This is a genomic window from Pseudomonas lijiangensis (genome assembly GCF_018968705.1).
Taxonomy (GTDB): domain Bacteria; phylum Pseudomonadota; class Gammaproteobacteria; order Pseudomonadales; family Pseudomonadaceae; genus Aquipseudomonas; species Aquipseudomonas lijiangensis.
On the sequence record NZ_CP076668.1, the window covers coordinates 2,280,774 to 2,338,444 of the forward strand.

A 57,671-nucleotide genomic window follows, 5' to 3' on the forward strand; every position below is an offset into this window, starting at 1 on the left:
GGAGTTATACATGTCCAAGCTTGCAGAGTTTCGTTTGCTGGAAAGAAAATTGGCCGAGCAGCTCAAAGAGCTGGAAGCGCTGAAAAGCGATGAAGGGCTGAAGAAAGAGATCGAATTCGAAACCAGATTGCGCAACCTGTTGGCTGATTACGGTTTCAGCCTGAAAAATGTGGTGGCGGTGCTTGATCCCCACGCTGCCGCTCCCCTATTGACGAATGACAATCCCGTCACTGCGCGTAAAACCCGTAAAGCTCGAGTGATCAAGGTATTCAAGAATCCTGAAACCGGGGAGGTTGTTGAAACGAAAGGGGGCAATCATCGCACCCTTAAAGAGTGGAAAGCCAAATATGGTGCAGACGTTGTGGACTCCTGGCTCGCCCATTGAGTTGAATAAGTAAGCACCCGATAGCGCGCCGGGAGGTGACCGTATAGGTTTTTATACATACCTCCCGGATTTTTCTTCGACGCGTCTTAATTTTTATCTCCTGGGATAGCACATGTGTACTATTTTTTAACGAACTGGCAGCGGGTATCGTTTGGTCTTTATCGCAACCGGTCTGGAGACGAAACAGCATGTTCAAAAAAATCGCATTATCGCTTTTTATCTTTTCAAGTCTGGCTGGCTGCAATATCATCGCCAGCAAAACCAATGTGCTGGATGACGAAAAGGTCAAATCGATTGGCGCTGGTGCGTTGGGTTACTCGCCAGAAGACTTGACTCTCGTCAATCGTCGTACCGATGGAACTAACACCTACGCCAATTTTAAAACAAACGATAAAAAAGAATTCGTTTGCATCATTAACGGTGGCAACATTCTGACCCTGGGCATGACCAACCCGCCTTCATGCTCTAAAAAGGGTGAGCCCACTAAGCAAACGACCTACTAATTTCAAAAGCCGCCTCGCCAAAGCGACTGTTCAGAGAAAAGCGGTAGCAGAACTTCAATTTATTCTTGAAAAAACAGTGCATTACGTCCGCACGTGTTTATTCACTCTTTTTCTCACCGCAAGCCCACCAGAAGCACTGGCACATCAATAAAGTTTGCACCTGTCCAGTCGATAATACTGATAGAGAGGTTCCTAGTGCTCGAAACCCTCGACTCCAACAACGACGAGCCTGAGTAATCCCCATGTCCCTGCTCATCAATCTGAAACTCAAATCCAAGCTGCTGTTTGCTTTTGGTCTATGCACGGTCATCACTGTCGGTGTTGCGGCGCTGGGGTACAGCGGGGTCTCAACCATCTATAGCCTTTTGCAGAGCACGGTCAGCAACAACCTGGTCTCGATCCAAAAGACCGACTCGGTTAAAGCCAACGTGATTGCCACTCACCGGGACATGTTCCGAGCCATCAACCTGGCTTTGCGCAAAGCAGCCCCGGAAGACATTAACGCGGTCGTTTTGTCTTTCAAGGATAACCAAGCAGAGGCTGAGCAACAATTCAAAATCTATCGCGCCACTCCTCTGGAAGCTGACGAGCGCGCGGCAGGTAATGAATTCGAGCGGGACTGGCCCGCGTACGTCGCAGCCGCAGAAAACATCTTTTCTCTGTTGAAAAGTGGCGACGTCGACCAGGCCGTCAGGCTTGCTGATTCCAGCGCAACCCCGGCATATCGCAAGACCGTTGGTGAAGTGAATATCATGATCGAGTCCAATGCCCGGCAAGCGCTTGACGTTGCCAAAGCAGGAAACGATACCAACCATCAAGTCACCTGGGCTCTGATTATCGGCGGACTTGTGGCAGCCGCTGCCGCCATCACTCTGGGACTGGTGGTCACGCGCATGATTACCCGACCGCTCTATCAGTCCGTGAACAGTGCCACTCGGATCGCTCAGGGCGACCTTACCCAAGAGATCACCTCGAACAGTGAGGATGAAACCGGACAACTGCTCAAAGCGCTGTCCAGCATGCAAAAAGACCTCAAAGGCACCGTGCAGCAGATCGCGGACGCATCCGATCAGTTGGCCTCAGCTGCTGAAGAGTTGACCGCAGTGACCGAAGACAGCACACGTGGGCTGGTTCGTCAGAATGATGAGATCCAGCAAGCCGCGACCGCGGTAAACGAGATGACTGCCGCAGTGGAAGAGGTTGCGCGTAATGCCGTCAGTACTTCCCAAGTGTCGAGCCAGACTGCAGAAGATGCGAGCAAAGGCCAGTATCAAGTGCAGCAGACGGTAATGGCGATGAACACCATGGCTGGGGACATCAATGATTCCACGCAGCGTGTCGAAACCCTGGCCGGTCAGATTCGTGACATCACCAAGGTGTTGGACGTGATCCGTGGTATCGCTGAGCAGACCAATCTATTGGCGCTCAATGCCGCAATCGAAGCCGCTCGTGCCGGTGAACAGGGTCGAGGCTTTGCGGTCGTCGCCGACGAAGTCCGGGCCTTGGCCCACCGCACCCAAGCCTCCACGGGTGAAATCGAAGCGATGATCAAGGTAGTGCGCGCAGGCGCTGACGAGGCTGTGCAATCGATGGGCAAAAGCCAGTCGATGGCTCAAAGTACACAGTCGCTGGCAGCCGAGGCGGGCCTGGCATTGGAGCGAATCAGCGCCGGGGTCAGCGAAATCAACGAGCGCAACCTGGTGATTGCCAGCGCAGCCGAAGAACAGGCTCAGGTAGCACGTGAAGTCGACCGCAACCTGGTTAATATCCAGGATCTGTCTACCCAAACGTCCGCTGGCGCTAACCAAACCAACGCTTCGAGTCAGGAGCTATCCCGACTGGCCATTTCTTTCAATACACTTGTGGGTAAATTCAAGCTTTGATGGACTGCGACTTCCGAGCCAACCGGCACGCCCGTCGTCAAACATGTTCGACGCTGGCCGTTGCTGTTGGGCGGGCTGTGTGTGGTCGCCGGTGTTGCCGGTGCAATGTGCTGGTTCATGCACAAACCCAAGGCGCCAATGGCCGAAATTGCCAGTGACAAACTGCACTTGGGCCGCCCGGATGGTTTGCTGGAAGAGGCGCTGATTGGCAAGTACTGCGCCACGATCATGGTGTTCGTCTCCAATACTGTTGCGGTGAGCAAGGTTGCCGGTGATGAGCTTCTGGTGTGGGCTGCCCGCAAAAATGAAGGCAGTCCAGCCGAGAAGGTCAACGTGCTCTGGACCGACGGCCTGGGCGTCATGAGCAGTGGCGCGACTGATGCGCAGTGTTTACTCAGGCTCAAACACGTCAGCCCCGAACGCTCATTCTTGATCGGTGAAGATCAAGAGGGCGGTGTTTTCATTGCGGAGAATTTCTATTACGACAGCGAGATCTACGACACCAAACTCTTCGCTTTCACTGACCGGCCGTTATACCGCCCCGGAGACTGGGTCTCGTAGAAGATCGTCGGGCGGGAGTTCAAGAATGCACGAGACTCAGTGGCGCCAGTCGCTGCCGATGTTGACGTGACCATCCTCGATGCCACCGGTACTGCGCTGCAGTCGCTGGCCCTGAAGCTTGATTCGAAGGCGGGCGCTCAAGGCCGCTTTCAGCTTCCGGACAATGCCGTTTCCGGTGGTTACGAAGTGCGTTTCAGTACAAGGATCAGGCCTGCAGCAGCGCGTTTCGCGTAGCGGAGTACATCAAGCCGCACTTTGAGATATGCCTGAGCCTCGCCAAACAGGACTACAGCAGCAACCGACGGCGAGTGCCGAGGCACGGCGTATAGCCGCGTGGACCAGCGACCTGATCCTTGTGGGCACGAATGTGACCTATCACTTGACGCAACCGGATGCCGACAAATTGCCCTGGGAGCAAGCGGTAGAACAAGCCAACGCGGGCCAGCGTTACGACGCCATCCTGTCCCACGCCTATCCACGCGCAAGCCTCAGTCGCTGGGACAATCCGGTCGCGTCCTGCACAGCATTGCCCGACGCTCAGGAGTGGCTGCAAAAACAGCGCCGGGTCTGGCGTCAACGGCTCGAAGGGGAGGTAGGTTACAACGAAGTCAGTACCTTTGCCGTATGTGTTGTGGCTTTCGGTAATCCCCATGTTAACGATGAAGAGCACATCCCGAAGGACCACCAGAATGTTACGTCTCCCGTTACTTATAGTTGGCCTGCTGCTGATCGCGCAGTCTTCATTTGCTCAAACGGCATGTCCAAGCGGTGTGGCGCCAGGCAGCCCCCAGTGCGGGCCTGACGCTGGTACATCAAGAGAAGAGGCGCCGCCAAGGCCAACAGGGGAGTGGATCAAGACATGGGGAGCAATTGCGGGTTATGCCCAGCGGGATGAAGTATGGAGCACCACCGGTAAATTCAGTGAAGAAGACGCCAGGCAGGAAGTGCTGGGCAAATGCAATGCGTCGGGCGCTACGGACTGTACTGTTGATATGACGTATTTCAATCAGTGCGTGGCAATGGCTCTTCCATCAGCAGGTGTCGGCAATAGCAGTATCTACACGGGCAAAGATGAGAAAACCGCAGGCGCTCGCGCCATGGAAAGTTGTGAGCGCCGTCAGGGCGCAGTCTGCAAGGTAACATTTACTGAATGCACTGAGCCGTTCTTCAACAGGTTTTGATCTAAACGGACGCTCATCCTTTGGTGATTGTCATAGGGCTTATAGGCACTCATTACACACTGAGGATCGTGGCATCGGGAGGCCGATAGTACACCTGCACTATCGAAAAACTTCGAAGCGTCGAATATGCTTTTTTCACGATTCGACCCATTTCAGTAATTTTGAACGAGACAGTGTATGACAAGCATGATGAATGAAAGGTCTGAGCCGACGGTAGAGCTTTCCGCCCAACCAGCCGCTGTCAGAGTTTTAAGAAACGCAGCCACAAAACATGCGCTTGTCGCCGTTCTGCTGTCTTTTTTGGTGGGTTGTACTTCGATTCCGAGTCAGGAACTTAGTAGTGTAAAAGGTGCCCGGGGGAAAGATGTCAATGAGGCCATCGCAAAACTTGCGCCCCTGATGGGCGGCCCGCCGGATTGGGTAGAGCCTGATAGTAAAAATCCGGCGAACACCGTCTATGGATGGACCCGATATAAGGGTACGTTTTCGGAAAATAAATATATGGGCGCCACTCATGACCGGAGCGCCGGGTATCTACAAATTACCGATCATTACCAACAACAAACGTGGAGAGAGTATTGCTCCGTCAATGTCACCGCTGACCCTCAAGACATCGTAGTGGATTACGAGGTGGAAAACTGTGGCTTTATGGACGCTTTTTTTGGAAGTGGTGAACTTAAGAAAAATTGTGTTCTGTGTAAGCTGGCTGAGTAATATTTAGTTCAGGGTTGTGGTCTTGGGTTTGCGACTGCGTTGTAAATAGTTCCATGTGTCGTAGAGCTTTTCACTATTTCATTTTATTCGACATGCTGTTCAATAGCTTTCACCTCGCTTGCCGCCTCTGTAAGGATACTGAATGTCTGATATCGACATTTTTGGCAGCCGTTATGGCGCGCACACCCTGAGTTTTAAAGCAGGCTCGGGCCTCAAGCTTGGGGGCGTAGCCAATTACCTGTTGGCAGCCTCCTTGCGCGCAGGGCTGGGATGGGATGTGCCGCACGACTGCATCGCTGGGGAACGTTGTTCGAGCGGTTCGGTGACGGTCTCAGTGCGATGTGCATTGATGTGAAGGGTGTTGGCGTGGACGGTAAAGCCCTGACTATGAATGCGTAGCTAACGGCGCACAACGACAAAGGTCCGGAAATACCCAGTTGCGCTGCGGTTGCGCTGGTGGCGAAAGTCGCTCAGCAGTATCGTCCGCAGCCAGGCGCTCGACCCTGTGTGGGGGAGGTCAGCGTTGAAGAGTATCTGGCAGCTATGAACGATCCGCAGAATATATAGCTGGCCGTACGCTTCTCGGATGAGCAGGGTTGATCGATGCTTTATCTGATCGCTGCCAGTCGCACTCGCAACTCGCAAGTCATCGCTCATGTCTGTGCGATGGTGGTGCGTTTCGATATCTGGATTACAACGCCCACGGGCTACCTGCTGGTGATGCTTGCGGGGTTGCCGTTGACTTCACCCTGGTTGATGACTTCGGTGGCGATCTTCATTGGCGTCCTTGTCCTGCAAAAGCGGATGCATGGGCTGGCATTGAGCGCGGTTGAACAGGGCCTGTTACTGGATGATCGATACCACACCCTCTATCAGAAATGGTTCTGGATGGGCGTTTGCGGTTGTTTCGGCGTGTTCATCGTGGTGCTGATGATGGTGACGAAGCTGACCCCGTGGCAGTGGTTTGAAGTGCTGGTGGCCTGATCATTTACGGTAGTTCGCTGAGCTGTTCGGCCGTCGGGAACCCGTCGACCCGGTACCTGACCGGGTAGAGCACCACGGGCTTCATCAACTTGCCGAACCGGCGTTCAAGTTCGTCCCATTCCACAATGCGCGTATGGGTTGTTCCATCCTGCAGAGGTTGAACAAGCGAAACCCGGTCTGTTTTGGGAAGCAGCGTGATGACGTTTTCTGCCCAGCCACAGATGGAAAAAGTGCTTTCGCTGGACTCGTCCGATTTGTAGAGCAAGTAAGACGCAACGAACACATCCTCCTGTTGTTCCTCATGGAGCGCATCAAGAAGCGTCTTTTGTGAATCGTATTCACCCTGAAGGAGCATGCGTTCCAGTGTGGCGAGACGGGCCTGGCTGTCCTGATCCTGAGGCAAGTACGTGACGACCTTTTCGTCCTGATACGTATACAGCTGGCTGGAAACGGCGCATCCGGTTTCGATCACCTGGAAGCAGACCTCGATCATGTGGCGAATTCCGTGCTCATCCTTGGCGCCGGCCACCATCAAAACATCGCGGGTTGGCATCATGAAAACGGGCTGTCCCTGCAAGGGGATTCGCTGCAACACGTCAGGCAGCAGTACCCGACTGATGTCATAACCGTCATTCCAGCGACCGACATGAAGTCCCGGCGCAACCTCTTCGAAGCAGTCTTCGGTGTCCTCACGCAGGTTTCGAATTGCAATCGATAATGCTTCGTCCAGCGTGATACCCCATTCATCAGGTATACCGTTGAACAAGGTTGATAGCGAATCGGGGTAATCGACGGCGAGCAGTACAGCGCAATCTTTGCCAAAGGCCCGCTGGGCTATTTCGAACGGGGCTTCCCAGCCTTTAGTGCGGACCTGATTCAGGCGAATTTCCTCATACGTCGCCAGGTTACGAATAACCGGCCGCAACAGGGCTCTGGTGTCTTCGAAAGTCCGGGACGATGCTGAGGGGGCGGAGCTGGCATGGATAAACACCATCACATACCTGGCCACTATTTGAGGCTTTTCGGTTTTATCAGCGTTCTGATACTCGTCAAACGCATTGTGAAGATTCAGGTAGCTGTTATCGCCATGCTCGATTCTGAATTCTTCCGGGCGGTATTCGATAGGGCCGGTAAAGCCTTGTTCGCGGGCGGCGGCGATGAGGTATTCAGCGAACTGCTCTTTTGTCAGCGGGCGATTGAAAAGGCTGTTGAATAGGTTTTTGAGCATACTTTTCAATTCCTGTAGTGAAATTTCCAGACCCCACCCAGGTTCCGGACTTGTCGTGTTGAATAGTACAGGTGTGCTATTGAACGCTAAAGAGGGTGTGCGATCATTAACGTCAGTTCAGTTCTTATTGTCAGCAACTCCGGGAGTAAACGCTGGTGCATAGATTTGCTTTGGTGCTCGCCGTACTGTCCCCGCTCGTCATCGCCCCAAGTATGGCTTTTGCCGCACAGCCTGACTGGTGGTTAATCTTTGGAAGTGGGGATAAGCCGAAACGGCAAGTCATTTATGCCGATGCTCTTTCCGTCGCGGATACTCCTTCGAAATCAGGTGCTGAACCCACTCGCTCAGTGGTTGTTGTTTATGTTTTTGAAGACAAGGACAAGCCTCTTTACGCCATGTACACGATTTCCTTTCAGTGTAAGGCTGGCCGGTACCGTGTAGAGGCCGCGAATGCTCAAATGCCTTCGGGTGAGATCACCCAAGAACCAACGAGCAGTCAGTGGGCGCCGGTTGCCCGCAGCGTGATGGAGCGGCCCTATGATTTCGTCTGTAACGCGAGCTCTCGGCGAACTAACGGCATGATCAAAATAGGTCGACCGGAGCTCGCGAATACGTTGCCGGAGTTCACCTATAGAGCGTTTTGGGGGACTGAGACTAACGCTCCACGTCAGTGAATAGAATTGCCTAGTAGTCATTTGAGCTTCTCTTGCTGGAGTCTGCCGAGTCTTCGGTCAGAGAAATTGCGGATAGTCACTCTTTATGCGTTTCAGAACAGCCGCGATGAGAGAGTGAGGCTCAGCGCAAGGCAGATCTTTTAGCACCGACCACGGCCCATCAATCAGCACGTGCCCCGTTGGAAAGTCCGAAAGGTTGCCCCGACGTCGTAGCGCAAGGACTGCCAGTAACTCGATCGGGAAGACGCGATCAAAGTCATAGTCGAATTCGTAAGATTTCGAACCAGTGCTGTATTTACTCCGACTGATATGGAATTCAGCGGCCTGCCTCATGTGGTGCGCAAAAGTGTTCTGGTCCTGGGTCTTCCAGTTATCCAGAAGCCCCTGATAGGCGGCAATCAAGGGCTTGCGTGGCTCAAACAGAGTCGACAGTGCATAGGCGTCGCAGAACAGGAACGTTAAAAATACATCGTGGGTGTTGTGGGCAATTCGACGTGACTGAGGGAACAGATTGAGCCGCGCATCTTTCTCCGCCATTTCCAGATAGCGCTGTTCATTCGCGTCTGAGCAGCACGATGTTGTCTCTCCAATAACATTACACGTCTTCCGCCTGTCGGCTAGCGTTGAGTACAAGGTCGATCAGTTCAGGCCATTACGGGTGCCAAGCATCCGCTGATGCCTTGTGTAAGCGGCAGGCTGAAAATGGTGCTGCAAAGGATGCTCATTTCATTCCAGCTCAAATTTTCAATGCCACAGTTGATAGCGGCAGTCCTGGCGGCGGAGATATTTCTGCGCGTGTTACCCAACGACTTGGCCCAAGCGGCCATTTGCCTTCTAGCGGCCTCAGAGGCCGCTGTGCGTAGCTCGTACGTCAAGTGTTTGCCGAAGTCGGCCTGATAAGGCGTGACGAAGCATTTTGTAACATTGAGAAATACCCGGTATAAATTGTTCCAGCCAGCTCAGCTTGAAGCGCGAGAAGCCTGAAATCTCTCGCGTATTAATGAGATTTCGTCATATACCCATTCGCCATCGTCCCTCTAATAAACTCATGAACAGCGCTTAATAATGATTATTCCTACGGCGTATGCTGGCAGATTGAATGATTGAAGGAAGCGTTCATGACTCCAAAATTCAAATCGTCTCTTGCAGTGGCAACGTCGGGGATTTTTATCTCCTTTGTCACGAGTGCTAATGCGGCCTCGCAAGGCCATGCAGCGGATGCCTTTGACCTCATTCCTGAACGCCCCTCCAGCGTGTACGTTGATGCGACTGCCACTCATGTGCCTATCGAGCCTAGCCTTCATTCCACCGACTCGGTTTTCATCGATGTAGATCACGACGGTGACCTCGACGTGGTCGTCTCAGTAGAGCACGGTGTCAATCGCCTCTATTTGAATAATGGTAAAGGCCGGCTCACGAACAAACCTGGTGCGTTTGGCAAAGTTACTCATGACAGTGAGCACGTGCGTACCGCTGACTTCGACGGTGACGGCAACGCGGATGTCGTCTTTGTTGCTGAAGCGGACGAGGTGCATCAGCTGTTCTTGGGGGATGGAAGGGGTGGCTTTGTGGATGCCAGCGATCGGTTACCTGCAACCAGTCAAGGAAACGGCTTGGCACTCGGTGATGTCAATGGCGACAAGCTGCCGGACATCATCATTGGAAGCACTGGCGAAACAGATTACGCCCCCGACGCCAAAATTATCCCCGCCCGGAACCTGCTGTTTTTGAATGACCCCAAGCGGCCTGGGCACTTCATCAATGCAACGCAAAGCCATCTTCCAAAAACCAATGACCAAACCGAAAGCATCGCTTTGGCGGACATGGATGGAGACGGAGACCTCGACATGGTTCTCGCAAGCCCAGCTCATCCGAACCGCTTATTGCTCAACGACGGCAAAGGGTATTTCACAGATGCTTCCGACCGCCTGGAGCTCCTTGTCCCTATGGAAACGCGGGAGGTGCATGCAGTAGATGTGAATCAGGATGGCCACATGGACATCGTCTTTTTCAACATCACGAGCAACAACTTTGGATGGGACAAAGATCCACAGACTCGCATTCTCATTAACGACGGCAACGGACACTACAAGGATCAAACCCGGGGGAGGCTACCAACCCACGCGTTCTCCAGCTGGGCCGGCACGGTCGTTGATTTTAACTCTGATGGAAAACCAGATTTACTGGTGGGCGCCATCCAGGTGCCCGGTTTTGTACCGCTTCAACTGCAAGCTTGGGAAAACGATGGCCAAGGTCGCTTCAAGGACGTAACGCTAGGGGTGGTGCCAGGCATCACTGTAGGTCGTAGCTGGAGCATGGGCCAGGGCGACCTTGATGGTGATGGGAAGGCAGACGTATTTATCGGTGGCTGGGGGACGCAAGCGCGATTATTGCTCACTGATAAAGATGGTTATCGAGCCTCGCTTGAACCTGTTCCAGATTTGAAGCCAGTTCCTCGCAAAGGCTGAGATCTAGCGACTGCTGAGGCATGTTTTGAGTTACCGGACGTTTCGGCGTTGGACGCATGTCTTTCGTCGACTCACTTCTAGGCGCGGCTTTCATGGGGGGCATCCGTGATCGATGAATTTAATTCACTGCTTCATGCGGCTCGTCTAAACCTCCGTGAGAAGAAGCCAACGGTATCATCAAAACTAGCGCGCGGGTCAGGCTTGGCCAGCGTCTTCAAACATCTTTGAATTAGGTAGGAATCGTGTTTCATATTTATCTGACCATCGCATATCTCTATGTGCTTGTGCGTTTCGTTTACCCGCTGCCATTGTCTTGGATGAGTCGTGGGCTCATCGGATTTGTGCTTCTGGTTGCTTCGAAATATCACCTGCTCTCCGTACTGTTTTACGGAAATATGTGGTCGCCAGAACTTCCTTACCCGGTAGTGCTTGTTCTTGGCTGGATGTTTTGCTCTTTTGTTCTGCTTTTCGTTTTTATGCTGGTCACTGACGTATTTAGTCTCCTTGTCCGATTAATAGGCGGCCGCGATGCCCTGAAGGTTATCGGATGCAAGCTACATGTTGTTGCTGCAGTCGCCGCTGCCGGCCTGGGTGGGGTTGGAGCCTATCAGGCCATCCAGGTGCCAGAGGTACGCCGTGTGGAGCTCGCTATTGAAGGACTGCCGACGGAGCTTGATGGCTTCAGGCTTGTGCAATTGAGCGACCTGCACATCAGCCGTCTATTTCCAGAGCCATGGGTGCGCGCGGTTGTCGAGCGCACCAACACCTTGTCTGCGGATCTCATCGTCGTCACCGGAGATTTCATCGACGGTTCCACTGAGGCGAGACGAGCAGACGTTGCGCCGCTAAACGATCTTCGCGCGCCGCATGGCGTAATCGGAATCCCGGGTAATCATGAATACTACTTCAATTACGCCCAGTGGGAGCCGGTGCTTCAGGGGTTAGGGATACGTATGCTGACCAACGAGCACGAGGTGGTTCAGCATAAGGCTGCGGAGTTGAATATCGCCGGAGTAACTGATGCAGCAGCAACGAACTACGGCTTTGCCGGCCCTGACCTGAAAAAAGCGTTGGAAGGGGGCTCGCCTTCATCGACGACAATTTTACTGAGTCACAGGCCAGAGGGGGCAGTAATCAACGAAGCGGCAGGAGTGGATGTTCAGCTATCAGGCCACACGCACGGCGGCATGATCAAAGCCTTGAGTATTTTCGTTGCGAACGCGAATGAAGGCTTTGCTTCTCGCGGATATGACGTCGGTAAAATGAAACTTTATGTCAGTAACGGAACAGGACTGTGGATGGGTTTTCCTATTCGACTGGGCGTGCCATCTGAGATTACGGAGTTTACGTTACGCACTGCCCGCTGAGTTGTTAATTGGTCTTTGCAATGCCTCTGTAAATATTACGTCATGAGGCGCTCACAATAATAGCAGTCAAAAAGATCAGGCCCTGAGCGCAGTTATCAATGCGCTCAGCGTTTGGCAGAGCCGGGCATCATTGTTTAACCAACATACATACGTGTTTTACGGGCATACATGAATGTATGAGTAAGACATGACAAGAGCTTTCGCTCGCGCTTTCTTTTGTCATATCAGACTGAGGTCGACATGTTTAATTTAAAGTCAAAAGCCGGTTACTCCGGCGGTATTCTGCTGTTTGTTGTTGCCCTCTCAGGGTGCGAGAAACAGCAAGAGACTGCTGTGCCGAAGCCTTTTGAGGTCGGTGTCATTACGGTGAAAACCAGTTCGGTTCCTGTATACAGCGACCTCTCTGGACGCACCAGTGCGTTCCTGGTGTCGCAGGTGCGCGCCCGAGTGGATGGGATCGTCTTACATCGTGAATTCATGGAAGGCGCTAACGTCAAGGCGGGCCAGCGGCTCTATAAAATTGATCCTGCACCCTATGTCGCAGCGCTCAATAGCGCGAAGGCTACCTTGGCGAGGGCGAAGGCTAACCTTGTTGCGCAAAACGCTCAGGTCGAGCGCTATCAAGTGCTGGTAGCTGGCAACGCGATCAGCAAGCAAACCTATGACAATGCAGTCGCCACCCATGGCCAGGCAGCCGCAGACGTCGCAGCGGGTCAGGCAGCAGTGGAGCGCGCGCAGATCAATCTCAGTTACACCGACGTCGTATCGCCCATCAGCGGACGCATAGGCGTGTCGGACGTCACTCCTGGTGCTTACGTGCAAGCCAGTGGCGCGACCCTTATGGCAACCGTCCAGCAGCTTGATCCGATGTACGTCGACCTTACGCAGTCAAGCGCAAGTGGGCTGAAGATGCGTACCGACATTCAGGAAGGGCGTCTGCAAACTCAAGGAAGCGGCGCAGTAAAAGTAGCGCTCACTTTGGAAAATGGTCGTGCGTATTCGCACTTGGGAAAGCTTCAGTTTTCGGACGTGAGTGTTGACCAAGGTACCGGGTCGGTAACCGTTCGGGCGGTATTCCCCAACAAGGATCAAATGCTGTTGCCGGGAATGTTTGTGAGAGCGCGTCTTGAGGAAGGCACCAATGCGAGCGCCATGCTTATTCCTCAGGTAGGCATTACTCATGATCAGTCAGGCCGGCCGATCGCGTTGGTTGTGGGGCGGGATGACAAGGTCTCGCAAGCTGTTCTGACCACCGCAGGGACACGCGGCAGCGACTGGGTAGTGACGAGTGGATTGAAACCTGGTGACCGCGTGATAGTGGAGGGTACTGGCAAAGTCCGCCCTGGCTCACTGGTCAAGACCGTTCCTGCTCAGCAGCATGGCGCCACAGCCACGGGCTCTGCGCCCGAAACCGAATCCAATCCTAGCCCCCGCGCATAGGCCCCTCACTCTTAGAAAAGCGAGCCCGTGCCTCATGGCAAATTTTTTTATTGATCGTCCGATTTTTGCGTGGGTGTTGGCAATCATTTTGATGTTGGCGGGAGTGGCGGCAATTTTTTCGCTCCCTGTTGCTCAATATCCCACGATTGCGCCCCCCACCATTCAGATCCAGTCCCGGTATCCCGGAGCCTCCGCTGCCACTGTGGAAAACACGGTCACGCAGGTCATCGAGCAACAAATGCGTGGTCTGGATCACTTGATGTACATGTCCTCTACCAGCGACGACTTCGGGCAGGCAGCGATCACGCTCACCTTTGCACCAGGGACTAACCCGGACATTGCCCAGGTTCAAGTGCAAAACAAGCTACAGCTCGCGACCCCTCAGTTGCCCCAGACTGTTCAGCAGACTGGCATCGAAGTGACCAAATCCAACAGCAGTACGTTGCTTACTGTCGGGTTCATCTCCTCCGATGGAGCGATGAATCGCGATGAGCTTTCCAACTATGTGGCGTCAAATATTCAGGATCCGGTAAGTCGACTTGATGGAGTGGGCCAGGTTCAGCTTTACGGGCGCCAGTTCGCGATGCGTGTCTGGCTGGATCCCGGGAAACTCAATAATTACAAGCTGAACCCGACCGATGTCACTGAGGCTATCGCGTCACAGAACGTACAGATCGCTGGTGGATCGCTGGGGGGAACGCCACCTGCTCCTGGCCAGATGCTGCAAGCCACAATTACTGAAGCTACGTTGTTACGCACGCCTGCCGAGTTCGAGAACATCTTGCTGAAGGTCGAACCCGACGGTTCTCAGGTTCGGGTTAAGGACGTGGCCAGAGTCGAATTGGGAGGCGAAGATTATAACTACCTGACGCTCTATAACGGTCAGGCAGCCTCCGCGATTGGTATTCAGTTGGCTACAGGCGCAAACGCGCTGGAAGTAGCAGAGCGAGTACGTAAGCGTGTAGCAGAGCTCGCACCGTTTGCGCCGCCAGGCGTTGTCGTAACGTATCCGCAGGACACCACGCCGTTTGTGACGGCGTCGATTGAAGGTGTGGTCCATACATTGATTGAAGGGATCGTGCTGGTCTTCTTGATCATGTACCTGTTCTTGCAGAATCTGCGCGCCACGCTTATTCCGACTATTGCCGTGCCGGTCGTTTTGCTCGGCACGTTCGCTGCAATGGCAGCAGTTGGATTTTCCATCAACACTTTGTCGATGTTTGGACTTGTGCTCGCGATTGGCTTGTTGGTTGACGACGCGATTGTCGTGGTTGAGAACGTTGAGCGCGTGATGGCGGAGGACGGGCTTAGCCCCAAGGAGGCTACTCGCAAAGCAATGGGGCAGATTACCGGAGCGTTGGTTGGGGTCGCTGTGGTGTTAGGCGCCGTATTCGTTCCGGTCGCTTTCGCCAGCGGTTCGGTCGGAGCGATCTACCGACAGTTTTCCCTCACCATTGTCGTCGCGATGATCCTTTCCGTTCTCACCGCTCTGATCCTGACCCCGGCACTCTGCGCAACGATGCTCAAACCTATCGGCTCAGATCATCAGAAAAAGACCGGATTTTTTGGCTGGTTCAATCGAGTGTTCGACAAAGGACAGGAGCGTTACCATTCAAGCGTCAAACGGGTCATTCGCTGCTCCTCCCGCTCAATGCTGCTGTATGTACTGCTCACAGCCGCCGCAGTGTTCATGTTTTTTCGCGTCCCTACAGGTTTCCTGCCGGATGAAGATCAAGGCCGTATCTTCGTAGTAGTCACGACTCCACCAGGTGCGACGCAAGAGCGTACAACCCGGGCTTTGGACGACGTCAGCGCCTACCTTCGCGGTGACGAGAAGGACATCGTCAGATCGACCTGGGAGATCAACGGCTACAGCTTTCCAGGACGTGCTCAGACATCAGGCATCATCTTTGTGCAGATGAAAGATTTTGCTGAGCGTGAAGGAGATGCGACTCGCGCCCAGGATCTCGTTGCCCGGATCAACGAGCGGTTTGCTGCCTACAAGGATGCCAATATCTCTGCGGGCAACCCCTCTGCCATCCCAGGGTTGGGAAACGTTTCAGGCTTTGACCTGGAGCTTATGGACAGTGGCGGTGTAGGACACGACGCCCTGATGGCCGCGCGTGATGATGTTATTGCTCGTGGCAATGCATCTCCGGTTATGCAAAACGTTCGACCAAACGGCTTGAGTGATACGCCGAAATTCAAGGTGAACATTGACCGGGAAAAAGCCAGTGCGTTGGGGTTGACCGCAGAAGGTATCGATCAGGCTTTCTCTGTCGCATGGGGCTCTGCATACGTGAATAAATTCCTGGATATGGATAACCGGATCAAGAGCGTCTATGTCCAAGCGGACGCTAAATGGCGAATGACGCCCGAGAATCTGAATGATTGGTACATCCGCAACAGATCCGGTGACATGGTGCCTTTCAGTGCCTTCGGATCAGGAGAGTGGATTCATGGGTCACCACAACTTGAGCGGTATCAGGGTGTGCCTGCCATTCAAATCAACGGCAACGGCGCTGAAGGGTATTCCACCGGACAAGCCATGGATGCGATGGAAGAGGTACTGAAAGATTTACCACCAGGCATCAGCTACATGTGGACGGGTATCTCTGTTCAGGAAAGGCAATCCGCCTCTCAGGCACCTCTGATGTATGCGATCTCTATCGTATTCGTGTTCCTTTGTCTGGCAGCCTTGTACGAGAGTTGGTCGATCCCTATCTCAGTCATCATGGTCGTTCCGCTGGGGATCTTGGGCGCCTTGGCAGCAGCGCTGCTGCGAGGGATGGAAAACGATGTGTTTTTCCAGGTTTCACTGCTGACTACGGTCGGCTTGGCAGCAAAAAATGCGATCCTCATTGTGGAGTTCGCCAAGGATCTGCAGGACAAGGGGATGGGGGTTGTAGAGGCTGCCATCGAAGCCGCCCGTCTTCGTCTTCGTCCTATTTTGATGACGTCTCTCGCATTCATTCTCGGCGTCATGCCGCTGGTGTTCAGCAGTGGTGCTGGGTCTGTGAGCCAGAATGCAATCGGTACGGGAGTCATCGGTGGCATGCTTGCGTCCACTTTCCTCGCCATCTTTATGACGCCGCTATTTTTCGTCGTGATCAGCAAACTGACGACGTCCAGGCGCGAGAAGAAAGCCTCTGTCAGCGACGAAGGTCTTCAAGCTGAAGGAGGGCAATGAGATGAAACTCATCCAAGGCTTTTCTCCTTTCCCGAGCTAACAGTCCAGTCACGCTTTACAAGGCGCTTGGAGGTAGGTGGGTGGAACGTCCTGCTGACCCAACCCCTCTGATGGCTGGTTTTGACCATACGAATAAGATCCCTGGGGAGGGATCAGTTCGTCCCATCAGGCCGTGTTTCATTTGTTCTGATGTCCGTGCGACGGGCACGGTTAGTGATGTTCCATTATTGAAAGTTAGAGCGCATCTCTCTGAGGGAAGAGGTTCCAGCGCGAAAACTTACTGGCATGTCACAAGCAAGAGGGCTGCACAGGCTTGATACCAGAACCGGGGAGCCCCTCGAGCATCCTTCTCGCGCAATTCACGCAACCTGATCAAGCCTCATGCTCGGTATGACGCCTGTCCAGCGGAGTTACGAGATGTCGACTCCTCGGTATATCGCAGCGCATTTACCAACATTTGAAATGCAGGAGTGTTTTGGCGTCGACTAGGGTAGTAGAGATGATACCCAGGGAACGGAGGGCACCAGTCTGCCAAGAGGGAAACGATTCGCCCTGCTTCCAGCTGTTCAACCACTTGCGACTTCAGTAGATACCCCAAACCGAAGCCCTCCAGTACGGCCTCCACAATCATTTCAGGCCGATTGAATGCCAGTTGCCCCGAAACCCGAATTTGAGCCTGCTCGCCGTCCTTTTCAAATTGCCATGCTGAGAATCCGCCAAGAGAGGCATGTCGTCGGTTGATGCATTGATGAAGTGCAAGATCGTCTGGGGACTTTATGGGCGGATGTTTTGCCAAATATTCGGGTGACCCGAAAAGGATCATTTGTTCTGGCGGCCCGATAGGAACGGCAATCATGTCTTTGTTTACGTTCTCACCTAGCCTTATGCCGGCGTCGTAGCGCTCAGCAACGATGTCGACAAAGCTGTTGTCGACAGTGACCTCGACAGCAACGTCAGGGTAGTCAGGGAGTACGCGTCGCAGGATCGGCCAAAGGATTGTTTCGGACGCGTGATCGGCAGTTGTTATGCGCACATTCCCTGCGGGCTTGTCACCTACGACAGTCAAGGCACCCAACTGTGCCTCGATGATCGCGAGTGCCGGGCGCAACGTTTCGAGTAATCGTTCACCAGCCTCGGTAAGGGCTACGCTGCGTGTTGTTCGGGTCAGAAGGCGAATTCCCAGGCGCGCTTCCAGTCTGCGGATCTTGTGGCTTACCGCTGATTGGGAGGTACCTAGCTTTCCCGCAGCACGGGTAAAACTTTGAGCTTCGGCAACGACTACAAATGCTGCCAAGCTTCCGAACTCATCATGAAGCATTCAATCGTCCACGTCATAAGCGGCCAGTTGGGTGGCCAGTTGAAGGAGGATAATCGGGGCAGAAGGCTGCTGGGGTCTCTCTTTGTTTCATGACATTTCGTCATGTTTGGACGGAAGAACGCGAAGCCCATGGATCTCATTGCATCCCAAGGTCGGCGCGATTTGAGCATTCTCCGTTATGCTCTTGTTCAAGAGGGTAAGGCTGCTCGAAACAAATCCACCAGTTCCCGAAGACCGGGCGGCATCTGCCGGCGTCCTGGGTAGTAAAGATAAAAAGCTGGTTCGATGGGCGCCCAATCCGGAAGCACAATTTGCAGCTCACCGCGAGCCAGGTGACCGCTAACGCGTTCTTCGAGGCAGTAAGTGATTCCTCGATCCGCCAGAGCCATCTCAATCCCGAAAGCAGTCTCGTTTACACAGAGCTGCCCAGGAACATCGATGGCTTGGTGATCACCATTTTTTTCGAAATCCCAGCGGTAGATGACGCCGTTACCCGTTCGAATCTGGATGCAGTTATGGTTCTTCAAATCCTCGGGAACCAGGATGCGAGCATTAGCATTCAAATATCGAGGTGAAGCCACTGCCACCCACCTCAGATCCTCACTAAGTCGAACGGCAATGAAGTCCTCAGGAATCGTATTGCCAAAACGGATGCCGGCATCGAAGCCTGCTGCGACGATATCGACCATTTTGTCGTCTACTGCGACTTCCACCGAGACCTCGGGGTAAGCCTCCAGAAATGGAGGAAGAAACTTCGTGAATAGTAAACGTGCGCCGTCGGCTAACACGTTCAGACGAAGTCTGCCGGAAGGTCGATCTCTATGCCGATCTAACGCTGCCAAAGCGCCGCTTATCTCGGTAAAACCCACAGCCAATCGCTTGGCAAGAGCAGCTCCCGCATCAGTCGGAGACACCGTCCTGCTTGTTCGATTCAACAGCCGAACCCCAAGCCGACTTTCCAGATTTCGGATGGCATGACTCAGCGCCGAGGTTGTGATACCGAGCTCGACCGCCGCATTGGTGAAGCTTCGCATCCTCTCAACAACGAGAAAGGAGTTCAGATCGGCGAGGTCTGCACGAGAAAGCCGCGTTGTAGGCAGTACAGGCATGACGAATCCATGGTTGAGATTAATTCAACGGGTGATGTGGTTTTGCTAATCAATCCTGTGTTTTGCCTCATGTACCATTAATTCTACTCAACTATTGCCGCGTCAACTACCCGCTGACGCAATTTCAGCCGGGAGAACATCTCCATGAATCATCCAGCCATTCGCAAAGGTGCTGTTGCGGTCGTTACCGGCGCAGCAATGGGTATCGGCTACGCCATAGCGCGGCGAGTCGCCAGTGAGGGCATGAGCGTGGTTCTTTTTGATCGCGATTCGGCTGCACTGGACGCGGCGAGCAAGACATTGCTCAACGAATTTCAAGGTGTGAAATTGCTCGCCATCAAAGGCGATGTCACATCTGAAAGTGACCTGCATCAGTTGTATGAAGAGTCATGTGAGCTCGGTGAAGTATCCCTGTTGGTAAACAACGCAGCCATCATTAAAGGGGCTGGCCCATGGGAGGGCATGTCCAAATGGCGGACGCTGATGGACATCAACTTCTGGAGCGTATTGACGCTTCAACAGCTTTTTGTGGAAACGATGTTTTCACAAAGCGGGGCTGCTGCCATCGTCAACCTTGGTTCGAAAGAAGGCATCACTACTCGCCCCGGGAACGCGGCATATTCACTCTCAAAAGCAGCGGTCAAAGTCCTTACGGAACAGCTGGCCCATGAGCTACGTGAAAAAGTAGGCGACCGTATTACAGCTCACCTCTTGATCCCCGGATACACGTTCACGCCTATGAACTTCCCGGGTATGACCCGCGATACACACAAGCCAGACAGTCCATGGACAGCCGATCAGGTCGCTGAGCGCATGGTCGAGAAAATGGCCCGCGGGGACTTCTACATTTTTTGTGAAGACAACGAATCCAGTTGGGAATTGGATCAGCGACGCATGCAGTGGGCAGCAGATGACATGATTCAGAACCGTCCAGCGCTCTCTCGCTGGCACAAAGACTACGCAGGCAAATTCACGGATTACGTCGCTGATATTGCCGACAAGTAATTCTGGCGCTGTCTCGATCAGCCCATCCTTGGCACCTCCTCCAAGCAGGTGCCGTCCCCTTCATTTCTAAAGCGTGCCCTCGGTACCGCTTCATCGGAGGCATCGTTGATGACCAGTCAATCCAGTGTCGATACAAGCCCTTCGCAAACCCAGCCGGCCATTGATGTTCCGCACGGGATAGGCATGGCCATCACCATGCTCGGCTTGGGCGGCCTGTTCATCGGGACGGGTGAATTCGCGTCCATGAGTCTGCTTCCAGGTTTGGCGTCGAGCACCGACGTTTCCATACCGGTCGCGGGGGGTTACATCACGGCCTACGCCCTTGGCGTCGTAGTTGGTGCACCTCTCATTGCGATCCTCGCCGCACGTTGGCCTCGCAAGGCTCTACTGATCGCTTTGCTTGCGTTGTTTGCTGTTGGATACGGAGCAAGTGCTGTCGCCTGGAATCACGCAACCTTGCTGGGGGCACGTTTCCTGGCCGGTCTGCCGCATGGCGCCTATTACGGCGTCGCCTGTCTGGTGGCCGCGGCCATGGTGGCTGAAAACCGAAAAGCCCAAGCTGCCGGCTACGTAATGGCGGGGTTGGCCGCGGCCAATGTTGTCGGTGTACCGGCTGCTACGTGGATCGGTCAACTCTTCGGGTGGCGGGGAGCGTTTGCTGCGCTCGCAGCGGGTGGAGTTATTGCCATCCTTCTATTTTGGATATTCATCCCGACCATCCCCCGTGACGAGTCTGCGAGCCCGAAATCTGAACTCGGTGGACTTAAAAAACCACAGCTTTGGCTGACGCTTGCCACCGCCTCAATTGGCTTCGGCGGGATGTTTTCGGTGTACAGCTATATCACCCCGACGCTCACCGAGGTGACAGGTTTTTCATCCGGGCAAGTACCTATGGTTCTGGCGCTCTGGGGGGGCGGGATGATCGTTGGCAATCTGATAGGCGGGTGGTTGGCAGACCGCGCCCTGGTGCCTGCAATCTTCTACATCATGATCTGGAACGCGGTGTTTCTGACAGGCTTTTATGTTTTTGCATCATCTGGGATCGGGACATTGGCTGTACTGTTTCTCATCGGCTGCGGATTCGCACTGGTACCCGCACTTCAGGTGCGCCTGATGAATGTTGCCGGCGAAGCTCAAACACTTGCAGCGGCACTCAATCACAGTGCTTTCAACATCTCCAACGCTGTCGGTGCATCGCTGGGCGGACTCGCCATCGCTGGTGGCCTCGGCTGGGCATCCACGGGTTGGGTTGGCGCAGGCCTGGCCGTTCTCGGCATCATCTTTTTTGCTATCTCCATCGGCGTTGAAAAGCGCTCCATGTCGACCGGCGCTGCCAAGTCGTAATAATGAGGGCGAGACATTACCCGGTGAGCTCCGAGCATCTCGCCTTCCACAGTTCAAAATTTAGGAGATTGGCTCATGGTAAAGCAACAGCTGACTATTCAACTATCTGACGCACAGCGTATCCCGCAGATTGGTCTGGGAGTATGGCAAGCCAGCGATGACGAAGCGCGTGCCGCTGTCCGTGTCGCGATTGAAGAGGGTTATTGTCATGTGGACACTGCATCGATCTACGGAAACGAGAAGGGTGTCGGTGAAGGTCTTCGAGACTCTGGCGCACCTCGGGAGCAAGTGTTTCTGACCACCAAGGTTTGGAATAACGCCCACGGCTTTGATGCCGCTACAGCAGCGCTGGATGCCAGCCTGAAGCGGCTGAAGGTTGATTACGTCGATCTGCTCCTCATTCACTGGCCGGTACCCAGCCAAAACGACTATGTGGATACCTGGCGAGCATTGATCGAAGCGCAGCGCATTGGAAAGGCCAAATCTATTGGTGTTTCCAACTTTAATCGAGACCATTTGCAAAGGCTGACCGAGGAGACAGGAGTCGCACCGGTTCTAAATCAGATCGAGCTTCATCCTTTCCTGCAGCAGCGCGAGCTTAGGGATGTCCACGAATCAATGGGTATTGCTACGCAGTCTTGGAGTCCATTGGGGCAGGGGAGTGCGCTTAGTAATCCGGCTATATCAGAAATTGCCCGCAAGCACGGTAGAACAGCGGCTCAGGTCATTATTCGCTGGCACATAGAGCTCGGACTGATTGCGATCCCGAAATCCATCACGCCTTCGCGTATTTATGAGAATTTCAACGTTTTCGACTTCTCTTTGGATACGTCTGACCTGGCCGCATTCGCTGCGCTGGATAGTGGAAAACGCTTGGGCCCTGACCCAAGTACATTTGCTTGAGCGATCTCAGCGTAGTGTTCGACGGTAATGCAACTACCCTTGTACCGGCAGGGCTTTTAACGCTGCCGGTATTTTGGGCTAATTCAGGAAAACCCAGTCACCGCATGAGGCACGTATGGAGCCTCTAGGCGTTCGATTTCATCGTCCGTCAGCACCAGCTCCAGCGCCGCAACTGCGTCGTCCAGTTGGGAGGGCTTGGAGGCACCAACAATGGGGGCTGATACTCCGCGCTTGGCCAATACCCATGCCAACGCAATCTGCGCCATCGGTACACCTCGTTCACCGGCGACCTGCTCTACGACGTCAATCACACGACCGTCTTCAACTTCTGTAGCTTGATAGAACGACTGTCCGGTGACATCAGTTTTGGTGCGCTCCGTCTGCTTGCCTTGCGGCCTGGTCAACCTGCCGCGAGCCATAGGACTCCATGGCATCAGTCCAACACCTTGATCAAGGCAGAGCGGGATCATTTCTCGCTCCTCTTCTCGATACACCAGGTTCAGGTAGTTCTGCATGGATACGAATTTGCTCCAACCGTTCGCCACCGCTACTTGCTGAGCTTTAGCGAATTGCCACGCGTACATGGAGGATGCGCCTATGTACCTGGCTTTACCTGCCTTGATGATGTCATGCAGAGCTTCCATCGTTTCTTCGATCGGGGTGTCGTAGTCCCAACGATGAATCTGATACAGGTCGATATAGTCGGTACCCAAACGAGTCAGGCTCGCATCAACGCTGGCCATGATTGCTTTACGGGAGAGGCCTTTTTCATTTGGTTTTGTTGAGCCTTCCCACATATTCGCAGGGAAAAATACCTTCGTAGCGATCACGGTCTCTTCTCGACGCGTGAACTCTTTTAGAAGCTTGCCAACAATGATTTCAGACGTTCCAGCGGAGTAGCTGTTCGCGGTATCGAAAAAGTTAATCCCATGCTCCACCGCGTGCTTGATGATGGGTCGACTTGATTCTTCTCCTATTGTCCAAGGGTGTGTGCCAGCATCTGGTTCGCCAAAGGTCATACACCCGAGACAAAGTCTGGAGATATCCAGGCCTGTGTTGCCCAGCTTCACATACTTCATAAATCCTCCATCAGATCTTCGATTCGTTAGCCGCTTGACCTCGCCGGGCGCCGCATCACAGAAAGCATACCCGCAACCAGCGTTGAGCTGATTTCAATCAAGTGTTGACTGAAATCTAAGGGTTCTTCGCATCACGCAGCAGTCAGTACAGGGGTAAGCGATTTGATTGAAAATGAGCCTGGGAGGAAGAAATGCACCAACCAATTAAGCGGGTGGCTGTCACTGGTGGTCATGGCAAGATCGGTAAAGTTTTGGTTCCCTATCTGCGGGAGCGCGGTCATGACGTCTTCGTGATAGATAAGGATGACCCGCTCAATCTCGACGAGCCGATGATGAAGGCCAACCTGGAGGATTTTGGACAAGCTTTAGATGCCCTGTCGTCGGTTGGTAAAGACGTGTACGCCCGACCAGAGCGCGAGGCATTCGATGCCGTTATTCATCTAGCGAGTATGCCCCACCCGCGTATGCTTCCGGACAGCGACGAGTTCCGCCTCAACATGACGGTGACCTACAACGTTTTTGAATCGTGCCGTCGCCTCGGTATTAAAAATATCATCTGGGCGGCGAGTGAAGTGGGCACTGGTGTGCCTTACGACAAAACGGATGCGCCTTATGTGCCGGTGGATGAAGACTACCCAATGCGTGGGTACAACGTCTACTCCTTGACCAAGGTGCTGGGCGAAGAAATGGCTCGCCAGTTCTGCTTGAATGACCCATCCCTGCGCATCACCTGCTTGCGTCTGTCCAACGTCATGAACCCGGAAGAGTACGCCAAATTCGAGACATGGCAGGACGACCCCACTGTTCGCCTTTGGAATTTCTGGACATACGTCGACAACCGGGACGTAGCGCAGGGCATTGAATTGGCATTGCATTATGACGTCCGCGGTAAGGATGAATTCTTCATCACCAACGACGAGACAGTCATGCGTACACCAAGCAGCGAGCTGCTTGATCAGCATTATCCGAGCATTGAGCGGCGTAAGGAGATCAATGGGAACGAAGTGCTACTTTCGAATGAGAAAGCCAAGCGCGTCCTTGGCTTCAAGCCTGCCTATTCCTGGTTGCGTGAAGTCGAATAAAAAGCTTGATCAGGTCCGAGCTACCATCAACGCTTCGTAGTTAAGCGCATAGCGTTCATTGCCCCATTCATTGGGGCAATGTTCTTTCTTGAAAACTAAAAATCACGACGCATGCCTTGGGATCGACGAGATGAAAAAGCTAGAAGAGGCTGGTTTTTAGGGGAGGGCGACGTGTTCGGTGCTGTTGCCGATTGGAGAGGCGGGGTTGCACGAGCGCCCCTTTGTCACTTGGAACGTGTTGAATCAGCAAGTTCATCGGCAATGTGGTGAACAACCTACTCCCTGACACAGTGACTGCCGGTTTGCATGCGAAAGGAGCGCGCCCTGGATCAGGGTTGGAAGATCAGGACGATTGATTGAGGATCGCAAGCTTCCAACACGTCGGCGACCAATCTGAGTTGGTCGCCGAAGTTGCCTTACCAGTCCTGTTTGGTCGGATGAATAACAATGTCGTTGATGGTGAGGTCGTTAGGCTGGTCTAGGGTATACGCCACTGCCTCGGCAACCTGCTCAGGCGTTATGGCAATCTTGTTCAACTCCTGAGCTGCCTTTTTGCCTTCGCTATTGTTCACCTTGTCTGCCCAACCGGTATCAATTACGCCAGGGCTGATCATGGATACCTGGATGCCGTTCTCAACACCGACCTCTTTACGCAGGCTTTCTGTGATGCCTCGGATGAAGAATTTTGTCGCGCTGTAGACTCCGCTTGAGCCGCCCACGTGGAGACCGGCTACGGAAGACATGTTCAGGATTTTGCCATGCCCTTGGGCAATCATGCCTGGTAGCACAGCCGCGATGGCATGCAGATATCCACGGATATTTGTATCGATCATCTGATCCCAGTCATCGACTGCAACGTCCTTCCAATCAGAAAACAGCATGAGTCCAGCGTTGTTCACCAGGCTGTCTACCTTCTCGTACTTAGAAACCGTGAACCTGACGAGATCGTCCAGGCTAGAGCGTTCGGACACATTGATGACGTAGTACGACGCTTCTCCGCCTGCATCCTTGATTTGCGACACGAGCTTCTTGAGTTTTTCCTCGTTCCGAGCCGCCAACACAATCTTGCTCCCTTGACTTGCAAGCCTCAGCGCACTCGCTGCGCCAATGCCCGATGAGGCGCCAGTAATGATGGTTACCGTGTTTTCCAGATTCGACATTTTCTGTTCCTCTTTGAGTTAGGGGCACAGCGTCCGACCGTTATGGAACTGGGATGACCTTGTATGTGCACCAACGCTCCGTTGAATCCAGTTCATGGATCGTTCGGCTCTGGCGACTCTCCGATGGTAAGTGACACACATTTACTCAGAGGAGAAAATCATGGCTGCTACACGACCACTCGCCTTAGTAACTGGGGGTTCCTCAGGAATCGGTTTCGAGCTTGCGAAGCACTTTGCCCAGAACGGGTTTGACCTGGTCATTTCTGGTTCGAGTGACAAAGTTGAGAGATCTGCGGAAGAAATCAAGAAGTTAGGTGTTGAGTGTTTTCCTCATCGGGCCGATGCGGCCACCTACGAGGGCGTTCAAGGTCTCTGGGATTTCGTCGTAGCGTTGAATCGTCCACTTGAAGCCGCTGCGTTGAACGTCGGCATCGGCCAGGGCGGTGCGTTCATCGATAACAAGCTTGAAGATGACTTCAAACTGATCGCCATCAACATCACTGGCACTGTGCACATGGCCAAGCGGGTCGCCCAGCATATGGTCGCCAACGGGAAGGGGCGTATCCTCATCACCTCGTCAATTTCCGCGACTCAGCCAACTCCCTACGAAACAGTCTACGGCCCGTCCAAGGCATTCGGCTTTTCCTTTGCCGAGTCTCTGCGTGAAGAGCTTCGTGATACCGGCGTCACAGTTACCGCCTTGCTTCCAGGCGCGACTGACAGCGAGTTCCACAAGAACGCAGGCATGGCCAACAGTGCAATCGGCGAATCGAAGAAAAACGATAAAACTGAGGTTGCGCGTCAAGGTTTTGAAGCTCTTATGAACGACGTTGATCATGTCGTGGGCGGCGATGAAGAAACCAAGCGCAAGGCCATTGAGAATCGTACGACCCCAGAAGTTGTGAAGGCTCAGCGGCATGCAAAAAATGCGCGTTTGAAGTAAACGCGTCATGCCCTATGAAGGCGTGGTTTCCTTAAAGGGAGCCACGCTTACGATAGGTGTCCTTTGCCGTATGGGTTACAGGAGCAATCATGAACGAATCTGAAGACTTCAACATGACTTGGCGCTCGGTCGACGTGGGGGGCAGAATTCGTCAGGACTGCTCCTCTCTGTAGAGCAATCCGAGACAGCTGATTAGTACGACTGACCAAGTCGTGCGTGGATTATATTTCGATGACTATTTTCCCGATCTGCGCATTCGACTCCATGTACTGGTGCGCTTGAACCATCTCGCTGAAAGGGAACGTTTTTGAAACCACCGGCTGCAGGGCGCCACTTTCTAACCCTTTAGTGATGAAGTCTTTGGCGCGGTTCAGGCGTTCTATATCTTGAGTGATCTCAAAGAGCTGATAGCCGCGAATGGTCAGATCTTTGCCCAGCAGTTCCATGACAGGCACACTCAAGTCGGCGGTTTCAAGCGCTCCGTATTGGAAAAAGATACCCAGGTACGAAAGTGCTCGAAGGATGTTTGCGACCTCAGGGCCGCCGACTGGATCAAACGCCATGCGCGCGCCTTTACCCTCAGTAATACGGCCCACCTCGGCAACCAGATCCTGCTCCTTCGTTGCAATGACGTGCGCAGCGCCTGCATCCAGAAGTGCTTGTCGTTTTTCACTGGTGCGGGTCAGCGCCACGGGAATGGCGCCCAAGAGGTTTGCGATCTGAATGGCCGCCAACCCAACGCTACTCGATGCCGCACGTATCAAGACGGTCTCGCCTTTCTGCAGGTTGCCGATGTCGACTAACGCGCCGTAGGCAGTTACGTACTTCATCCATGTCGCAGCTGCCTGAATGGATGTCAGTCCCTTCGGTTGCTTCACAAGCGCGTGAACAGGTGCGACGACTAGCTCTCCATACATGCCGTAATCTGCAAAAGAGAACGCTGGAATGACGTTCACCTCGTCGCCTACGGCATATTCAGAGACACCTTCACCGACCGATTCAACGGTGCCCGCTGCTTCATACCCGAGGATCGCTGGCATCTGCGGGGTGAAGGTGTACTGGCCCGACCTGTACATAGCCTCGGCACGGTTCAGCCCGAGTGCTTTTACCTTGATGCGCACTTCACCGGCGGCAGGCGCTCGCACAGTCACGTCATCAATTTGTAGGACTTCAGGGCCACCCATGCGGTGAAAACGAACGACTTTAGACATTGCCAGCTCCTGCGACACGGAAAAGGACAAAATTAATCGCTCGCAGTAGCTTCAGGAAGAGCGCCTGCAGACACACACTGTTATCCAGAAAATACCAATGGGAATCACGCCAGATGGTGGGTAGCCATCAGCGCCTTCAACCATTCTATGAAGACTTCCACTTTGGGTGGCAAAAGTTCGCGGTGCGGATACAGGATCGAAACCCGCTTTGCTGGTACTTCAAACTCACTGAGCACCTGGACGAGCGAACCATCTTGCAAATGGCTACGTAGAGAAATTTCCAACCCCTGGAGCAGACCAAAACCAGCCAATGCAGATGCCACAAATGCCTCGGTGTCATTGACTCTGATCCCCGACTCCAAACGCATTCCTTCCACTTGATCACCCACCGTGAACACCCATTCGATAGGGCGGGGGTTGTTGCCTGAGAAGTAATTTACGGCGCGGTGTGTTTCAAGGTCAGCCAAGGTCTCAGGTGTGCCAAAGCTCGTAAGGTAGGAGGGGGCAGCGCACGTCAGCATGGGCAGGTAGCCGATACTACTAGCGATCAGACTGGAGTCTTCAAGCTCCCCCATCCTGACCACGCAATCAACACCTTCACTGAGCATGTCGATGGGTTTGTCACTCGCTCCGATGGTGAGCTCAATTCCTGGGTACTGGCTTTGAAAGTCCATCAGTGCTGGAATAATCAATAGCTTCGCAAGGCTAACCGGCATGTCTACACGTAGCTTTCCGTTAAGCCGGGCAGGGCGATTGCCCAAAGAAGACATGGTCTCCGAAACATCTGCAAGGATCGTTTTGCAACGCTTATAAAACGCCTCGCCCTCAGGGGTTGGATTGACCTGACGGGTCGTCCGGTTGAGCAGCCGAACACCCAGTTGCTGCTCGAGAAGCTGGATCGTCTTGGATACGGCGGGGCGGTGTAGGTGTAGGGCTTGCGCGGCTTTAGTGAAGCTGCCGGTTTCGATGACGCTGACGAAAACCTGCATCGAGTGAAAGACATCCATCAGATACACCCTCGAAAATAAGCGCCTAGATTAGCAAGAATCCAGTGGCGACTTTTCACACGCTGCTCAGCATCGTTTGGCAGATTGGTAAACAGCGAGAACCAGTGTTGTTCTCCTGGACGATCTTCACCAGCTCCGAATTGGTAAGTAGGGTGCGAGCCAAATACTTCTTTGAGATCAAAAATGTCGTCCATACCTTGCTCTACTGATCTTTTCGACACTGTCACCGTGGGTAATCTAACGCTTTCCAACCGGATTGCGATGGCCCCATTGACCAGGAGCCGCATGGGCTCAGATGGCGTCCCGACGGCTTTGCATGCAACCTACTACTCCCAGCGAGCGACTGCCGGACTAATCATCAGCGAGGCCACAAATATCTCCTTGCAAGGGAGAGGTTATGCCTACACCCCTGGTATCTGGAGTGATGAACAGGTCGCCGGATGGAAGATGGTGACGGAGGCGGTACATGAGGCCGGCGGCAAGATTGTTTGTCAGCTTTGGCATGTCGGTAGGTTTTCCCATACTTCTCTGCAGCCAGAGGGTGGTGCTCCGGTCGCACCGTCTGCGATTCAAGCTGAGGGACACACGTTCACAGAAAACGGTTTTGAGAGGGTCTCGGTACCCAGGGCGCTGACTACGGAAGAGGTTGCCAATCTATCTGGGCAATACAGGCATGCCGCTGAGTGCGCAAAGCGGGCAGGCTTCGACGGTGTCGAGGTGCATTCAGCGAACAGTTATCTACTCGACCAGTTCATCCGAGACTCCACGAACAAGCGCACGGATCGGTATGGTGGATCCATCGAAAATCGTACACGCCTGACGCGCGAAATTGTGGAGGCGGTGCTTGAGGTGTGGGATAGCGGTTGCGTTGGCATCCGCCTTTCGCCGACTACGCCCGATGCCGGGAACACTCCGATGGACAGCCAGGTCATGGAAACTTACGGGTATCTGATCGACAAGCTGAACGCTTATGACCTTGCTTACCTGCACTTTGTTGAGGGTGCCACAGCAGGCTCTCGCGACCTACCTGAAGGCGTTGACCTGGATGCTTTGCGCAAGCGGTTCAAGGGTAATTACATGGGCAACAATGGCTATGACCTTGAACTGGCCATCGAGCGCCGGGAAGCGGGTTTGGTCGACCTTGTGGCATTCGGACGGCCATTCATTGCCAACCCTGATCTTGTAGAGCGATTCAAGCAGGATAAGCCACTGGCGGAGTCCACACGAGATGACTATTACGGCGGTGGTGCGAAGGGTTACACGGACTGGGTTAAAGCGACTGCATAGCCCCTGGGCCTTCACTCAAATCTGCATTCAAAAATGGCGGGTGGCCAAATGGCTACCGGGCGTTCTATCTGGCCCATGGCTCAGACCGGTTTGAGGATGGCCCCTTCGATTTTGCTTTGATTGAAGAGCTCGTTCTGGCCAGGAATAGCATCCAACACCCTGACCCATTGATTTTTGAGACCTCTCGATATTCTGATGATGCGCTTCGAAAAATGCCGAGCCCCTTTTTCGTGAGTGATCGAGAGAAGAGCCTGATTGAGGAGTCCGATGGTGAGAGTCGGCAATGGTTATACCGACCTCATATCCACATCACTACCGAGAAATTCTTGCATGCGATTTCTCAGGTGTCGGCATTGATGAAGTGGCTGGAGGATCAAGGGGCGACCATCATGCATAAGCGTTATCTTGAGAGAAAACGGCAACGCGAAATCGACGCTGGCTCCAGTCCATCCTGACGTATACCCCGCTCTGCCATCTGTGAATGAACGCGCGGTCGTGCAGGATCTGATTCCGTGGGTTGCTCCTCTAGCTGATACCACCTAGGGTAGCAGCTGACATTGTTGCGCCGTATCGAACGCTGCGTTGATAGCAGTTCAAGGATGGCTAGTCGGTATTTCCATTAAAATGATGCGCTGGGGATTCGAACGTCCGCTGAAGTACCAGCGCTTGCTACACCCTGTTGTCGGACGCATCGGGTATTCCAAATCGCTAATTTGGAGCGAGGCGCTCGAAGCAGAAAGTCCTCAGGTCTAGCTCACAAGATTGCCGGCGCGGGGGCGAGTTGGCTTGAGACTTATCGAGCATCAACGCATCAAGTCGCCTCTCGTCGCAGCCCCAACACCTATACAGAGGAAAAATGATCAATTCGCTCAACCCGAAAGTGTACGTACTGACGTTTACTGCTTTTGTGATGCTCTCATCAGAATTCATCGTGGCAGGTTTACTCCCTGAAATCTCGACAGGGCTGCACATAACCGTCGGAGAGGCGGGCTGGCTCATCACTGCATTTGCCTTGGGGATGGGGATCGGTGCCCCGGTAATTGCTGCCTTTACACATCGTGTACGCATGCGTTCGTTGCTGATGGCCGCCTGCGTTGCGCTCTTCTTGGGCAATACCGTCGCTGCCCTGACTACGAACTTTCCCTTGCTGTTGATCGGGCGTGCTCTGGGCGGGGTAGGGGTCGCAATCTTCTGGACGAATGCTGCGTTGATTGCAGCTGCGATGTCTTCGGAGCAGACCAAAAGCCTCGCAGTGTCCAGGGTTCTAATTGGTGTATCGATCGCCTCGGTTGTAGGTGTTCCTGTCGGAAAAGCTGTCAGTGATTTATGGCATTGGGAGGGAGCATTGTTTTTGATGTCCGGCTTGAGCGCGTTGGCGCTCATGATGGTCATCAAGTGGATCCGTCCGCCTGAGTCAAACGCATCAAAGCCAGCCAGCACATTGCTAAGTCGGCTTGGCGAAATTTGCAACAAGGACATTGTGCTGATGCTGTTGAGCTCGGTGCTGATATTCGGCGGAATCATGTCCGTGTTCAGTTACCTCGCCACCTTCTTGACCCACCAGACCAGCTTGCCCACGGTACAGGTCACGATGATTCTTGCGCTTTACGGTGTTGCAGACATCGTGGGCAACCTGATATTGGCCAGGCGGGTTCCCAACCCTCTAGACGCCTTGTTCAAGCGTCTACTCCTGGTATTAGCCGGATCACTGGCAGCTATCACTTTACTGGGTAATGAGGTGTGGCTTCTCACCCTTGCAGTTGCAGCTGTGGGGTGTTGTCACGCGACTACCGGGTTGTTGATGGGAATCGATGTTTTGCGAAGAGCGGGCAGTAGCGCTCAACTGGTCGGTGCGGTGAACGTTACCGCGATCAATCTCGGGATCATGCTGGGGGCATTGGCCGGCGGCTTTTTGATCGACAACATCGATCTGAAATACATTGGGCTGCTGGGGGCAAGCTTTGTGCTGCTGGGATGGATTGTCAGAACCCGTTTGCGCCCGTTACCGCGCATAAATTAAGCCTTTGTGTAAAAGCCAAGACTGTCCGCTGAAAGTTTCGTTGATCTCCGTATTGGCATGGCCAAGCGTCTTCATCGATGTGCTCTGCTCCCAGTGTCATTCTCGCCAATACGCCAGAGTGCAAATTTCAGAAGGTTGAGCCAGGCCGGAGCTGAGCTGCGACTGGATACGCGGAGCGAGTTTCACGGGTAGGACTCTGATTTGGTTATTTTCCTCGTTGGCGGCGAAATCGCAACTTTCGTCACCGGCGAGCCGCTCTGCACATAACCTGAGGAATACTATGTCCCATTTAGCCGAATACCGAAAACTCGAACAACAATTAGCCGCTCAGCTCGCTGAGCTCGAGTCGTTAAAAGGTGATTCTGGACTCCAGGCTGAGATGGAGTTTGAGAGCAAATTGCGCAGTCTCCTCGCCGAGTATGGCTATAGCTTGCGTGACGTGATCAGCTTGCTAGACCCAGCGGCCGCGAAGCACGGTAAGCCAGCAGTGCTGGCAGCACCAGATAAGGGGACTCGTAAGGCGCGTTCGCTTAAGGTATACAAAAATCCCCACTCGGGTGAGATCGTAGAAACCAAAGGCGGTAACCATAAGCTGCTGAAAGCTTGGAAAAATGAGCATGGGTCTGATGTCGTTGAGTCTTGGCTCTCCAAGTAAATCGAGTCCCGCATAAGCAAAAGTGTAGCGGCCTAATTAAGCCGGACACCCATTCAGGCGAGTCTGTTGCCGACAGTGACAGACACAATGGAAATAGGCGCACAGGTACGCCTAAGCCCCGCCGTCAAACCAGGAGAACTGGACAGCGGAGAAATGACCTTCGCCGAGGTCGCGCAGGCCTATATTGATTGGTTTGAAGTGTGGACCGCTGATACCCACATCCAGATGGTCGGGTATCCGGATATCGACTATCTGCTGCAGCAAGTCCTGTTGTGCTGGGCAGGCAGCGATACTGACCAGGGTGTAGCGCTCAGTGCGCATGACTTTAGAGGTATCAGAAAGGTCCGGAATCTGTGCATACGCCTCGACCGTTTGATCTGGCGAGTGAGGCGGGACGGTATGACAACCTGCCAAAAAAGCGCAGATGAAAAGCGCAATGACAGGCTTGCCAGTTGCAAACGGAATGTTGGTTGAGAACATGAACAGGGCTCCACACGATGGTGCGGAAACCTTGGCAAAACTCGTTGGCGCAGGCTTCTGTAAAACTGGTTTGGCCGGGCAGGTATTTACTTCGGGTGGAGGCAGAGAGACGTGTTCTGAATTTTCTGTAGGGCATGTCTAAAGCGACTTTGGGCGCAATAGTTTGTGTCGGGATCTGGCTATGATCGGCGCCGAACCCGCCTGGCTCCTATCCCACGGACAATAAAAAAGGCCCATCTGACGATGAGCCTTTTTCCTGTGTCCCCGGGGGGAGGCCGAAGCCAACAAATTCCCGGAGCAATCGAGGGCAAGTCTATTGCTCGTCGCTGCCTCAGTCAAGGAGTCGCCATTTGCTCATTACGGATGATGATGCTCAAGCCATCGAACTCGTTATCTCCAAGGATCGACTTGCCACCTACCTGCGTATTCTGAAAACACGCAACCTCTCACATGCCATAGAGCTGTATCACTGGAATGCAGAGGTATCAGGCGCATTTCTTCTGCCACAGCAGGTGTGTGAGGTCGCCATTCGTAACGCCGTTTCTGAGGCGTTAGCGTCGGTCTATGGGAATGCCTGGCCATGGGCGAGCGGGTTTGAACGCAGTCTTCCGGACCCGGTCACGGGGTTCAGTTTGCGCAAAGACCTTTGCATAGCCAGAGACAAGGCTCACAAAGGCAAGAGCTGCATGGTTGTGGCCGAATTGAAGTTCGCTTTCTGGATTCGCTTGTTTAGCCAGCGCTTCGAGTCACGCTTGTGGGGGCCGCATATTCATCGTTTGTTTCCTGGTCTGCCGTCGCACATGCCGGTTCGCCAGTGCAGGGAAACGATCCATAACGACCTTGAATGTGTACGCAGTATTCGCAACAGGATCGCTCATCATGAGCCGATTCTTGCACGTAACCTGATGGCCGATTATGAGCGCATGCACAGACTGGTGGCCTGGCGTTGCCACAGAACGGCGGCATGGCTGGAGGCTGTGCAAGTCGTCAAGAATAGGGTTCAGGGGAGGCCATGAATGAGAGAGGGGGCAATAGCCCCCACGGATTACAACAGACGCATTTCAGCAAACGAAACCGTCTTTTGTCCTGCCACTGATGTGATCCAGAGTGGGAGCATCAATCAATGACAATGCATGCACACGACCCGAAAATTTTCGCAGTCTCACAGTGCCACAAGCACCGAGAAACCCTCATCAATTCTGACTGACACCCTGAGACCGAAACATCTCAAAACACATTTTTCTTCAGAAATGTTGTACGACGTCTAATGAGCTGTGTTCGACTGCTATGGATCTAACAAAAACAATAATGGAGACATCCTCTATGGCAAGCATTCCTTCCGTTGAAGGTCAGGCATCCGGGCGCGCACAAAATCGATTTACACGAATGCTGAAACTACTGGGGCCAGGCGTCATTGCCGTACTGTCCTGGCTAGGTGCAGGTGACCTGATTACGTCGTCCGTCGCAGGAGCGAATTACGGTTACGCGATGATGTGGGTGTTGGCGGTTTCTCTGCTGCTCAGATACCTGATCGTAAACATCATTGCTCGCTTCCAGTTGTGCAACAACCAGGGCATGACAATCCTTCAGGGCTATGCGCAACTGAATCCCTTTTTTGCCTGGTTCATGCTTGTTTATGCCTTGCTGATGGGGCATTTGATGAATGCCTACATGATCAAGGGGGCAGGTGAGTCGCTGGCGATGCTGTTCAGGATCGACCACCCCTTGCTCTGTTCGGTGGCGGTGGTGCTGGCTGTATGGATGCTGGTCGGTCGCAACATCTATTCAATGATCGAAGGCGTGATGAAGTTGTTGCTGGCTGTCATGACCCTGGCCTTTATCGCCTTGGCTGTCATGTCCGGCCCGGATGTTGTGGGTATCGTCAAAGGCACCATTGGTTTCAGTATCCCGTCGGATGAAGGTGTGCATGGCGCGCTGTTGGTTGCGGTATCGGTGATCGGCGCGGTTGCAGGTTCCATTGCAAACTTCGTGCATCCCTATGTCATGCGCCAGAAGGGCTGGGTAGGGCCGCAGCACAAGCGTGTTCAGCGTAACGATTTATTGTTTGCCGTGTGCGTCGGGATCATCATTAACCTGGCCATCTGGATTGTCGGAGCGGAAATTCTGCGGCCAAACGGTATCGAGGTGAAGACCCTGGGTGACTTGGGCAAGGCACTGGAAATGTTCTTTGGTCCCGCTGGTTGGTATGTGTTCTTTATTGGCGTATTTGCGACCCTGTTCGCCAGTATTTCAGGAAAAACTACTGCATTTCCGATGTTGATTACCGATGCGCTCCAGCATGTCAGTCCTGCTCGTCGCGAGAAGTACGGTAAAGAGTTTCACCATGACCCCATGCATAAGTGGTTCATGCTGTTCATTCTGGTAACGCCATTGATCTGGTCGCTTCCAGGCATGCCGGATTTCGTGACCCTGACCATTGGGGTCAGTGCGCTGAACATCATTGGTTTGCCGGTCATTTCGCTGGGCCTGCTGATCATGTCCAACCAGAAGTCGCTGCTGGACAAGAAATATCGCAATAACCTGTTTGAAAATATCGCATTGTTCTTCGCAACATGCCTGGCGCTCTGGGTCGCTTTCCAGCTGGGTGTCGACCTGTTTACCTGATACCGGTCGCCGAGGAGGCTTATTGCCTCTTCGGCTCTCGGTTTGTTCTCGGAGTTTTGTCAGCGTCAGAGCTGGTTATGTGCGGATACAGAACCAGGCTTCTGCACCCGTCAGAAGCCTCAGCCTTCAGCGCTTAAACCTGAAACCTGGCCACTTCCCGCTGCAAGCCTGCTGCGAGGTTGTTCAGGTTGCCGCTGGTCTTGAGCAGTTCCTGAATTGATTGGTTGTTCTGCTCGGCCATTTGCGCCGAACGCTCTACGCTTCGGGCCACGTCCTGGCTGGCGGCAGTCTGTTCGCGAAGGGCGAAGGAAATCTGGTCGACTACATGCAGCACTTTGCTGGAGCTGTCGCGGATTTCGATGATGGCCTGACCGGCAGTTCCGGCCATTGTCACGCCCTGATTCACTTCTTCTACACCATTGCGCATGGTTTCGACCGTTTCGCGAACGCCAGCCTGGATCTTCTCGATCATGCCTGCGATCTCCTTGGTCGACTTGCCTGTGTTCTGTGCCAGCAGGCGCACCTCATCGGCAACCACTGCGAAGCCGCGGCCTTGTTCTCCGGCGCGAGCAGCTTCGATGGCGGCGTTGAGTGCCAGCAGGTTGGTCTGATCGGCAATGCCTTGAATCACGCTGATGATCGAAGAAATGTGTTCCGAGTGCTGACCCAGGTCTGCGACCTGTGCAGATGAGTGCTGCACGGTCTTGGCTATGCCGCTCATGCTTGAAAGCGTATTTTCGATGACGTGGGCGCCTTCCTTGGATTGCTGCCCCGAGTGGCTGGCGATCTGGTGGGCTTCATCGGCGTTTTCAGAGACGTGATGGATACTTACGGTCAACTCTTCGATGGTGGCAGCCATCATCGAAGCTGATGTCGATTGCTCTTGAATGGCGCCGGACAATTGTGTGGATGCACCGGAGATCTGTTGCACGGCGACCACCAGTTGATTCGCTGCCTGGTTGATCTGCTGGATCGTTTCGCGCAAGCGGCTCTGCATGCGATCAAAGGCTTTTGGCAGTTCATCATGGCTGCTGGTGTCGATGACGGTATCCAGTTTGCCATTGGCAATCGCCGTGGCTGCATCGATGGCCGTCTGCAGGCGTGCCGTGGTGCTGCGCCCCAGAGTGGCGGCCAGGAAGAGGGAGAGGGCTGCGGCTGCAAGACCGCCCCAGATCAGGATCATGAGGGCTAGATCTTTAGCGTCCTTCATGTGTTGGCTTCTTTTCGCCAGCAGTTGGGTTTCGGCTGCTTTGATCTCGGCCAGGGTGGCGCGCATGCTGTCCATTTTGGCCTTGTCGGCACCTGACGTAATGCGTTGATCCAACTCATCATCAGGCATGTCGCGTGCCGTGAGGTCCCTGCGCAGAGCAATGATCGGATTGATATCTTCGTTTAACCAGCGCTTTTGGGTTTCCTCCAGCAGGGCAAGGCGTCGTTGCTGATCCGGATTGTCCGCTGTCAGCTTTCTGAGTGACTGAAGCTCTTCGGAAAAGCTTTTTTCTCCCTCCATCAATGGCGCGAGGAAAGAATCCTTTGATGAAATGACGAAGCCTCGCATGCCGGTTTCGATATTGACCAATTGCTCAAGGGCCAGCTGAGCCTCGCTGAGTACCTGATAGGTATGAATATTACTGTTCGTGGCATCCTGGACTTGCTCAAACCCCCGATAGGCACCCGCTACCAATATGGCGATGATGATACTGACCGTAGCGAAACTTAAGTAAAGCTTCTGAGAAATGCTAAGTTTTTTAAGCATGCGTAACTCCTGACTTAGCCATTCTTTAGGCGGTGGCTTGGCGTTTTTAATTTTTTGGGGTATTGGCTGGAAGCCATATTATCGCCTATGTTTCTGCCAGCTTTAGCGAGGAATTTTATAAATTTTTACTGTCCCTTGAGTTGGGGGCATAAAGATTTTTTAGTTATTTTTTTCCATTAAAATCAGTGTGTTGAATTTTTTATATTAAGGTTGATTTTTGAAGGAGGTGCGTATTAATTCGAGTTTATTTGGAGGTGTTTTTTGCTTTTAAAATGCTTTATCAAGTCGTATTGCCTATTTATGGGGCGTGTTTGGCCCTGTTCTAGTGCATGACCTATCGATACTCAATTGGCATTGTGATTTGTGCAACATGATCGGCTGCCCGGTCTTGCGTATCAGGGAGTGGCCATGACTGCGAAACTCAAGTGCAGGGTTTGAGCGACATGATGCCGACCTTCGGTGCGCGCTTGCTTCAGCAGCACGTTGTCGATGGTTCTCTCTGGACTCCCTTCAAAAAAACCTGCCGTTCAGAATCAGGGTGGAAATTTTTAAGTTTATTGATTTGGTCAAGTGAAATTTTCTTCATGTATGCCTGCATATCAAAATTCATGATAAAGGGGATACATTCTCCCGCGGCAGCCAACTCTGCCAGCAAGAAAACAAAAAGCCTTACTCGCATCAACTCAATATGAAGCTATCGAGAGGAAGTATCATGAATCGAGTAACAGGTAAGTCCGTATTGAAAAAGCTCGTTGTCGTCACTGCGGCCGTGATCGGTCTGCAAGGAATGGCGTTTGCTGCCGTCAGTCAGCAACCTGTTTCTGTCCAGGAAGGTAAATATGCCCAGGTCCAGGCTCAGGATGCAGCCAAAGCCGGCACCACGAGTTCCACGGTCATGCCGCTTCAGGTCGCCAGTCGCCTGAGCAGTGGTTTGCGCATCAATACGGCTTGCGATGATACGGGGCTGCCTTGCCCTCGTCCTCACCGCTAAAACGCCGTAGTGGAAACTGCAGTCGCGCGCTGAATGTGCGCGGCTGCAGCGAGATAAGTCGTTTGAACGCCGGGTGCTGAAATCCGTCATCTCTTCTGCACTAGCCCCTCCACCAACTCAATCAATAGCCTCACCGGCTCGCTCAGATTCTCCTTTGCGCGATGCACCAGCCCCACATCCCGATGAAATGTATGCGCGCCCAGTTCCAGTGCCCGGACTTCGGCTGGCCATTGCTTGTGATCGGCCGTCTGTGGAACCAGCGCCACGCCGACGCCATTGGCGACCAGTTTGATGATGGCTTCCAGTTCGTCCAGTTCGCAGGTTTCGCGCAGGGTGAAGTGCATCTGACGCAGGAAGCGGTCGACCTGTCGTCCGCCGAACGAGGTGCGGTCGTAGCGGATCAGGGGTTGGGTGCAGAGCAGTCCGGCCCAGTCGTCGCCGGGCAGGTGGCTCGGGACGATCAGGCGATAGGGTTCGCTGGCCAGGGCGGTCCAGCGCAGATCGCTTTGCAGGGCGAACGGAGGACGGATGATGGCGGCCATGTCGATCTCGCCGGCATCCACCAGATTGAGCAGTTGCATGGATACACCGGGTATGACGCGGGTGCGGCACTGTGGCCATTGGCTGTGAAAGGCAGCCAGTGCGTCGGGTAGCAGCGAGCGCTGGACCGAGGCAATCGCGCCGATGTTGAGCAGTATGCTCTCGGGTTGCCCGGAGGCTGTCGAGCCAAGGTTGTTGTACAGGCGGATCAGTTCCTGGGCCTGAAGGAGTATCTGATGTCCCATCCGGTTGAGGTGCGCGGTGCGGCCCTTGCGGTCGAATAGCTGGAAGCCAAGTTCGGTTTCCAGGCGTTGTATCTGAGCGCTGACGGCGGCCTGTGTAAGGCCGATGCGGTTCCCGGCGGCAGCGAACGTGCCTTCCTGTGCGACCGCGACCAGGGTCTTCAGCTCACGAATCATTGATAAATCTCTTTTGTGAATCTGAGAAATATATATTGATTTTATTGGTGAGTCGCGGCTTCTATGATTTCTCCAGTACTGAACGGCCGCGAGCAAGACCTTGCGGTTGATAAAACCAAAAAGCCTGGAGTTTCTGATGAGCCTTTCTCCCTTTCACCTTGCGATCCCGGTCTACGATCTTGCGGCTGCACGTTCTTTCTATGGCCAGGTGTTTGGCCTGGAAGAAGGGCGTTCCAGCGATCATTGGGTCGATTTCAATTTCTATGGCCATCAACTGGTGATTCACGAGGCTCCCAAGAATGCGGTGCAGGAAAGCGCCCACAGCAATCCGGTGGACGGCCATGACGTGCCTGTTCCGCATTTTGGCATCGTGTTGCAGTGGGAGCAGTGGGAAGCGCTGGCCGAGCGTCTGAGGTCATTCGAGACCCGTTTCGTGATCGAGCCTTACATCCGCTTCAAGGGGCAGGTGGGTGAGCAGGCGACCATGTTTCTGCTGGATCCTTGTGGCAACGCGCTTGAGTTCAAGGCGTTCAAGGATATGAGTCAGCTGTTCGCGAAGTAGGAGTGGGAAGGTAAGGCGGGGAGTGCGGTAGAGCGATATTTCCGGCTTCAGAAAAAAGCCCCATCAAACCAGGTTTGATGGGGCTTTTGCATTACAGCGCCATATCAGTCGCTGCGTTGCTTTCGCGTGGCTTGGCAGGTGCTGCTGCCGGAGCCGCCGCTGCTGGTGCTGCAGCGCCAACAGCTGGTGGCGCTGGCAGTTGCAGGATTTCGCTGGTGTAAGCCCATTCCTTGGCAACCTGATCAGGATGATCGTTCAGCTTGGTGCCGTAGCTTGGGATGATCTGGTGCAGCTTTTCCTGCCAGGCAGGGGTTGCAACCTTGTCCTTGAAGATCTTCTCGAGGACGCCCAGCATGATCGGAGCTGCGGTCGATGCACCTGGCGATGCACCCAGCAGACCGGCAATGCTGTTGTCCTTGGAGCTGACAATCTCGGTACCCAGTTTCAGGACGCCGCCTTTCTCTTCATCACGCTTGATGATCTGAACGCGCTGACCTGCCTGCCACAGACGCCAGTCTTCTTTCTTGGCGTTAGGGAAGTATTCTTTCAGGGCTGCGAAGCGATCGTCATCGGACTGCATCAACTGGCCGGCAAGGTATTCAACCAGTGGGTATTCCTTGATACCGACTCGCGTCATTGGCCAGACGTTGTGCAGGGTGGTGCTGGTCAGCAGGTCCAGGTAAGAGCCTTCTTTCAGGAACTTCGTGGAGAAGGTCGCGAATGGGCCAAACAGGATAACGCGCTTGCCATCCAGTACGCGGGTGTCCAGGTGAGGAACCGACATCGGAGGTGCGCCAACCGAAGCCTGACCATAGGCCTTGGCCATGTGCAGGTCAGCGATCGCCGGGTTTTCGGTCACGAGGAACGAACCGCCAACAGGGAAGGCACCGTATTCCTTGGCTTCAGGAATACCGGACTTCTGCAGCAGGTGCAGTGCACCACCGCCCGCGCCGATGAAGACGAACTTGGCGTCGGTTTCGGTTTCTTTACCGTCTTTCAGGTTCTTGTAGGACACGCGCCACGAGCCATCAGCGTTACGCTTGATGTCTTCGACTTCACTCGACAGTTGCAGATTGAAGTTAGGCTGGTTTTTCAGATGGCCCACGAACTGGCGAGTGATTTCGCCGAAGTTCACGTCGGTACCGATCGGAGTCCAGGTAGCCGCGATTTTCTGGTTCGGGTCACGCCCTTCCATCATCAGCGGAACCCACTTCTTGATCTGCTCCTGATCTTCGGAGTACTGCATGGCGCTGAAGAGAGGGTTGACCTTCAGGGCTTCATAGCGTCTTTTCAGGAACGAGATGTTCTTGTCGCCCCACAGGAAGCTCATGTGCGGGGTGTAGTTGATGAACGAACGCGGGTTTTTCAACACACCGTTCTTGACCTGCCACGCCCAGAACTGGCGGGAGATCTGGAAGGATTCGTTGATTTCGATGGCCTTGGAGACGTCGATCTTGCCGTCTTTTTCTGGCGTGTAGTTCAGCTCGGCCAGGGCAGAGTGACCCGTACCGGCGTTGTTCCAGCCGTTCGAGCTTTCCTGGGCGACACCATCAAGACGTTCAACCATTTCGATCGACCAGCCTGGCTCCAGCTCATTGAGCCAGATACCCAGGGTCGAACTCATGATTCCTCCCCCGATGAGCAAAACGTCTACTTTTTTTGCTTCAGCCGCATGCAAGGGCATGAGACCCATCGACATAGCCAGCCCCAGCAGAGCCGTGTTCATTTTCTTCAACATACTGTGATCCATATGATAAACGCCATCCGCCCTCAGGTTCTGTAATGGGAGCCGTGGTGTGTCGCATGCTATGCCGCATGCGACAAACTCTCGCACCCACAAGGACTAGAGGTGGACATACAAGGCCAATACAATAACGCTTTAGACCTCACTTTCTATGTCCTCCTGCGCTGACTTCTTATCATCATTGGCTTCAGCGGCTTGAGTGACACATAGTTCTGTTGGTATGGCTCCATGCGCAGCGAAGACATCCTCCCTGCACGCGCAAACCATGCCCATCAGCTTCCTCACGGAGTTCCGACACGGAGTCGGTATTCATAGACACGTCTGTGGTGTCCTGTCCGTCATCAAGGCTGCTGCGACATGCTACGGTGACCTGCGTGTCATAAGCTCATCATCGTCAGACTCGGCGAGGGCGCGCATGCTGCCATGTTCTGGCTGGCGCTCCAAGTCGGCGATGACGCGGCATTTTCGCATAATGTGAACCTCTGGCGCGAGGTGCCATCACGTTCTAGAGCCTTATCCTGCCTACGTTGTCGTGCCTGATGTCATCCAGAAACTGCTTTTTGCGAGCCGTTCACGTAACGATCAGCGCGTTTTCCTGCTATCGATAGCACGCTAAATATTACTGAATGTATCCAGTATTGCCCTCTGATCGGTGATTAACCGGTCACACACAGGCGTTTTTTTGCCCTTTGGGGCGTCTGAAAGCGCCTGTCTTTCTTATTTCGGCCTGTCTGGCCCGAAGTTTAGGGCTGCGCTCTTTTCTATGAATGGCTGATTGATGAGGTCAGCTCATCAGTACATTCAGCCAGACCTTATAGTCATGAGGCCGCTTGATCGTTAACTTCGCTGGCGCACAGGTTGTATGAACGATATCAATCACCTGGATGCATGGCTCAGGTTTAGTGGGAGAGGGCTGGAATGCATATCAATGCCATGAACGGGTTGGAAATCCGCTTTATCGAAGACACGGACCCGTTTTTCGAGAGCCGCCTCAAGCTGCATGTCGATCAGCTTCAGGACGCGCAAGGATGCCTTGGGTATGCGCTAAGTCGCAGCGCTCATGAGCCTTGTCTGTGGATTTTGAGCGGCCATTGGGCAAGTGCTTGCGAGATGACCGAACATTTCGCCAGTTCAGCCATGTCGGCGCTGATCAGTTTCCTGATCGAGTCTGGTGCAAACCTGACGTTTGTCAGCTTCATCACTCCTCAGGCTGAGCATTGACACGGGTTATCTGGGTTCTGCAAGAGTCAACCCGTTGGGCGGCAGTGGCAGGGCTGTCTTGTAGAGCACCTGCTTGAGAGCGAAGCTGGAACGGATATTCGCGACCCCCGGAATCTTCGACAGGTGATCCAGGATGAAACGTTCCAGGTCCTGAATGTTGGCCACCAGAATACGCAGCAGATAATCGGCATCTCCGGTCATCAGGTAGCACTCCATCACTTCCGGTCGGTCGGCCACCGCCTGCTCGAACAGTCGCAAGGCATTTTCGACCTGTTTTTCCAGGCTGACATGGATGAACACATTGAGATGCAGGCCCAGCACCTGAGGGTCCAGCAGTGTCACCTGGCCTTTGATCAGGCCCGCTTCCTCCATGGCCTTGACCCGGTTGAAGCAGGGCGTGGGCGAGAGGTTTACCGAGCGTCCCAGGTCCGCATTGGTGATCCCGGCGTCCTGCTGCAGCGTGTTCAGAATACTGATATCGGTTCGGTCCAGTTTTTTCAAAAGAATAAACCTCTGCAAAATCGTGATTTGGCAGAGATTACATCTTTGATCTGATGGATTGATAGCCGAGAAGGGAGAAACTTTCTCCCGATACGCCAGTTAAAATTTTTCCCTCGAAGCGCTCGTTCAGAAGAGGGAAAACATGTCAGACGCAAGCAAGCACAGTGCCCTGGTGAACGACCCGGCACATTCGCAGAGCCTGGTGTCTTCGCCCAAGGCCAAGGGTGTGCTTCTCTTGATCGTGGCAATCCTGATCTGGGGCGCTAACTGGCCGGTCATGAAAGCTGGCCTTGAGCATGTCACACCGGTCTGGTTTTCAACCTTGCGCTTTGCGAGCGGTGCAGCCTGTCTGCTGGCATTGCAACTGGTGACCGGCAAGCTGCGGCTGCCCACCCGCCAGGATCTGCCTCTGATCCTGAGTGTCGGCCTGCTGCAAATGCTGACCTTCACTGTGCTGGGCGCCATTGCCATGACTCAGGTGCCGGCTGGCCGCTCTGCCGTTCTGGCCTACACCACGCCGCTGTGGGTGACGCCGATTGCCGTCATGTTCCTGCGGGAGAAACTGTCCACGCGACAACTGATCGGCACGTTGCTGGGGGGCGTCGGTGTCTGTGTGCTGTTCAATCCCCTGACGCTGGACTGGGGCAACGGCGCATTGGTGAAAGCCAACCTGATGCTGCTGGCAGCTTCCTTCTGCTGGGCAATGTGCATCCTGCATCTGCGCTACTCAAAAAACACCACCAGTGCTTACCAACTGGCCCCCTGGCAGATGCTGGTTGCCACCATTCCCCTGATCGCGCTGGCTTACTTCACGGAAGGGCCTTTTACCGGTGACGGCTCGAGAACCCTGTGGGAGATCCTGATTTTCATGGGGCCTCTGGCAACAGCGTTCTGCTTTTGCGCGGTCAATGCGGCCAGCATGTGGCTGTCCAGCACCAGCATGTCGACGGCAATGCTCGGTGTGCCGGTCGTGGGGCTGTTGATGTCGGTGATCTTCATGGGTGAGCAACTGACGATGACGTTGATTGTCGGGATCATGGCAATCATCGGCGGCATCCTGATCGTGACGGTCAAGCGTTCCAGCGCAGCCTGATTCACCGATTAATGAAACTGACTCATGGCGGTTAGCGGATTCAGCTGACTAATCACTGGCTCTTGAGGTTGATAGATTGGGCGTGTCGTGTCACCGCAAAGGGATTCGGCACACTCGACGCAGCCGCTTACAGAGTGGGCATGAGCCAGGCACTCTCTGATTGAAGTCCCTCATGCCCCGCGGAGCGCTCATCCATATAGATGGAGGACTGTCTTTGAAGACGCTCGCAGCAACAGCACTTTCCCTTTCTCTTCTGGCAGCCGAGGCCCATAGCGAGACGAGTCCGGTTGTGACTGTCACTCAAAACGGCTCTCAGCCTTCGGCCAAGGGGCCAACGGATTACTTCACCGGCCAGGTGCGCGTGGATGCTCCTTTCAAGGGCACCGGCGATGCACGCGTCAGTGGTGCGACAGTCACCTTCGAGCCGGGCGCTCGCACGGCCTGGCATACCCATCCACTGGGTCAGACCCTGATCGTCACTGCAGGTACGGGGCTGGTCCAGCAGCAGGGGCAGCCGATCAGGACCATCCGGCCTGGCGATACGGTATGGATTCCACCTCATACCCGGCACTGGCATGGCGCGACGGCGAAAACCGGCATGACCCACATCGCGATTGCCGAGGTTCTGGATGGCAAGGTCGTGGACTGGATGCAACAGGTCAGCGATCAGGAATACGCTCAGGCGACTGCGCTGGATAAGTGATTATCGAGCGTTTGGAAGATCCTGCAGAATCTGTTCCGGCGTATCGACGTCGCGCACGGTGCCGGGATCATCGGTTGCCATGAGGTCGCAAACCGAGGCATTGGCTGTCAGCAGTGTTCTGGCACCCTGATCGCCTTCGAGTAGCAGCAGTTCTGGCCATAATTGACGACCGATGATTACCGGATGGCCGCGCTGTCCTGCATACACCGGCTGTGCGATCCGCTGCGGGTCGGCCAGTTGCACAAGGCTTCGCAGGGTAGCCGTTTGCAGCCAGGGCATGTCGGCAAGCAGGATGGCGACTGCGATGGCGGGCGAGGGCATCAGTGCTTCGATGCCGCTGGCCAGGCTGTGTCCCATACCCAGATCGGCCTGTTCGCTGCGCACGATGCCGACATCGGGCACAATCCCCAGCGCTTGCGCATCGTCATCGCTGCGCAGCACCACCCAGACCTCATTGAAGGACTGTCGGGCAGTGTCGATACTGGCTTGCAGCATGGTGCGCCCGTCGGGCAGAAGCGCCCGGCGCTTGTCGTCCGCAAAGCGTCGGCTGCGTCCGGCAGCCAATATGAGGCCGATTACGTGGGGTGCAGACTCATTCATCCGGAGTCCTTGAGAGCAGGAACAGAGTTGAACAGGCATCATAGAAGACGCACAGGGATTCATTAAGCCCGCAAGCGGGATGCCGTCATGAGCTGTTTTCATGAGTAGGCAGATGGTTTTGTACGGACAGTGTGGCCGTTCTGTCCGAAAGATGGAAATTCATGACCAAATCGCAATATAGTCACTATTTATCAATCAAGGTCACGCAAGCCGGGCTGGAAAAATGACTGAAAGACAGAATGTATCCCCTTCGCGTGGTCCGTTGGATCATAACGTTCGTGACCAGATCGTCGAAGCCGCCACCGAGCACTTCGGCCATTATGGTTACGAGAAAACCACGGTGTCCGACCTGGCCCGTGCCATCGGCTTTTCCAAGGCCTATATCTACAAGTTCTTCGATTCCAAACAGGCTATCGGTGAGGTGATTTGTACCAATCGTCTGGCCGCCATCATGGAAATCGTCAATGCCGCCGTGGTGGATGCGCCGACCGCTTCCGAAAAGCTGCGGCGAATGCTCAAGGCCTTGGTGGAGGCGGGCAGCAGCCTGTTTTTTCATGATCGAAAGCTCTTTGACATTGCCGCTGTTTCGGCCAGGGATCAGTGGCCTTCTGCGCGCGGCCATGAAGTGCGGTTGCGGCAGTTGATCGAGCAGATTGTCCGGGAAGGTCGGGAAGCGGGCGAATTCGAGCGCAAGACGCCGCTGGATGAGGTGAGCAATGCCATTTATCTGGTGATGTGGCCCTACATCAACCCCGTGTTGTTGCAGTACAGCCTTGATCGTGCCGAGGAGACAACCGTCCATCTGTCGGCATTGATATTACGCAGCATGGCGCCTTAGCTTGAAGTTGTGACTATTGACTTAATTGGTCACTAGAATGAGAATCTGGCTCTGGATCATCTTTCTGAGCCCGTGCCCTCATGTCCCGTCGCCGATCTGCTGTCGTTGCCTTTTGTTTGCTGCCGCTCTTCCTGACAGGGTGTGGCGACTCCTCCGTCGCCCCTGATCCACGCCTTCAAGCGCCGCTGGTCAGGGTCGCTACGGTTCAGGAATCAACGGATATTTCCCGTTCCTTTACCGGCACCGTTGCGGCGCGTATTCAGAGCGATCTGGGTTTTCGTGTCTCGGGCAAGGTGCTTGAGCGCCTGGTCGATACCGGTCAGAGCGTCCGGCAAGGTCAGCCGCTGATGCGTATTGACCCGGTAGACCTCGGCCTGCAGGCCAAGGCACAGCAAGACGCGGTCACTGCCGCGCAGGCAGTGGCCAGGCAGGCGGTCGACGACGAAGCGCGGTATCGGAATCTGGTCGCTACCGGCGCCGTTTCGGCTTCTACCTACGCCCAGATAAAAGCGGCGGCGGATTCGGCCAAGGCGCAACTCAGTGCTGCCCAAGCCCAGGCCAATGTGGCCCGCAACGCCACCAGCTATACCGTTCTGCTGGCTGACGCCGATGGCGTCGTGGTGGAAACCCTGGCCGAGCCCGGTCAGGTTGTCAGTGCTGGGCAACCGGTGGTGAGGCTGGCGCGGGCGGGGCAGCGTGAGGCCATCGTGCACTTGCCCGAAACCCTGCGCCCGGCTGTGGGCTCCGTGGCACAAGCCACCCTGTATGGCAGCAGCCTGGGTGCAGTGCCTGCGAAATTGCGCCTGCTCTCCAACGCCGCCGATCCCGTGACCCGCACGTTCGAGGCGAGGTATGTACTTGAGGGGGCGATGGCCAGCGCACCGCTGGGGGCGACGGTCAGTCTGCAGATCGCTTATGGCGCAGCGTCCGCTCAAGCTCTTCAAATCCCCATGGGTGCGCTTTACGATCCGGGCACCGGCACCGGTGTGTGGACCATCTCTGGCAAGCCTTTGAAGGTGAGTTGGAAACCCGTTCAGGTGCTTGCCCTGCATGACGATGTGGTACGGATAACCGGCAATCTCAAGGCCGGCGAGCAAGTGGTGGCATTGGGAGCCCATCTGCTGCATGACGGCGATCAGGTCCGGCTGAGCGAAACACTGGATGCCAGAGTCGTCGGGAGCCAGCCATGAGCGAGGGGCGTTTCAATCTGTCGGCGCTCGCCGTTCGCGAGCGCTCCATCACCCTGTTCCTGATTTTTCTGATTTCCGCTGCCGGGATCCTGGCCTTCTTCGGCCTGGGACGTGCGGAAGACCCGCCGTTCACGGTCAAGCAGATGACGGTGATCACCGTATGGCCGGGTGCGACGGCGCAGGAAATGCAGGATCAGGTCGCCGAGCCGCTGGAAAAGCGCCTGCAGGAACTGCGCTGGTACGATCGGTCGGAAACTTACACGCGCCCGGGCATGGCTTTCACCATGCTGTCGCTGCTCGACAGCACGCCACCTTCGCAAGTGCAGGAAGAGTTCTATCAGGCGCGCAAGAAGATCGGTGACGAAGCCAGGCTCTTGCCGGCAGGTGTCATCGGTCCCATGGTCAATGACGAATTCTCCGATGTGACCTTCGCGCTGTTTGCTCTCAAAGCCAAAGGCGAGCCGCAACGGCTGTTGGTGCGCGATGCCGAGTCGCTGCGCCAGCGTCTGCTGCACGTGCCGGGCGTGAAAAAGGTCAACATCATTGGCGAGCAGGCCGAGCGCATCTTTGTGTCCTTCTCCCATGATCGTCTTGCGACGCTGGGCATTTCCCCTCAGGAGATTTTCTCAGCCCTGAACAGCCAGAACGTGCTCACCCCGGCCGGTTCGATTGAAACACTGGGGCCGCAGGTCTTTCTGCGCCTGGACGGCGCTTTCGACAGGCTGAAAAAGATTCGTGACACACCGGTTTCGGTGCAGGGCCGTACCCTGAAGCTGTCGGACGTAGCGACCGTCGAGCGCGGCTATGAAGACCCGGCGACCTTCCAGGTACGCAATAACGGAGAGCCGGCCTTGTTGCTGGGCGTCGTGATGCGCGAAGGCTGGAACGGCCTGGACCTGGGCAAGGCCCTGGACGCGGAAACCACGAAAATCAACGACGGCATGCCACTGGGCATGACCCTGAGCAAGGTGACCGACCAATCGGTGAACATCAGTTCATCGGTCGATGAGTTCATGGTCAAGTTCTTCATCGCCTTGCTGGTGGTGATGCTGGTCTGTTTCCTCAGCATGGGCTGGCGAGTGGGTGTCGTGGTGGCGGCTGCCGTGCCTTTGACGCTGGCGGTGGTCTTCGTGGTGATGGCGGCCACCGGCAAGAACTTCGACCGTATCACCCTGGGTTCTCTGATCCTGGCGCTGGGGTTGCTGGTGGACGACGCAATCATCGCAATCGAAATGATGGTGGTGAAAATGGAGGAGGGCTACAGCCGCATGGCCGCATCGGCCTATGCCTGGAGCCATACCGCGGCGCCCATGCTCTCCGGCACGCTGGTGACCGCCATCGGCTTCATGCCCAACGGTTTTGCCCAGTCCACGGCTGGTGAATACACCAGCAACATGTTCTGGATCGTCGGCATTGCGCTTATTGCGTCCTGGGTTGTCGCCGTGGTGTTCACGCCTTACCTGGGCGTGAAGCTGCTGCCGGAGCTCAAGCAGGTGGAGGGCGGTCATGAGGCGATCTACAACACGCCCAACTACAACCGTTTTCGCGGCTTCCTGAGAAACGTCATTGCGCGTAAATGGCTGGTCGCCGGTACGGTAATCGGGGCCTTTGTGGTGGCGATTGTCGGCATGGGGCTGGTCAAGAAACAGTTCTTCCCGACATCCGACCGGCCGGAAGTGCTGATCGAAGTGCAGATGCCATACGGCACCTCCATCGAGCAGACCAGCGCTGCTGTTGCCAAGGTCGAAGCCTGGCTGCAAAAGCAGAAGGAAGCCCGGATCGTCACGTCCTACATCGGCCAGGGCGCACCGCGTTTCTATCTGGCCATGGCGCCGGAACTGCCTGATCCATCCTTTGCCAAGATTGTGGTCCTGACGGACAGCCAGGAGGCACGTGAAGCCCTCAAGTTCCGTATCCGTGAGGCGGCTGCCGAAGGGCTGGCGCCTGAGGCGCAGGTCCGGGTGACTCAACTGGTGTTTGGTCCGTATTCGCCGTTCCCCGTGGCCTATCGCGTGATGGGGCCTGACCCCTTGAAGTTGCGCGAAATCGCTGGCCAGGTTCAGAAGGTATTGCAGGCAAGCCCGATGATGAGGACCGTCAATACCGACTGGGGACCGTTGGTGCCTGTGCTGCATTTTTCGCTGGATCAGGATCGCCTGCAGGCCGTGGGTCTGACGTCGAATGCTGTCGCGCAGCAATTGCAGTTTCTGCTGGCGGGTGTACCCATCACGGCGGTTCGGGAAGATATCCGCTCGGTGCAGGTGGTAGGTCGGGCAGCGGGTGACATTCGCCTCGATCCCGCGAAGATTGCCGGTTTCACCCTGGTGGGTTCGGCCGGGCAGCGTATTCCGCTGTCTCAGGTGGGCGATGTCGATGTGCGGATGGAAGACCCCATTCTGCGACGCCGGGATCGCACGCCCACCATCACGGTGCGCGGCGACATCGCCGAGGGCCTGCAACCGCCCGATGTGTCCAGCGTTGTCCTGAAGCAACTGCAACCGGTCATCGACGCGCTGCCCGATGGCTACCGGATCGTTGAAGCAGGTTCGAGCGAAGAGTCGGCCAAGGCCAGCAAGGCGATGCTGCCGCTGTTCCCGATCATGATTGCACTGACCTTGCTGATCATCATCCTTCAGGTGCGGTCGATCTCGGCCATGATCATGGTGTTTTTCACCGCACCGCTGGGGTTGATCGGCGTGGTGCCGACTCTGCTGCTTTTCCAGCAACCCTTTGGCATCAACGCTCTGGTGGGCCTGATCGCGCTGTCGGGGATCCTGATGCGCAATACCCTGATCCTGATCGGCCAGATTCAGGACAACAAGGCCCAGGGCCTCGACCCTTTCCGTGCCGTGGTGGAAGCCACCGTGCAGCGTGCCCGTCCTGTACTGCTGACAGCGCTGGCGGCAATCCTGGCTTTCATCCCGCTGACCCATTCGGTGTTCTGGGGAACGCTGGCCTACACCCTGATCGGCGGCACCTTTGGCGGCACCATCATGACGTTGGTGTTCCTGCCTGCGATGTACGCCATCTGGTTCAGGATCCGCCCTGATACCGGGCCAACCGAAAAGACAGCATGACCCGCGTCTTGCTGCCGACTGTGTAAAAAAGAGGTTTTGAATGACTGATTTCACGGCTCAAAAACGAATCGTAGTGACGGGCGTCGGGATTGTCGGACCACTGGGATGTGGCGTGGAGGCGGTCTGGGAAAGGCTGCTGGCCGGACAGTCCGGTATTCGCAATCTTGCCCAGGACATCACCGAGGGCACGGGCGTAGCAGTAGGCGGACAAGTGCCGTCGCTGGAAGAAGACGCTATTGCGGGTTATGACCCGGACCGTCTCATTTCGGCCAAGGACCGCAAGAAGATGGATCGCTTCATCGAGTTTGCACTGGTGGCCGCCCATGAGGCGCTGGAGCAGGCAAACTGGCATCCGGTCGATGAAGACGCGCAGCAGCGCACTGCGACCATCATTGCATCGGGCGTGGGCGGTTTCGGGGTCATCGCCGAGGCCGTGCGGACCACCGATGCCCGTGGCCCGCGCAGGCTGTCGCCATTCACCGCGCCGTCCTTCCTGGCCAACATGGCGGCCGGGCATATTTCCATCAAGCACGGTTTCAAGGGCCCGCTCGGTGCTCCGGTGACCGCTTGCGCAGCCGGTGTACAAGCCATTGGCGACGCCGCCAGGCTCATCAGAAGCGGTGAGGCCGATATTGCGGTGTGCGGTGGGACGGAGGCTGCGATTGACCGAGTGACCCTGGGTTGCTTTGCTGCTGCTCGTGCCCTGTCCACCGGGTTTGCCGAGCGACCTCAGGAGGCCTCGCGCCCCTTTGATCGTGACCGTGATGGCTTTGTCATGGCCGAAGGTGCGGGGATATTGGTCATCGAGTCCCTTGAGCACGCTTTGGCCCGTGGCGCCACGCCGCTGGCGGAACTGGTGGGCTATGGCACCAGCGCCGATGCCTATCACCTGACGGCTGGCCCCGAGGATGGCGGCGGAGCCCGGCGCGCCATGCAGCAGGCCTTGCGACAGGCCGGTTTGAGCCCATCGGATATTCAGCACATCAACGCTCATGCAACGTCGACTCAAGTGGGCGACAAAGGCGAGCTGGCCGCCATTCGCTCGGTGTTTGGTGCAGGCTCAAGTGTGGCAATCACCTCGACCAAGTCCGCTACCGGGCATCTGCTGGGTGCGGCGGGTGGCATTGAAGCCATCTTTACGGTAATGGCGCTGCGCGACCAGATCGTGCCACCCACGCTGAACCTGAATAACCCTGACGAAGCGGCAGAAGGGCTGGACCTTGTCGGCCTGACCGCCCGTAAACTGCCGCTGACCCATGCGCTGTCCAACGGCTTCGGTTTTGGTGGTGTGAATGCCAGCGTTATTTTCCGTCGTTGGGAGTCGGCATCCTGAGAATGGGCAAGGTTAGCGATTAGTCCTACAGAAATACTCCTTAGTCAGTAGAATGCGCCCTTTGCGCTTGCCCGATCTGAAGGAGTTTTCGTGGATAACCGTATTCGCCCAGTCGATCTGGAGAAGGCCTACAGACTGATCAATCACGGTCCTGCCGTGCTGGTTTCCTCCAGCCATGGCGGGACGCATAACGTCATGTCGGCTTCATGGGCCTGTGCTCTGGACTTTTCTCCGCCCAAGGTTACGGTGGTCATCGACAAGATGACCAAAACCCGTGGGCTTGTCGAAAAGAGCGGTTACTTCGCTCTGCAGGTGCCGACGGTGGAACAGGTGCAACAGGTCTATGACGTCGGCACGCAAAGCCTGACCTTTATGCCGGACAAGCTGGAAAAATCAGGCGTCGAGCTGTTTCGTATTGAAGGGCACGAGATGCCACTGGTGGCGGGTTGCTCGGCCTGGCTGATCTGCAAGCTCATACCCGAGCCCCACAACCAGCAGACCTATGACCTGTTCATCGGTGAAGTGGTGGCGGCCTGGGCCGATGAGCGAGCGTTCAAGGATGGCCATTGGGCATTTGAGACGACCGATCCGCGCTGGCGTAGCCTGCACTACATCGCTGGCGGGACTTTTTACGCCATCGGCGATCTGGTGCGGGTTGAGAGTGACGAGGAATAACTGGCGGTAGAAAAGGGGAGCGCAAGGCTAATGCCGATCAGTCAAGGCACAAACAAAACCTGTGGGAGGCAGCTTGCTGGCGAGAGGGCCTTTGAAACTGGCAGATATTCTGCGTCTGCCAAAGTCGCCAGCAAGCTGCCTCCCACAAAGTGATTCATTGACCTTAACTGATCGACATTAGAGCGCAAGGCTCCCCTGAATCCATCAGCGGCGATCCAGCCAGACGGTTTTCGCGTTGCAAAACTCACGCACCCCAAAGTGTGAAAGCTCACGACCAAAGCCGCTTTTCTTCACGCCGCCAAAGGCCACGCGTGGGTCGGAGGCGCAATAGCCATTGATGAATACGCCGCCTGTTTCCAGCTCGTCAGCCAGTTGTTCAGCCAGTTCGATATTACGGCTATAGATGGTCGAGGTCAGACCGAACTCGCTATCGTTGGCCAGCTCCAGTGCATGCCTGGCATCGCGGGCGGTGATGATCGATGCTACCGGGCCGAACAATTCCTCTCTGAAAGACGTCATCTGATCGGTGACATCGCTCAGCACGGTGGGCTCATAGAAGTTGCCAGCGCCTTCGGCCTTTTTACCGCCCAGCAGCAAGGTCGCCCCTTCGGCGAGCGTTGCTTGCACCTGCTGGTCCAGTTCGTCACGCAAATCGAAACGGGCCATGGGGCCGATGTACGTCTCCGGGCTCGATGGGTCGCCCATCGCCAACAGGCGAGTGGCGTCGACGAACTTGCGGGTGAAGTCTTCGACAACGCCCTGTTCGACGATCAGGCGTTTGGCGGCTGCACAGACCTGACCGGTATTCTGATAACGACCGATCACGGCGGCTTTTACCGCTTCGTCCAGATCGGCATCATTGAGCACGATAAAGGGATCGGAGCCGCCCAGTTCCAGTACGCATTTCTTCAAGGCAGCACCTGCCTGTGCGCCAATCGCAGTCCCGGCCCGTACGCTGCCGGTCAGGGTCACGGCGGCAATGCGCGGGTCGGCAATGGCGCGTGATACGCCTTCCTGAGTTACGTTGATCACTTCAAACACACCTTGCGGGAAACCGGCCTGTTGCAGTGCATCGCGTATCAGGTAAGCGCAGCCCATCACGTTGGGCGCATGTTTGAGCACGTAAGTGTTGCCGGCAAGCAGGACCGGAACGGCACCGCGCAGCACCTGCCAGACCGGGAAGTTCCATGGCATGACGGCCAGGATCGGGCCAAGCGGGCGGTATTCGATACGCGCCTTGTTGTTCTCGACCAGCGTCGGTTCCGGTGCAAGCATGGCCGGGCCATGGCTGGCGTACCACTCGCAGAGCTGCGCGCATTTCTCGATTTCGCCACGGGCCTGGGCGATGGGCTTGCCCATTTCCCGGGTGATCATCTGCGCCATGGACGTTGTGTTGTCGCGTAATGCCTTGCTCAGTGCTATCAACAACTGTGCGCGCTCATCGATCGTCTTGCGTTTCCATGACGCATAACCTTCAGCCGCACGTGAAAGCGCGTCATCCAGTGCCGAGTCAGGCTCGAACGCATAATGGCCGACCTGTTCACCATTGGCCGGGTTGATCGAAATTGCATGGGTGTGGCTGGAAATCTGTGTCATGACGCCATCCTCTTGTAGGTGGGAATGGGGCCAGAGTATCGTCGTGCTGTTTTTCGTTAAACTGAATAATAATGATCGTATCTTTCACGTTTGGAGAATGAATTGGATCTCGTCCAGCTCGAAATATTCAAGGCCGTTGCCGAACAAGGCAGCATCAGCGCCGCGGCACAGCATATCCATCGTGTACCCTCGAACCTGACCACGCGCATCAAGCAACTGGAAAGCGATCTGGGCGTCGAGCTGTTCATACGTGAAAAGCATCGCTTGCGCCTGTCACCGGCTGGCTGGAATTTCCTGGACTACGCCCGGCGCATTCTGGCTTTGGTGGACGAGGCCCGCATGGCCATTTCCGGCGAAGAACCCCATGGGCCGTTTTCCCTGGGCTCGCTGGAGAGCACGGCGGCGGTGCGTATTCCTGCGCTGCTGGCGGCCTATAACCAGCAATACGCCAAGGTCGAACTGGACCTGTCCACGGGACCTTCCGGCACCATGATCGATGGTGTGCTGTCCGGGCGTCTGGTGGCGGCGTTTGTCGATGGACCGGTGCTGCATCCGGCGCTGGAAGGCGTGCCGGTCTTCGAGGAAGAGATGGTGATCATCGCACCGCTCAACCATGCGCCCGTCACCCGGGGGCTGGATGTGAACGGTGAAAGCATCTACGCCTTTCGCGCCAACTGCTCGTACCGCCATCACTTCGAGAGTTGGTTCACCGACGATGCATCCGTGCCGGGCAAGATCTACGAAATGGAGTCCTACCACGGGATGCTGGCCTGCGTGAGCGCGGGGGCGGGCCTGGCGCTGATGCCGCGCAGCATGCTCGAAAGCATGCCGGGGTGTACCACAGTAAGCATCTGGCCCCTGTCCGAGAAATTCCGCTTTCTGCAAACCTGGCTGGTGTGGCGCAGAGGGACGGTTTCCCAGAGTCTCAGGCGGTTTGTGGAGTTGCTGGAGGCGCGGGAACCGCTTCAATGATGTGCCGAATGGGGTTCGGAAGATGTCATGTATGAGTATTTTTCCTTTGCTCCAGGAGCGCCACGTTGCCTTGCAATAACATTCCTCTCGTTCTTTTGCCCGGTTTGCTGAACGATGAGCGGCTTTGGGCTCATCAAGTGGCGGCTTTCGAGCCTTCACGCAGTGTTTTCGTGGCAGACCTTGCCCAGGACGACAGCATCGCGCAAATGGCCCGGCGCACGCTTGAACAGGCTCCGCCGCTCTTTGCCCTGGCAGCCTTGTCGATGGGCGGATATGTGGCGATGGAAATCATGCGTCAGGCCCCCGAGCGTGTGGTGGCGCTGGCGCTGTTCGACACCATGGTGCGGCCTGACAGCGAGGATCGGGCCAGAGTCCGGCGTGGCCTGCTGGAACTGGCGAAGCTGGGCAAGTTCATGGGCGTGACGCCTCATCTGCTGCCAAAAATCATCCATCCCCGCAGCATCGGGACTGCCGCCGCACAGCAGGTCATGGACATGGCCCAGTCCATTGGCAGGGAAGGCTTCATTCGTCAGCAGCAAGCGATCATCGAGCGCGAGGATTACCGCTCACTGCTGGAGACGATCAGCGTGCCGACCCTGATCGTCGTCGGTGAAAACGATGAAATCACGCCGCTAGAAGAGTCCGAATTCACCCGGCAAGGCATTGCCGGTTCGCGTCTGGTGATCCTGCCCGAATGCGGCCATCTGCCGCCTCTGGAGTATCCGCAGCGCACGACCGAGCTGTTGCAGGAATGGCTTGTAGGAGCGGATTTATCCGCGAAAAGGTTCACGCAGTTCAATACCGCTTCGTGAATGAATTCGCTCTGTCCTCGTTAAGTGTTGTGGTTTCTCTGATGCAGTGCTCTAACAGACTTGCAACACTTAATGCAGACAGAGCCAATTCATTCGCGATAGTCCCGCACATTGAAGAAAATCTATCACCCCCTCAATACGAAAAATCCCCACCCAACTCATCCTGCATCCACTCCAGAAACCGCTTCACCCTTGGAAAGCCCGCATGCGCCTTGGGGAATACCAGGTGATGAGCAGTAATAGGTGCACTCAACTCCTCAGGTGATACAACCACCAGATCGCCCCGGGTCAGGTATTTCTGGGCCAGCAGGGTGCTTTCCAGTGCAAAACCAAGACCCTGGCTGGCGGCTTCTAGGGCCATGTATGAGCGGTCGAAACTCAGCGGGTAGGGCTTTTCCGGGCGGGAAAGGCCGTGCCGGGCAAACCATTGTGGCCATTTGATAAGGGTTGCTTCGGACAGGATCAGTGGGCTGCCGAGCAGGTCTGCTGCGCTATGGATGGGACTTTTGTGCAGCAGGGCCGGGGAGGCCATGACCGCGATCTGTTCGTTGCGCACCGTGCGTACTTCCAGCGTTGGCCAGTCGGGGAGGCCATGGCGAATGTCCACATCGATCTTGTCGCGGCTGAAATGCAGGGATTCGTAGGAACACGACAGGTTCAGCTGGATATCGGGGTTACTCTGGCGGAATTTTTCCAGACGCGGCATCAGCCACAGGAAGCCGAAGCTGGGCGCCGAATGCAGCCGCAGACAGTCCAGGCTGATATCGCTGGCAGCCCGTTCGGTGGCCACTGCGAAGCTGTGCAGTATCCCTGAAATTTCCGACAGGTATTGTTCGCCCACAGGCGTCAGGCTCACGCCTCTTGCCGTGCGCAGGAACAATTGCCGACCGATCATGGATTCCAGCTTGGCCAGTTGATGGCTCACGGCCGAGGGTGTCAGGTTGAGCTGTTCGGCGGCCCGCGCCACATTGCCGAAGCGTGCGGTCTGTTCAAAGGCCTGAATGGCTTTCAGGGGTGGCAGATTGAGTGATGGGGCGCCTGGGGTATGCATGCGGGTATCCGGCCTTGGTCAGCTTTTCTTTGCGTCCAAATATCACCGATTCATTGGCCGAGTGCTGATTTTTTTTCAGCACTTGCTGAAAGTCGCGTTATTGCTCAGGTTCGGGGTGGGGCACAAGCTGAGTCATCGATTCGACCTGGGTCGATCCAATAAAAACAAATCAGGAAAACCCTGCCCATGAT

52 protein-coding genes and 4 pseudogenes (1 of these 56 only partly in view) are annotated in these 57,671 nt (G+C 55.1%); 39 read left to right on the forward strand and 17 right to left on the reverse strand.

Features of this window, described 5'->3' with window-relative positions:
• Positions 1–10 precede the first annotated feature (10 nt).
• From KQP88_RS09970 to KQP88_RS10010, 9 genes and pseudogenes are all read left to right on the forward strand, one after another.
• Positions 11–385: a histone-like nucleoid-structuring protein, MvaT/MvaU family gene (locus tag KQP88_RS09970; RefSeq protein ID WP_200993011.1), complete on the forward strand. Its 375-nt coding sequence runs from the start codon at positions 11–13 to the stop codon at positions 383–385.
• A 188-nt stretch (positions 386–573) separates the two neighbouring features.
• Positions 574–888, forward strand: coding sequence for a hypothetical protein (locus KQP88_RS09975; protein WP_216705540.1), 315 nt, complete (start codon positions 574–576; stop codon positions 886–888).
• A gap of 242 nt (positions 889–1,130) precedes the next feature.
• Positions 1,131–2,771 (forward strand): methyl-accepting chemotaxis protein, encoded by a 1,641-nt coding sequence (locus tag KQP88_RS09980; RefSeq protein WP_216705541.1) that lies wholly within the window; start codon positions 1,131–1,133, stop codon positions 2,769–2,771.
• Between the two features lie 186 nt (positions 2,772–2,957).
• A pseudogene (locus KQP88_RS09985) lies at positions 2,958–3,622 on the forward strand (MG2 domain-containing protein); the annotation flags it as partial.
• 14 nt (positions 3,623–3,636) lie between these two features.
• Positions 3,637–3,996: pseudogene (locus KQP88_RS09990) on the forward strand (DUF2300 domain-containing protein); the annotation flags it as partial.
• 25 nt (positions 3,997–4,021) lie between these two features.
• Entirely contained in the window at positions 4,022–4,513 is a 492-nt protein-coding gene (locus KQP88_RS09995) for a DUF4189 domain-containing protein (RefSeq protein ID WP_253950573.1), read from the forward strand.
• Positions 4,514–4,690: 177 nt separating this feature from the next.
• Positions 4,691–5,227 carry a hypothetical protein gene (locus KQP88_RS10000; protein ID WP_200993007.1) on the forward strand — a complete coding sequence of 179 codons (537 nt, stop codon included), beginning with the start codon at positions 4,691–4,693 and terminating at the stop codon, positions 5,225–5,227.
• A 148-nt stretch (positions 5,228–5,375) separates the two neighbouring features.
• A pseudogene (locus KQP88_RS10005) lies at positions 5,376–5,794 on the forward strand (saccharopine dehydrogenase); the annotation flags it as partial.
• Positions 5,795–5,827: 33 nt separating this feature from the next.
• Positions 5,828–6,211, forward strand: a pseudogene (locus KQP88_RS10010) (DUF2269 family protein); the annotation flags it as partial.
• Positions 6,212–6,215: 4 nt separating this feature from the next.
• Here KQP88_RS10010 and KQP88_RS10015 read toward each other — a convergent pair.
• A complete protein-coding gene (locus KQP88_RS10015) occupies positions 6,216–7,439 on the reverse strand; it encodes a DUF1444 family protein (protein WP_216705544.1) in 1,224 nt (407 codons plus the stop codon).
• Positions 7,440–7,594: 155 nt separating this feature from the next.
• On the opposite strand from KQP88_RS10015, the gene KQP88_RS10020 reads away from it, so the two are divergent.
• Positions 7,595–8,113 carry a hypothetical protein gene (locus KQP88_RS10020; protein ID WP_216705545.1) on the forward strand — a complete coding sequence of 173 codons (519 nt, stop codon included), beginning with the start codon at positions 7,595–7,597 and terminating at the stop codon, positions 8,111–8,113.
• A gap of 57 nt (positions 8,114–8,170) precedes the next feature.
• On the opposite strand, the gene KQP88_RS10025 is transcribed toward KQP88_RS10020, so the two are convergent.
• Complete coding sequence (locus tag KQP88_RS10025; RefSeq protein ID WP_216705546.1) at positions 8,171–8,650, reverse strand: hypothetical protein; 480 nt, start codon at positions 8,648–8,650, stop codon at positions 8,171–8,173.
• 581 nt (positions 8,651–9,231) lie between these two features.
• On the opposite strand from KQP88_RS10025, the gene KQP88_RS10030 reads away from it, so the two are divergent.
• The 4 genes from KQP88_RS10030 to KQP88_RS10045 all read left to right on the forward strand — a co-directional run bounded on the left by KQP88_RS10030 (position 9,232) and on the right by KQP88_RS10045 (position 16,578).
• The gene (locus KQP88_RS10030; RefSeq protein ID WP_216705547.1) at positions 9,232–10,581 is read left to right on the forward strand and encodes an FG-GAP repeat domain-containing protein; all 1,350 of its coding nucleotides are present in this window, start codon (positions 9,232–9,234) and stop codon (positions 10,579–10,581) included.
• A gap of 242 nt (positions 10,582–10,823) precedes the next feature.
• Positions 10,824–11,948: a metallophosphoesterase gene (locus KQP88_RS10035; protein WP_216705548.1), complete on the forward strand. Its 1,125-nt coding sequence runs from the start codon at positions 10,824–10,826 to the stop codon at positions 11,946–11,948.
• A gap of 240 nt (positions 11,949–12,188) precedes the next feature.
• Positions 12,189–13,388, forward strand: coding sequence for an efflux RND transporter periplasmic adaptor subunit (locus tag KQP88_RS10040; RefSeq protein ID WP_216705549.1), 1,200 nt, complete (start codon positions 12,189–12,191; stop codon positions 13,386–13,388).
• 34 nt (positions 13,389–13,422) lie between these two features.
• The gene (locus KQP88_RS10045; protein WP_216705550.1) at positions 13,423–16,578 is read left to right on the forward strand and encodes an efflux RND transporter permease subunit; all 3,156 of its coding nucleotides are present in this window, start codon (positions 13,423–13,425) and stop codon (positions 16,576–16,578) included.
• 379 nt (positions 16,579–16,957) lie between these two features.
• On the opposite strand, the gene KQP88_RS10050 is transcribed toward KQP88_RS10045, so the two are convergent.
• Together KQP88_RS10050 and KQP88_RS10055 are read right to left on the reverse strand one after the other, a co-directional pair.
• A complete protein-coding gene (locus KQP88_RS10050) occupies positions 16,958–17,896 on the reverse strand; it encodes a LysR family transcriptional regulator (protein WP_216705551.1) in 939 nt (312 codons plus the stop codon).
• A 188-nt stretch (positions 17,897–18,084) separates the two neighbouring features.
• Positions 18,085–19,005, reverse strand: coding sequence for a LysR family transcriptional regulator (locus KQP88_RS10055; protein ID WP_216705552.1), 921 nt, complete (start codon positions 19,003–19,005; stop codon positions 18,085–18,087).
• 144 nt (positions 19,006–19,149) lie between these two features.
• Here KQP88_RS10055 and KQP88_RS10060 point away from each other — a divergent pair, with 144 nt between their 5' ends.
• The 3 genes from KQP88_RS10060 to KQP88_RS10070 all read left to right on the forward strand — a co-directional run bounded on the left by KQP88_RS10060 (position 19,150) and on the right by KQP88_RS10070 (position 22,257).
• Entirely contained in the window at positions 19,150–20,010 is an 861-nt protein-coding gene (locus tag KQP88_RS10060) for an SDR family NAD(P)-dependent oxidoreductase (RefSeq protein WP_216705553.1), read from the forward strand.
• A 183-nt stretch (positions 20,011–20,193) separates the two neighbouring features.
• Positions 20,194–21,354 (forward strand): MFS transporter, encoded by a 1,161-nt coding sequence (locus KQP88_RS10065; RefSeq protein ID WP_216705925.1) that lies wholly within the window; start codon positions 20,194–20,196, stop codon positions 21,352–21,354.
• Between the two features lie 75 nt (positions 21,355–21,429).
• Entirely contained in the window at positions 21,430–22,257 is an 828-nt protein-coding gene (locus KQP88_RS10070; protein WP_216705554.1) for an aldo/keto reductase, read from the forward strand.
• Between the two features lie 83 nt (positions 22,258–22,340).
• Here KQP88_RS10070 and KQP88_RS10075 read toward each other — a convergent pair whose 3' ends face one another.
• A complete protein-coding gene (locus KQP88_RS10075) occupies positions 22,341–23,336 on the reverse strand; it encodes an aldo/keto reductase (protein ID WP_216705555.1) in 996 nt (331 codons plus the stop codon).
• Positions 23,337–23,527: 191 nt separating this feature from the next.
• Here KQP88_RS10075 and KQP88_RS10080 point away from each other — a divergent pair, with 191 nt between their 5' ends.
• Complete coding sequence (locus KQP88_RS10080; protein WP_216705556.1) at positions 23,528–24,418, forward strand: NAD-dependent epimerase/dehydratase family protein; 891 nt, start codon at positions 23,528–23,530, stop codon at positions 24,416–24,418.
• A gap of 416 nt (positions 24,419–24,834) precedes the next feature.
• On the opposite strand, the gene KQP88_RS10085 is transcribed toward KQP88_RS10080, so the two are convergent.
• Positions 24,835–25,578, reverse strand: coding sequence for an SDR family oxidoreductase (locus KQP88_RS10085; protein WP_216705557.1), 744 nt, complete (start codon positions 25,576–25,578; stop codon positions 24,835–24,837).
• A 160-nt stretch (positions 25,579–25,738) separates the two neighbouring features.
• Here KQP88_RS10085 and KQP88_RS10090 point away from each other — a divergent pair, with 160 nt between their 5' ends.
• Positions 25,739–26,521, forward strand: a complete 783-nt coding sequence (locus KQP88_RS10090) for an SDR family NAD(P)-dependent oxidoreductase (RefSeq protein ID WP_216705558.1) — start codon at positions 25,739–25,741, stop codon at positions 26,519–26,521.
• Positions 26,522–26,742: 221 nt separating this feature from the next.
• Here KQP88_RS10090 and KQP88_RS10095 read toward each other — a convergent pair whose 3' ends face one another.
• From KQP88_RS10095 to KQP88_RS10105, 3 genes are all read right to left on the reverse strand, one after another.
• Positions 26,743–27,732, reverse strand: a complete 990-nt coding sequence (locus tag KQP88_RS10095; RefSeq protein ID WP_216705559.1) for a zinc-dependent alcohol dehydrogenase family protein — start codon at positions 27,730–27,732, stop codon at positions 26,743–26,745.
• A 104-nt stretch (positions 27,733–27,836) separates the two neighbouring features.
• The gene (locus KQP88_RS10100; protein WP_216705560.1) at positions 27,837–28,739 is read right to left on the reverse strand and encodes a LysR family transcriptional regulator; all 903 of its coding nucleotides are present in this window, start codon (positions 28,737–28,739) and stop codon (positions 27,837–27,839) included.
• Positions 28,739–28,933, reverse strand: a complete 195-nt coding sequence (locus tag KQP88_RS10105; RefSeq protein ID WP_216705561.1) for a hypothetical protein — start codon at positions 28,931–28,933, stop codon at positions 28,739–28,741. The genes KQP88_RS10100 and KQP88_RS10105 overlap by 1 nt, the downstream gene beginning before the upstream one ends.
• On the opposite strand from KQP88_RS10105, the gene KQP88_RS10110 reads away from it, so the two are divergent.
• The 4 genes from KQP88_RS10110 (at position 28,923) to KQP88_RS10125 (ending at position 32,701) form a co-directional block, all read left to right on the forward strand.
• A complete protein-coding gene (locus KQP88_RS10110; RefSeq protein ID WP_216705562.1) occupies positions 28,923–30,026 on the forward strand; it encodes an alkene reductase in 1,104 nt (367 codons plus the stop codon). The genes KQP88_RS10105 and KQP88_RS10110 overlap by 11 nt on opposite strands.
• A 116-nt stretch (positions 30,027–30,142) precedes the next feature.
• Positions 30,143–30,481, forward strand: coding sequence for a hypothetical protein (locus KQP88_RS10115; protein WP_216705563.1), 339 nt, complete (start codon positions 30,143–30,145; stop codon positions 30,479–30,481).
• A gap of 401 nt (positions 30,482–30,882) precedes the next feature.
• Positions 30,883–32,046 (forward strand): MFS transporter, encoded by a 1,164-nt coding sequence (locus KQP88_RS10120; RefSeq protein WP_216705564.1) that lies wholly within the window; start codon positions 30,883–30,885, stop codon positions 32,044–32,046.
• Positions 32,047–32,326: 280 nt separating this feature from the next.
• Positions 32,327–32,701 (forward strand): histone-like nucleoid-structuring protein, MvaT/MvaU family, encoded by a 375-nt coding sequence (locus KQP88_RS10125; protein ID WP_216705565.1) that lies wholly within the window; start codon positions 32,327–32,329, stop codon positions 32,699–32,701.
• Positions 32,702–32,812: 111 nt separating this feature from the next.
• Here the strand turns inward: KQP88_RS10125 and KQP88_RS10130 are convergent, their stop codons facing one another.
• A complete protein-coding gene (locus KQP88_RS10130; protein ID WP_216705566.1) occupies positions 32,813–33,181 on the reverse strand; it encodes a hypothetical protein in 369 nt (122 codons plus the stop codon).
• Between the two features lie 350 nt (positions 33,182–33,531).
• On the opposite strand from KQP88_RS10130, the gene KQP88_RS10135 reads away from it, so the two are divergent.
• Both KQP88_RS10135 and KQP88_RS10140 read left to right on the forward strand, forming a co-directional pair.
• Entirely contained in the window at positions 33,532–34,197 is a 666-nt protein-coding gene (locus KQP88_RS10135; protein ID WP_216705567.1) for a hypothetical protein, read from the forward strand.
• 307 nt (positions 34,198–34,504) lie between these two features.
• Positions 34,505–35,806, forward strand: coding sequence for an Nramp family divalent metal transporter (locus KQP88_RS10140; protein WP_200993002.1), 1,302 nt, complete (start codon positions 34,505–34,507; stop codon positions 35,804–35,806).
• A gap of 133 nt (positions 35,807–35,939) precedes the next feature.
• Here KQP88_RS10140 and KQP88_RS10145 read toward each other — a convergent pair whose 3' ends face one another.
• A complete protein-coding gene (locus KQP88_RS10145) occupies positions 35,940–37,562 on the reverse strand; it encodes a methyl-accepting chemotaxis protein (RefSeq protein WP_216705568.1) in 1,623 nt (540 codons plus the stop codon).
• Between the two features lie 434 nt (positions 37,563–37,996).
• Here KQP88_RS10145 and KQP88_RS10150 point away from each other — a divergent pair, with 434 nt between their 5' ends.
• Together KQP88_RS10150 and KQP88_RS10155 are read left to right on the forward strand one after the other, a co-directional pair.
• Positions 37,997–38,254 (forward strand): hypothetical protein, encoded by a 258-nt coding sequence (locus tag KQP88_RS10150; RefSeq protein WP_216705569.1) that lies wholly within the window; start codon positions 37,997–37,999, stop codon positions 38,252–38,254.
• Between the two features lie 47 nt (positions 38,255–38,301).
• Positions 38,302–38,553 (forward strand): hypothetical protein, encoded by a 252-nt coding sequence (locus tag KQP88_RS10155; protein ID WP_216705926.1) that lies wholly within the window; start codon positions 38,302–38,304, stop codon positions 38,551–38,553.
• Between the two features lie 86 nt (positions 38,554–38,639).
• Here KQP88_RS10155 and KQP88_RS10160 read toward each other — a convergent pair whose 3' ends face one another.
• Positions 38,640–39,512 (reverse strand): LysR family transcriptional regulator, encoded by an 873-nt coding sequence (locus KQP88_RS10160; RefSeq protein WP_216705570.1) that lies wholly within the window; start codon positions 39,510–39,512, stop codon positions 38,640–38,642.
• 136 nt (positions 39,513–39,648) lie between these two features.
• Here KQP88_RS10160 and KQP88_RS10165 point away from each other — a divergent pair, with 136 nt between their 5' ends.
• Positions 39,649–40,074 carry a VOC family protein gene (locus KQP88_RS10165; protein WP_117164882.1) on the forward strand — a complete coding sequence of 142 codons (426 nt, stop codon included), beginning with the start codon at positions 39,649–39,651 and terminating at the stop codon, positions 40,072–40,074.
• 91 nt (positions 40,075–40,165) lie between these two features.
• On the opposite strand, the gene mqo is transcribed toward KQP88_RS10165, so the two are convergent.
• Positions 40,166–41,812: a malate dehydrogenase (quinone) gene (gene mqo, locus KQP88_RS10170; RefSeq protein WP_216705571.1), complete on the reverse strand. Its 1,647-nt coding sequence runs from the start codon at positions 41,810–41,812 to the stop codon at positions 40,166–40,168.
• A gap of 924 nt (positions 41,813–42,736) precedes the next feature.
• Here mqo and KQP88_RS10175 point away from each other — a divergent pair.
• On the forward strand, positions 42,737–43,039 hold the full coding sequence (locus tag KQP88_RS10175; protein WP_216705572.1) for a putative quinol monooxygenase: 303 nt from the start codon (positions 42,737–42,739) through the stop codon (positions 43,037–43,039).
• Positions 43,040–43,045: 6 nt separating this feature from the next.
• On the opposite strand, the gene KQP88_RS10180 is transcribed toward KQP88_RS10175, so the two are convergent.
• Positions 43,046–43,540: an Lrp/AsnC family transcriptional regulator gene (locus tag KQP88_RS10180; RefSeq protein WP_200992997.1), complete on the reverse strand. Its 495-nt coding sequence runs from the start codon at positions 43,538–43,540 to the stop codon at positions 43,046–43,048.
• 142 nt (positions 43,541–43,682) lie between these two features.
• On the opposite strand from KQP88_RS10180, the gene KQP88_RS10185 reads away from it, so the two are divergent.
• Positions 43,683–44,633 (forward strand): DMT family transporter, encoded by a 951-nt coding sequence (locus tag KQP88_RS10185; RefSeq protein ID WP_200992996.1) that lies wholly within the window; start codon positions 43,683–43,685, stop codon positions 44,631–44,633.
• 214 nt (positions 44,634–44,847) lie between these two features.
• Complete coding sequence (locus KQP88_RS10190) at positions 44,848–45,336, forward strand: (R)-mandelonitrile lyase (RefSeq protein ID WP_025259729.1); 489 nt, start codon at positions 44,848–44,850, stop codon at positions 45,334–45,336.
• Here KQP88_RS10190 and KQP88_RS10195 read toward each other — a convergent pair whose 3' ends face one another.
• Positions 45,337–45,936: a nucleotidyltransferase family protein gene (locus KQP88_RS10195; RefSeq protein ID WP_216705573.1), complete on the reverse strand. Its 600-nt coding sequence runs from the start codon at positions 45,934–45,936 to the stop codon at positions 45,337–45,339.
• Between the two features lie 223 nt (positions 45,937–46,159).
• Here KQP88_RS10195 and KQP88_RS10200 point away from each other — a divergent pair, with 223 nt between their 5' ends.
• From KQP88_RS10200 to KQP88_RS10220, 5 genes are all read left to right on the forward strand, one after another.
• The gene (locus KQP88_RS10200) at positions 46,160–46,774 is read left to right on the forward strand and encodes a TetR/AcrR family transcriptional regulator (protein ID WP_216705574.1); all 615 of its coding nucleotides are present in this window, start codon (positions 46,160–46,162) and stop codon (positions 46,772–46,774) included.
• Between the two features lie 80 nt (positions 46,775–46,854).
• Entirely contained in the window at positions 46,855–47,964 is a 1,110-nt protein-coding gene (locus KQP88_RS10205) for an efflux RND transporter periplasmic adaptor subunit (RefSeq protein WP_216705575.1), read from the forward strand.
• Positions 47,961–51,041, forward strand: coding sequence for an efflux RND transporter permease subunit (locus KQP88_RS10210; protein ID WP_216705576.1), 3,081 nt, complete (start codon positions 47,961–47,963; stop codon positions 51,039–51,041). The genes KQP88_RS10205 and KQP88_RS10210 overlap by 4 nt, the downstream gene beginning before the upstream one ends.
• Before the next feature lie 40 nt (positions 51,042–51,081).
• A complete protein-coding gene (gene fabF, locus KQP88_RS10215; protein WP_216705577.1) occupies positions 51,082–52,374 on the forward strand; it encodes a beta-ketoacyl-ACP synthase II in 1,293 nt (430 codons plus the stop codon).
• Between the two features lie 90 nt (positions 52,375–52,464).
• Positions 52,465–53,049 carry a flavin reductase family protein gene (locus tag KQP88_RS10220; protein ID WP_025259735.1) on the forward strand — a complete coding sequence of 195 codons (585 nt, stop codon included), beginning with the start codon at positions 52,465–52,467 and terminating at the stop codon, positions 53,047–53,049.
• A 204-nt stretch (positions 53,050–53,253) separates the two neighbouring features.
• On the opposite strand, the gene KQP88_RS10225 is transcribed toward KQP88_RS10220, so the two are convergent.
• Positions 53,254–54,645, reverse strand: coding sequence for an aldehyde dehydrogenase family protein (locus KQP88_RS10225; protein ID WP_216705578.1), 1,392 nt, complete (start codon positions 54,643–54,645; stop codon positions 53,254–53,256).
• A gap of 102 nt (positions 54,646–54,747) precedes the next feature.
• Here KQP88_RS10225 and ptrR point away from each other — a divergent pair, with 102 nt between their 5' ends.
• Positions 54,748–55,617 (forward strand): putrescine utilization regulator PtrR, encoded by an 870-nt coding sequence (gene ptrR / locus KQP88_RS10230; protein ID WP_216705579.1) that lies wholly within the window; start codon positions 54,748–54,750, stop codon positions 55,615–55,617.
• A 65-nt stretch (positions 55,618–55,682) separates the two neighbouring features.
• Positions 55,683–56,429 carry an alpha/beta fold hydrolase gene (locus tag KQP88_RS10235; RefSeq protein ID WP_216705580.1) on the forward strand — a complete coding sequence of 249 codons (747 nt, stop codon included), beginning with the start codon at positions 55,683–55,685 and terminating at the stop codon, positions 56,427–56,429.
• A gap of 133 nt (positions 56,430–56,562) precedes the next feature.
• Here KQP88_RS10235 and KQP88_RS10240 read toward each other — a convergent pair whose 3' ends face one another.
• Positions 56,563–57,480 carry a LysR substrate-binding domain-containing protein gene (locus tag KQP88_RS10240; RefSeq protein WP_216705581.1) on the reverse strand — a complete coding sequence of 306 codons (918 nt, stop codon included), beginning with the start codon at positions 57,478–57,480 and terminating at the stop codon, positions 56,563–56,565.
• A 186-nt stretch (positions 57,481–57,666) separates the two neighbouring features.
• Between KQP88_RS10240 and KQP88_RS10245 the strand changes: the two genes are divergently transcribed.
• A protein-coding gene (locus tag KQP88_RS10245; protein WP_198725896.1) for an SDR family NAD(P)-dependent oxidoreductase crosses the window boundary here: on the forward strand, positions 57,667–57,671 show its 5' portion. 745 nt of this gene lie beyond the right edge of the window; only the first 5 of its 750 coding nucleotides appear in the window; it begins with the start codon at positions 57,667–57,669; the stop codon falls past the right edge of the window.

Coding starts and splice junctions, on each gene's coding strand:
- KQP88_RS09970 (WP_200993011.1), top strand. CDS start 11: ATGTCCAAGCTTGCAGAGTTTCGTTTGCTGGAAAGAAAATTGGCCGAG.
- KQP88_RS09975 (WP_216705540.1), top strand. CDS start 574: ATGTTCAAAAAAATCGCATTATCGCTTTTTATCTTTTCAAGTCTGGCT.
- KQP88_RS09980 (WP_216705541.1), top strand. CDS start 1,131: ATGTCCCTGCTCATCAATCTGAAACTCAAATCCAAGCTGCTGTTTGCT.
- KQP88_RS09995 (WP_253950573.1), top strand. CDS start 4,022: ATGTTACGTCTCCCGTTACTTATAGTTGGCCTGCTGCTGATCGCGCAG.
- KQP88_RS10000 (WP_200993007.1), top strand. CDS start 4,691: ATGACAAGCATGATGAATGAAAGGTCTGAGCCGACGGTAGAGCTTTCC.
- KQP88_RS10015 (WP_216705544.1), bottom strand. CDS start 7,439: ATGCTCAAAAACCTATTCAACAGCCTTTTCAATCGCCCGCTGACAAAA.
- KQP88_RS10025 (WP_216705546.1), bottom strand. CDS start 8,650: ATGGCGGAGAAAGATGCGCGGCTCAATCTGTTCCCTCAGTCACGTCGA.
- KQP88_RS10030 (WP_216705547.1), top strand. CDS start 9,232: ATGACTCCAAAATTCAAATCGTCTCTTGCAGTGGCAACGTCGGGGATT.
- KQP88_RS10040 (WP_216705549.1), top strand. CDS start 12,189: ATGTTTAATTTAAAGTCAAAAGCCGGTTACTCCGGCGGTATTCTGCTG.
- KQP88_RS10045 (WP_216705550.1), top strand. CDS start 13,423: ATGGCAAATTTTTTTATTGATCGTCCGATTTTTGCGTGGGTGTTGGCA.
- KQP88_RS10050 (WP_216705551.1), bottom strand. CDS start 17,896: ATGCTTCATGATGAGTTCGGAAGCTTGGCAGCATTTGTAGTCGTTGCC.
- KQP88_RS10055 (WP_216705552.1), bottom strand. CDS start 19,005: ATGCCTGTACTGCCTACAACGCGGCTTTCTCGTGCAGACCTCGCCGAT.
- KQP88_RS10060 (WP_216705553.1), top strand. CDS start 19,150: ATGAATCATCCAGCCATTCGCAAAGGTGCTGTTGCGGTCGTTACCGGC.
- KQP88_RS10065 (WP_216705925.1), top strand. CDS start 20,194: ATGGCCATCACCATGCTCGGCTTGGGCGGCCTGTTCATCGGGACGGGT.
- KQP88_RS10070 (WP_216705554.1), top strand. CDS start 21,430: ATGGTAAAGCAACAGCTGACTATTCAACTATCTGACGCACAGCGTATC.
- KQP88_RS10075 (WP_216705555.1), bottom strand. CDS start 23,336: ATGAAGTATGTGAAGCTGGGCAACACAGGCCTGGATATCTCCAGACTT.
- KQP88_RS10080 (WP_216705556.1), top strand. CDS start 23,528: ATGCACCAACCAATTAAGCGGGTGGCTGTCACTGGTGGTCATGGCAAG.
- KQP88_RS10085 (WP_216705557.1), bottom strand. CDS start 25,578: ATGTCGAATCTGGAAAACACGGTAACCATCATTACTGGCGCCTCATCG.
- KQP88_RS10090 (WP_216705558.1), top strand. CDS start 25,739: ATGGCTGCTACACGACCACTCGCCTTAGTAACTGGGGGTTCCTCAGGA.
- KQP88_RS10095 (WP_216705559.1), bottom strand. CDS start 27,732: ATGTCTAAAGTCGTTCGTTTTCACCGCATGGGTGGCCCTGAAGTCCTA.
- KQP88_RS10100 (WP_216705560.1), bottom strand. CDS start 28,739: ATGGATGTCTTTCACTCGATGCAGGTTTTCGTCAGCGTCATCGAAACC.
- KQP88_RS10110 (WP_216705562.1), top strand. CDS start 28,923: ATGTCGTCCATACCTTGCTCTACTGATCTTTTCGACACTGTCACCGTG.
- KQP88_RS10105 (WP_216705561.1), bottom strand. CDS start 28,933: ATGGACGACATTTTTGATCTCAAAGAAGTATTTGGCTCGCACCCTACT.
- KQP88_RS10120 (WP_216705564.1), top strand. CDS start 30,883: ATGATCAATTCGCTCAACCCGAAAGTGTACGTACTGACGTTTACTGCT.
- KQP88_RS10125 (WP_216705565.1), top strand. CDS start 32,327: ATGTCCCATTTAGCCGAATACCGAAAACTCGAACAACAATTAGCCGCT.
- KQP88_RS10130 (WP_216705566.1), bottom strand. CDS start 33,181: ATGTTCTCAACCAACATTCCGTTTGCAACTGGCAAGCCTGTCATTGCG.
- KQP88_RS10140 (WP_200993002.1), top strand. CDS start 34,505: ATGGCAAGCATTCCTTCCGTTGAAGGTCAGGCATCCGGGCGCGCACAA.
- KQP88_RS10145 (WP_216705568.1), bottom strand. CDS start 37,562: ATGCTTAAAAAACTTAGCATTTCTCAGAAGCTTTACTTAAGTTTCGCT.
- KQP88_RS10160 (WP_216705570.1), bottom strand. CDS start 39,512: ATGATTCGTGAGCTGAAGACCCTGGTCGCGGTCGCACAGGAAGGCACG.
- KQP88_RS10165 (WP_117164882.1), top strand. CDS start 39,649: ATGAGCCTTTCTCCCTTTCACCTTGCGATCCCGGTCTACGATCTTGCG.
- mqo (WP_216705571.1), bottom strand. CDS start 41,812: ATGTTGAAGAAAATGAACACGGCTCTGCTGGGGCTGGCTATGTCGATG.
- KQP88_RS10175 (WP_216705572.1), top strand. CDS start 42,737: ATGCATATCAATGCCATGAACGGGTTGGAAATCCGCTTTATCGAAGAC.
- KQP88_RS10185 (WP_200992996.1), top strand. CDS start 43,683: ATGTCAGACGCAAGCAAGCACAGTGCCCTGGTGAACGACCCGGCACAT.
- KQP88_RS10195 (WP_216705573.1), bottom strand. CDS start 45,936: ATGAATGAGTCTGCACCCCACGTAATCGGCCTCATATTGGCTGCCGGA.
- KQP88_RS10200 (WP_216705574.1), top strand. CDS start 46,160: ATGACTGAAAGACAGAATGTATCCCCTTCGCGTGGTCCGTTGGATCAT.
- KQP88_RS10205 (WP_216705575.1), top strand. CDS start 46,855: ATGTCCCGTCGCCGATCTGCTGTCGTTGCCTTTTGTTTGCTGCCGCTC.
- KQP88_RS10210 (WP_216705576.1), top strand. CDS start 47,961: ATGAGCGAGGGGCGTTTCAATCTGTCGGCGCTCGCCGTTCGCGAGCGC.
- fabF (WP_216705577.1), top strand. CDS start 51,082: ATGACTGATTTCACGGCTCAAAAACGAATCGTAGTGACGGGCGTCGGG.
- KQP88_RS10225 (WP_216705578.1), bottom strand. CDS start 54,645: ATGACACAGATTTCCAGCCACACCCATGCAATTTCGATCAACCCGGCC.
- KQP88_RS10240 (WP_216705581.1), bottom strand. CDS start 57,480: ATGCATACCCCAGGCGCCCCATCACTCAATCTGCCACCCCTGAAAGCC.